Here is a 57,671-nt window from a genome sequence, read left to right on the forward strand (position 1 = left end):
GGCACTCGCATAATTCACGGCATCGCGGTGCTCCTCGGTAACAAACCGGTAGACGCGGTCTGAATGGTGATGAAAGTTGTCGAAGCCCAGGTGATAGCTGATAAGCGAGAAAATGAGGATGGCACAGGCAATGCCGAGCCCAAGCCCGGAAACGTTGATGAGCGCATAGGATGCCGAGCGCCTGATGACACGGATCGCTATTTTGAAGTAGTTGTTAAGCATAGGAAAAGCGGCTTAGATCTCCTATAATATAAGTACAAATCGTGCCAGGCAGGTTGTTTGGATTTCGATACCGGAAAGGGCTTTAAAAGGGAAGTCCTGTTCGGTTTGGTGACAGCCATGTTCGATTATGGGAAGCGAAGAACAGCATCTTGTATATCACCAGCTGCGTGTGGTCAATTATTTTTCATTCTTTAGGGCGATTGGCCTATCTTCGGTAGAACTGACCTTCGATCCCATGAAAACAATCTTTTCACTTATCGGTGCGTTTATTCTGAGCATCGCCACACAAGCGCAATCACCCCTTACAGAAAAATACCACGGGTATTCAGAAAACACATTTCGATCCATGCCATACGGTTTCTTCAAGCCCGTAGCATACGATCCCAAAAGATCATATCCATTGATCGTATACCTGCATGGCAGCAACGACCTCGTTTCGCGCGACCTCCTGTGGTATCAGGAAAACATTCAAAAGCAGTATCCCTGCTTTGTGCTCACGTCCAAGTGCAAAGAGTCGAACCAGGGTTGGGGCAATACGTGGAGCGAGAAGCATACCGATGCCACGGCTAAAACACTGGCCCTGCTTGACTCGCTCGTGAAGCAATACAACATTGACACCAACCGCTTGTACCTGTACGGCATATCGATGGGTGGCTTTGGTGTTTTTTCGATCCTCTCAAAGAACCCGGGAAAATTCGCCGCTGCTTACGCGATCTGTGGTGGCAGCAACGCACAGGCTGCCAGAAACCTGCTGCAAACGCCCCTGTGGATCTTTCACGGCACCGACGATGACATTGTGCCGGTGTATCTCTCGCGCGATGTGTATCATGAGATCGTCAGGCTCGGTGGCAAAAAAGTAAAATACACCGAGTACCCTGGCGTAAAACACAACAGCTGGGAAAATGTTGGAAAGGAACAGTCGCTGCCTGCTTGGCTGTTCTCACAACGAAAAGGATTATAGCAAACACACAGCCCTTCTACTGCCTGGAAATCCTTCCCTGTTAAAAATCCACAAAAACATTTGTGTAACCTGTAGATTACACATAAATTTGTAACCTGTAAGTTACATAAACCAGTAAACGCCATGAAACGAAGCATTAAACTCAAGTGGTTCTACCCATATCCTGTAGAAACCTTATGGGAGTGCCTTACCGACCCGGAGAAGCTGAAAGAATGGAATAACCTTAAAAGGTCAGGCTTTAAAGCAGAGGTCGGGTTCCGGTGGATGGAGGAACAAAAACCCCGCAAGGGCTGGGATGGCAAAATGTATTTTGAAGTACTGGAAGTGGTACCGCTTAAAAAATTATCGTATTCATTCAAGGGCGGCCCCAACCCGCAGACCATGACACTCGATACTGTGGTGACATGGACCCTGACTCCAAAGAATGGCGGCACCGAGCTTCACCTCGAGCACACCGGCTTCGAAGGGCTGAAGGGACTTGTTACAAGCCTCATCATGGAAAAAGGCTGGAACAAACACTTTGCGAAAAAGTTGATGAATTACCTCAAAGAACTGAACAATGAACATATCCAACTATGACAGCTTTATCGCCATTGCTGATCCTCACCGGCGCCAGATCCTGAGGATGCTCAGCAGCAAGGAGCAATCCATCAACACCATTGCCGAAAATTTTGACATCAGCAGGCCTGCGGTTTCAAAACATATCAAAGTGTTGGAGTCAACCGGATTTATCACGATTGAAGACAGGGGCAGAGAGCGGTACTGTGTACTGGACCAGCGGGGATTTACCGAGATTCAGGAGTGGATGAACTACTTCGAAAATTACTGGCTCACCAAGTTGAAGAGTCTCGATGCATACCTGAAAAAAAGTAATTCACCGAAAAAGCGTAAACGATGATAAAATTAAATAAAGGATCAGCGAAAGCAGTGCTGATACTGCATTTCTGTACCCTGACGTTGTGGCTCGGAGGTGCTATCAGCTGTTTACCATTGTTGTATCAGGCAGACCTGTCGCGTTATGACGAGATGTATTCCACTTATCTTCACATGCGGGCCATTGCCTGGAACGTGATCGGCTGGGGTGGCATCGGTAGTTTTTTCACGGGGCTTGTGCTTGCCATATTCACCGAGTGGGGGCTATTCAAACACAAATGGGTGATGGCAAAATTATTCCTGGTGATCGCGCTGATCATGTTCGGCATGTTCTTCAATGAGCACAGGATGCTGGAGAACATCGAACTCCTGGAGGTTCAGGGCGTGAACAGCATTACCAATGCAGTGTTCCTGCAAAATCATTCAACGCTGAAGGGTGGGATGCTGGCGAGCACATCGGGATTTATACTGCTGATCGCGATCGCGGTGTATAAACCCTGGATGAAAAAAAAGCACGTGTAGGATTACTGCGGATCGAGCGGAGACTTATATTCTTTTGCCAACTTTCCCTCGTTTACCAGTTTTCTGAGCGAATCCAGCTGCTGTTGTGCGGCGGAATCATCTGCATTCTTGGGCGCGATTGATCCTTCCAGTTCTTTCAGCTTACTGTCAATGGCTGCAAATTTACGCAGTACATCAATTGAAACCCGGTAGGAATGGATCATACCTTTAATTTCCCATTCCTGCAGCCGGGTGGTGTCCCTGAACTGGTATGATGTGCTCAGAAACTTTTTCATGTGCACAGAGGCGCTGTCACCCGCCCGAATATTCTCGTTAAGCACTCTTTGAAGCGCTGTGTCGGAATTAAAATAGGCGCGCATCAGCTCGTAATCTTCTTCCGTGTAGGCAACGGTATCGAACATTTGGCGGGCTATCCTGGCTTTATAAGTTGTTGAAACAAAGTAAATGATAACAGACACTACGATCAGCGCAAAAACGATGAGGATCATCACGCGGGGCTTCGACATATTTGATCTTGTTTTTTGGGGACCAATGTCATGTAAGATAACGAACAAATTGATTATTTGTAGTTTGAGCCCTGAAGGGGCTGAATATCAATAGCGTCGGGTGTCGGCCCGACGCTATTGTGCATTTGTATTTCCACGTGTCATAGGTAGTATGGATCGAGGTACGCTTTTTCTGGCACGTAATGCGCACGCCAGATCTGGGCATCGCGATCGATGCGCCATGAACAGACAACGCCATGATTACAACCGCACGTGGCGCACTTTCCCGTCGCGATGAATAACCCGCGGCTGCACCGCGGGCTATTCATATTGCGCCCTCTTGGGGCTTGAAATACAATAGTCGCACTAGAATCTTGCTTCTTAACTTAATGACATTTCTCTGACAGGTCTATAAAATCGGGACATCATCACCTGGTCAATTCAACTCAATCATCACTATAAATGTCACTGGGTCACTCCACAAGAGGATGACATTCTCAACAAAGTGAACTTGAAATTCTGAACAAAGTCCTGCAATGCGGTTCCCGCTAAGTTTGTGTCAACAAAAGCAAAAACACAACATATGAAAACAGTATTGGAAATCGACAATTACAATGGGAAACTGCAAAAACCTGTAGGTTCGGGATTTAATGCGTCCTCCACGGCAAGTGATGTGATCAAAGGAATTGACCTCACCAGGAAGGTCGCCATCGTCACGGGTGGCAATGCGGGGATCGGCCTGGAAACAACCCGCGTGCTTGCGGCGGCGGGTGCGAGGGTGATCGTGCCGGCGCGGGACATCGAAAAAGCAAAGAAAAATCTGCAAGGTATCGCCAATGTGGAGCTGGCAGCATTGGACCTCATCGATCCAAGATCCATCGACGCGTTTGCCGAAACTTTTTTAGCTTCCGGCAGACCGCTTCACCTGCTCATCAACAATGCGGGCATTATGTGGGTACCCTTGCGCAGAGACTCCCGCGGCTTCGAGTCTCAGCTTGCCACCAATTACCTTGGACAGTTTCACCTCACGGCAAGGTTATGGCCCGCGCTGAAAAAAGCGAATGGCGCAAGGGTGGTGAACCTGTCATCTTTCGGGCACCAGGTCTCACCCTTTAACTTCGATGATCCCAATTTTCATCACCGCGCCTATGAAACGTTGCAGGGCTACGGACAATCAAAAACAGCCACGAACCTGTTCTCCGTTGAGCTCGACAACCGGGGCCGCGCATTCAATGTAAGAGCCTTCTCAGTACACCCTGGCTCTGTCAACGGTACGGAATTAGGTCGCGAAGCACCGATCGAATTATTTCAACAAATGGGTCTGTGCGATGCGCAGGGCAATGTGCTTCCGGAGGTATCGGCAAGACTGAAAACAGTTCCACAGGGTGCATCCACTACCGTGTGGTGTGCTACGAGCCCCATGCTGAACAACATCGGAGGCGTGTATTGTGAAGATACGGATGTTGCCGAGCTGGACCGTGGAACGATCGAGCGCAAATATGATCAGCCCTCAACGTTGCGGGGTGTACAACCTTATTCCCTGGACGAAGGCAACGCCAAACGACTATGGAGGCTGAGCGAAGAAATGACGGGTGTCACATTCCGGTAAGCCAACCTTGGGGTTGCCGTTGTGGTAACCCCTACCAAGTTGTAAATTGTATGCCGTTGCAAGACATGGAATTCAAAACAAACTATATCAATCCCGACATCAAACTTTCGGTTTTCGAAGACGAACTGTTTAAAACGGAAGCCCTGTTTGAGCATCACCTGCTTGTTTGGTTCATCTCGGGCGAGACCAAGATCATCCAGGCCGGAGCTTCTTATGTATTCAATGCCGGAGACATCTTCCTGATTCCCCGTAACCAGGTGGCCACGGTGATCAACTATCCCAAGGATGGGCTTCCACACAAGGCCGTAGCGATGCACCTGACGGTGGAACGACTCAGGGATTTTTATTCCGGCATCGAAGTACAATCCATAACCGACATCAATGACAAGATCTACGCTTTTAAAAACCATCCGCTGCTCCAGAGCTGCTTTTCGTCATTGCTTCCTTACTTCGACTTGCAGGAAAAATTTCCGGAAGCGCTTGCTGCACTGAAGATCAAAGAGGCGATCACGATCTTAAGGACGATCGACAAAAATGTAGACGGGATCCTGGCCAACTTTGAAACACCGGGAAAGGTAGACCTGGTCAAATTCATGGAGAGCCATTTCATGTTCAACCTGCCCCTGGAAAAATTCGGATACCTTACAGGGCGCAGCCTTTCAACTTTTAACCGCGACTTCAGAAAGACCTTTCAGGCAACGCCTCAAAAGTGGCTGACGCGAAAAAGACTCGAGCTGGCACATTATCAGCTCACCGCGTATGCCAAGAAGCCTGTGGATGTTTACCTCGAAGTGGGCTTTGAAGACCTCTCACATTTTTCGTTCGCCTTCAAAAAACATTTCGGTTATATACCCACCGCCATTTCCCGGAGATAATTTTTCTTAACCGCTCAAAATTCACACGCATCGTACACGCACAACACTGCGTGTACGCGTGTGTACCACGCCAGCCACATAAATTAATACAATCATAATAATCGTCATCGATTGCCGCCGCTGCAACGAAAAATTCTTTACTCCCATCCGGGAATTCAATAACTATAACATAATGTATAGAGGGAAATTTTAATAAAAGCATAATTCCCTTCTTCCGCGCACGTATCAGCCGATTTTCACCTTTGCGGCTGAAAGCCATCCATCACGCTATGCGCGTGCATGGAGCAGTAAATCTTCTTAACAACCTTAAACAACTATTATGACCAAACCTTTACGGAGAAGATCGGTTTTACACCGATTGTACCCTCATTGCGTTGCCGCGCTGCTATTGTGGCAACTGCCGGCCGCCCCGTTGCTGCACGCCAAGCCCGTTGCAGAAAATGAAATCGCAGAAATCAAATTGCTTGCAGACAAACCTGTGAAGGGAAAAGTGACAGATCCTTCCGGTGAAGCGCTTCCCGGCGTGAACGTGATCGTCAAAGGAACCACTAACGGTACCACTACCGACACCAATGGCAATTTCGCCCTGGAAGTTCCGGAAAACGCCACGCTGCAGTTCAGCTACATCGGATTCCAAACAATTGAAGTTGAGGTCGGTGACCGTACCGTGATCGACATCGCCATGGAAGTGGATTCCAAATCGCTGGAAGAAGTGGTTGTGGTGGCATACGGCACGCAAAAGAAAGTGAACATGACGGGTGCTGTAGACCAGGTATCGGCCAAGGTGCTGAACAACCGGCCCATCACCAACCTGAGCCAGGGTTTGGTGGGTGTGATCCCCAACCTGAACATCAACCTCGAAGATGGCAAGCCGATCCAATCGCCCGCTTATAATGTAAGGGGTGTGACGTCAGTGGGTCAGGGTGGCAATGCTTTGATCCTGATCGATGGCGTTGAAGGAGACCCGCGCATGATCAACCCTCGTGATGTGGCCAGCGTAACCGTTCTGAAAGATGCCGCCTCCGCATCGATCTACGGTGCACGCGGCGCCTTCGGTGTGGTGCTGATCACAACAAAAATACCTGAACACGGACGGGTGAGTGTTGACTACTACGCCAACTACTCCATTAAAAAACCTACTACTGTTCCGGAGCTTGTAACGGATGGCTACCGGTCGGCCATGCTTTTTAATGAAGCATGGACCGCCTGGAATGATTATTCACAAACGCCACAGAACGTTAACAAGACGTTGAAGTTCTCGCCCGAATACCTGGCGGAGCTCAAAAGACGATCGGAAGATCCTTCGCTTCCTAAAGTGGATGTGCTGCCCAATGGCGAGTACGTTTACTACGAAAACATGGATTGGTATAAAGAACTGTACAAAAATAACCTCAGCGCAAACGAACATAATCTTACCGTTTCAGGCGCCACTGAAAAAGCTACTTACCAGATCACAGGCCGTTACCAGGGCCAGGAAGGATTGTTCCGTTACAATTCAGACGACTACAAGATGTACAACTTCAGGGCAAGGGGCACCGTGCAGCTTGCGCCGTGGCTGAAGGTTGACAACAACACACAATTCTCCAACATGCTCTACCACAACCCGCTCAACGTGGGCGAAGGCGGAAGCATCTGGAGAAACATCGCAGACGAAGGCCATACCATGTCGCCCATGTTCAATCCCGATGGCACGTTGACCTACTCTGCCGCCTATACCGTGGGTGATTTCTGGTATGGAAAGAACGGGTATGATATGAACGAGCGTGTGATGCGCAACACCACGGCCTTCGATGCCAATTTCTTCGACAAAAAAGTAAGCGTTAAAGGAAACTTCACTTTCCAGAATACCGATAGCGACTGGACTGTGATCCGTGTACCCGTCCCTTACAGCAGAAGGCCCGGCGTGATCGAGTATGTGGGGGCCAACACCAACGACATCTCTGAAATGCGGAATGAAACACAATACATGGCCACCAACCTTTACGCCGAGTACGAGAACACCTTCTCCGCCCGCCATCATATCAAGGGACTGATCGGTTATAACTATGAGCAGTCTACCTTCGAAGGCCTCAGGGCACAACGCAACGGCCTGATCTACGAAAATGCTACCGACATCAACCTTGCGCTTGGCCAGGCCATTTCCACCTCGGGTGGATGGGACAAGTGGAATGTGCTGGGAGGTTTCTTCCGTCTCAACTATATCTTCGATGAAAGATATTTGCTCGAAGTAAATGGCCGTTATGATGGTTCTTCCAAATTCCCGGCCAACGAACGGTACGCTTTCTTCCCGTCAGTGTCAGCAGGATGGCGCGTATCGAAAGAACATTTCTGGAACGTTTCTGAGAATTTCATCTCTGAGCTGAAATTCCGCGGCTCCTATGGATCGCTTGGTAACGGAAGCATTGGCTCTTATGCCTTCCAGGAAAAATTCAATGTACAGCAATCGGGACTTGTCCTGAATGGCGTGCGGCCACAGCTTACAAGCCAGCCGGGTGTGCTGCCGGCAGGGCTCACGTGGGAGACCGCCACGGTTCAGAACCTGGGCGTTGACCTTTCCATGCTCAACGGAAGATTGTTGCTCAATGCAGATGCGTACGTTCGCAAGACCACTGATATGTTCACACCTGGCATGACGCTTCCGGCCGTGTTCGGAACAGCGGTTCCCTATGGCAACTACGCTGATCTGAAAACCACCGGATGGGAGATCGTGCTCGACTGGCAGGATGAGCGTTCGCTGGGTGCCAAACCGTTCAGTTACTCGGTGAGGCTCACACTGGCCGATGCGCAGGCAGAGATCCTGAAGTTCAACAACCCTGATAAACGCCTCACTGACTACTATGCTGGTCAGAAATACGGAGAGATCTGGGGATTCGAGACGGAAGGGTTCTTCACTTCCGTGGATGACATTGCCAACCACGCCAACCAGAGTGCCATCGCAGCCTCCGCCACCGGAAAGCTGCTGCCTGGTGACATCAAGTTCAGAGACCTGAATGGCGACAACTTTATCAATGTTGGTGAGAACACCGTCAATAAACCTGGCGATATGAGGGTGATCGGCAACTCAACACCACGGTATGTCTATGGTGCCATGTTTGGTGTGAACTGGAGCAACTTCGGCTTCGGTGCTTTCTTCCAGGGCGTTGGCAAGCAGGACTGGTGGCCCGGTGCGGAAGCGGATCTCTTCTGGGGGCCTTACAACAGGCCTTACAACACTGCGCTGGAATCGATGGCGAGCAAGATCTGGTCTGAAGAAAATCCCAACACCTACTTCCCCAGGCTTCGCGGCTATTCGGCACAGTCCACGAACCGTGAATTGTTCGTAAAACAAACCCGCTATCTGCAAAACGTAGCGTATATCCGCCTGAAGAATATCCAGGTCAGCTACACCATTCCCACCGCGCTTCTTGAAAAGCTGAAGCTGAACAGTGCCCGCGTATTTTTGTCGGGCGAGAACCTGTGGTCATGGTCACCGCTGTACAAAGTCACCCGCGATCTCGACGTGGGAAGCATCGGCCCCTCAGACAAGATCCTCACTTCGGGCACTTCGGGCAACGGCTTCAACTACCCGGTGCTCAAGAGCTATACTGTTGGATTATCAGTTAACCTTTAAAAGAAACGACAATGAAAAATATATTCGGATGGCTGGCGCTGCTCATGCTGATGATGACCGCCTGCGACCTCGAACAACTGCCTGAAGCCACTACCTCGAAGGTGGCGGTGTTCAGCACTGAAAAAGGGCTGGAGCTTTATGCCAACTCTTTCTACAACATTCTTCCTACCGCCAACACGGTGATCAGGTCTGATGAGATGAGCGACTATGCAGCGCGCACACAAGTACCCGACCTGTTGCGCGAATCCGGTTTTGGCGCCCAGCAAAGCTCCGGGTGGGACTGGGGTGCGCTGCGCAACATCAACTACTTTATTGCCAACTGTAATCACCCGGCCGTGAGCCCTGAAGCCAGACGTCACTACATCGGGCTCGCGAAATTTTTCAGGGCATGGTTCTACTTCGATAAAGTGAAACGTTTCGGAGATGTACCGTGGATCGGCAAACCAATGGAAGTTAACGATCCTGATCTGTACAAAGCCCGCGATCCCCGTGCGCTGGTTATGGATTCTGTGTTGAATGATCTGAACTACGCCACGGCTAACATCCGCACGGTGACCGATAACTCACGGAGCCTGGTCACAAAATATGTGGCCTACGGATTGAAGTCACGCATCTGCCTGTTTGAGGCAAGCTATCGCAAATATCACAATGAGCTTGGGCTTCAAAGCACCGCCAATCAATGGTTCACCGAAGCGGCCAGTGCTGCCAATACCGTGATCACTGAAGGTGGCCTCAGCCTGAGCGAAACAGGTGGCACCGGCAAATCGTACCGCCAGCTTTTTATCAACAAAACGCCAGTTACTTCAGAGATCATGCTCGCGGCCGTCTGCGATGCCACGCTTGCCGTGTACAATGACGCCAACTGGTGGTGGACCAGCGCAACGTATGGTCCACGCGTAAGCTTTACCCGTACGTTCATCAATACCTACCTCAATATCGACGGCTCACCGTTTACCAACACGGCAGGTTATGAGACCATGACCTTCGCGCAGGAAGTAAAAGGAAGGGACACACGGCTCCAGCAAAGCATCCGCATGGGCTCGTACACCCGCGTTAATGCCGGAGCAACCGAAGCAGCGCCTCCGGTATTCTCGTATACCTATACCGGGTACCAACCCATCAAGTGGTGCCTCGATGACACCTACTACGATGGTGGCAGCAGGAACGACAACTCTATTTCTATCATGCGGTATGCGGAGATACTGCTGAACTATGCCGAAGCGAAAGCCGAGCTGGGCACGCTTACCGATGCCGACTGGGCCAAGACGGCAGGCGCCCTGCGCAAAAGAGCGGGCATCACCAATGGCCTGTCAGCGAAACCCACCGTGGCAGATCCCTACCTGCGCGACAATTATTTTCCAGAGATCTCCGATGCGGTGATACTGGAGCTGCGGAGAGAAAGAGCCATCGAGCTGGCCCTGGAAGGTTTCCGGTTCTATGACCTCGTTCGCTGGAAGCATGGCGAGCTGCTGACAAAAACCTGGAATGGTTTCTATGTGCCCGCGCTCAATGTGCCCATGGACCTGAATGAAGATGGAAAGATGGATGTTCTCTTCTACAAAGGCACGGCTCCCGCGCCCATCGCCGGTGTTACGTTTGTCAATGTATCGGAGACGATCAGCGGCGGCACCAACCCGCAACGTTTGTCGAATGATACATCGGGCGAGATCACATGGCTGAAAAATATCAACCGTAAATGGGAAGACAAAAAATACCTCTTCCCTATCCCGGAAAACGACAGGCTTATTAACCCGAACCTGGGGCAAAATCCTGACTGGTAAAAATGATCTCTAAAAAAAGAAGCCAGGAGTCAGAAGTCAGAAGCCAGAAGGAGGAGTAAGAATTAAGGAGTAAGGAATAAGAAGAAAGCGGCTCTGAAATGAATGGAGAGGCCTGGCCGAGGAAAATATTTTTATTAAATACATTTTTGAATTAAATGATAGTACACCAAAATTACGCCGTAACATTAACAGCTATAGATAACATGATGCCTAAAAGAATACACATCCTACTCATATTTCTGGTGCTGGCAGGGCCGGGTTATTCACAAGTGTTGAGGATCGCTACGTACAATATGCGGTACGATAACGCGGGCGATAGTCTCAATCCTTGGAAGGATCGTTTGCCGGTGATCACGCAGATGATCCGTTTTCATGACTTCGACATCTTCGGCGGTCAGGAGCTGTTGCATCACCAGGTTGAAGGCCTTGCAAAAAATCTCACGGAGTATGGTTACAACGGCGTTGGCAGAGACGATGGTGCCACCAAAGGAGAGTATTCACCCGTATTCTATAAAAAAGACAAGTTCAAAGTTTTGTCTCAGGGCACGTTCTGGTTGTCAGAGACACCTGACAAACCTGGCAAAGGATGGGATGCTTCGCTTCCGCGGATCTGCTCGTGGGTTCAGCTGCAGGAACGTGCCAGCGGGAAAAAACTCTTTTTCTTCAACACACACTTCGATCACCGTGGACAGCAGGCACGCAAAGAGAGCGCACGCCTGATCGTGGAATCAGTGGGAAAAATTGCCGGGAGGTGGCCGGCCATTCTTACCGGAGATTTCAACTTCGACCAGATGCATGAAAACTATACGCTCATCAACACCTCGAGTACATTGCGCGATTGTTTCGATCTGTCGCCGATCAAGATGACCCACAACGGCACCTTCAATAGCTTCAACATTTCCAGCACCACAGACCGCCGCATCGATCACATCTTTGTTACCCAGAACGTTGATGTGAAACGATACGGAATTCTGACCGACAGCTACAACGGAAAATTTCCTTCAGATCACTTCCCGGTAATGGTGGTGGTTGAGGTGAAGTAAATATTTTCAGTGTAGTATCAAATAAAGGAGGCTGCCTCAACGAAAAAGAGGCAGCCTCTTTTGTTTTCAGCGGCCGCTAAAAAGAAAGGCCAAGATTCAAAAACAGACCCTTTCGATTCCCCGGCGGAGTCAATTCAGCAATTATAAATGTCGACCCTGCTTTTATTTTTACACCTGCGCCCAGGTTCAATGCCGGAAAAAAGCCCATCTCTTGCTCGTTGCCCATGTCCTGATAGTTCACTACGTGATAATTGGTTTCTATCGCCAACCCCAGTCCTATTCCTCCATAGGCATAGAATCTGACGGGACTGGTATCGGTTTGCATATAAAGTCCAACAGGAATTGCTGATAAAAATTGTTGTCTGAAATTATCACTGTTGTTTCTTATGTAACGTCGAGGCTCTGAAAGGGACGAATATCTGTACGAGACACCACGTATCAGTGCCATTTTCCTGGACAACTCTGGAAAAGTCCTACCTCCATAGAATGCCATCCTGAAGTCGGTGCCAACCCCGTTATATAATGAAAAACCTGCAGTGATGTCGTAGAAAAATGCAGGCTGAGGACGATAGCGATATACCGGGAAGTCATTTGCATATTGTTGATTGTATGCCAAAATATCTTTTCGGATAGACTTCTCATGATAGGAGACGTTGCTTGATGTGTAATTTGTCTGAACACCTTTGGCAAGGTTTAACAATCCGAGGTATTCAAAAGACTGACCCGCTCGTGATTTTCCATTTTGATCGATCTTCAGCTTTTTCGGAGGTGTCAGGTGAAACGTGCGGCCTGAGGAATTATTTGTTAAAAGAATTTCCGGCCGATTTTCTTCCGGCCTGGCATACGTAAACATGCTGACCTTACCCTCCACATCTCTCTTTGCAAATATGTACACGGAATCGTTCTGGGTGGCAAATGAAAAGCTTCTGAAAATCCGTCCATTGTTGAATCCAAAACTCACCAAATCCTTAGGCAGGTATTTAACTTCTCCTTTATCTCCGTCCAGTTTCTTAAAAGTAATTCCCGGGCTCAATTCAGCATCTGTTCCATCGACAATAAATCCCCTAATCGTATCTCCTTTCGAGGTTACTACAAAACCTGGGCTTAAATTCTGAGCAAGCAACGCATGGCACAGACCGAGCGCCAGAAATGTGAATAAAAAAAATTTCATTGATAAATAAATTGATAAGGGGTGCGCTAATGTTGAGTGGGCGCAAATTTAAAAAAAATATCGCGAACGCACGTTCCGCAATAATCGATGAACAGTTATCACCTGATCACAAACCAGATAATACCTAGTTATTGGTATTGAAACATGCATGCCTTGTGCCGTTTCTTTATAAAATAAAAACTAACTGAAAAACCCCATGAGAAAGATCGTTTCTAGTCTTACTTTGCTGGCGATGATGTTGTTCTTCAACAGCTGTCTTGATTTCGGAACTTCCGAAGACGAAGAAGAGACTCCCGAGATAGAAGGCAAGGTGTGGGTGCGCATTATTGGCGCCAGCGGCGACAAAACAGAGCTAGCCATTGGTGGTATCGACGGCGAACCAGCCAACCGGGTGTATATGTGCGAGCTGAAAGGTTCTACTGTGGCCGGTCTTTACAAAGGCATTCTTACTTCCGATAACATGATCGATTGGGACGATAACATTCCCAACACCTACCTTCGAATCAAAGGCTCTGAGCTTGAATTTGACTACAGATGCTGCGGCGCGCTGCCAACGTATTACAAACAGGGTGTATGGACAGGAGAATGCGGCCCGTTGAAGAACACTACGATACAATTGGCAGTAGGCCTTAACAACAGCGAGATGGGCAATGTCACCATTAAGAACGTAAGTGTTGATGGAAAGCCTGTTCCGCTCACACTATTGAATTCCGTCACCACCGCTCCTGATTGTTCTTCCAATTCATTTCTCACATTACCCAAGCCCACCAAGAGCAACCAGAACGGCGGATACTACACGGTATCGGTTACCTATTCTGCAGTAGGCATCAGTGGCCCTTACACCGCTACGGATTCTGAAACGTGGTATGAATATTACTTCAAGACTGGATGCAATAAATACAAAGTAGGGATCAATGGCATGAATAAGTTCGGGCTGGTACCGCTATAAACTGGGATTAGATGATTTATAGGATTACATGATTAGAGGACTAAGCAGATGAGGATTCTGAAATTGTATCGCTGTTAATCTGACTCACCATTCAATACAAATAAAAAAAGCCCGCAGTTAAACGGGCTTTTTTTATTCTTAGCATTTTCCATTACTTCATTGCTTCACAAGCTTCATGTAGGATGTTCCTTTTTCAAGGACCACCTGAATAAGGTACATCCCTTTAGGGTAATCGGCCAGCGATTGTTCAACCAGGCCACCTGCCTGAAGCTGATGCGTGCCCAGCTTTTTTCCTTGCAGATCAATGATATTCAATAATGCACTGCTGGCATTGTCTCCTTTTATATAGACTACGTCCATAGCAGGATTGGGATAAACGGTAATATCGCTATATGTTTCTTCGAGTCCGGTCACGACGACGTAAAACTCGTCGCTGTAATTGCTCATGCATCCATCTATAGTAACCTGCACCTTGTAAGTGTCATTTTCACTGGGTTGAAAAGTTTTCTGTGTTGCACCGTTCACAACCTCTGCTTGCCTGAACCATTGATTTCCAGCCTCTGCGCTTGAGGTGAGAACTGGATCCCCGGAAGGGTCAGACAACAAAGTAACTACTGGCTTGACAGGCGAAATACAAAAGATCTGGCTTACCGGCGGCGCGGGATCAAACAAGGCATCACCGGATTGTTGTACTGTGACTTTCACTGTACCAGGCTTCACGATGGTGGCGGTAGCACCAGCCAAGCTCAGCTCTTCTTCACTGGTAATGGTAACGGGGAGTCCGGAAGATGCAGTGGCTTCAATCACGAATGGAGCACTGCCCATTACTTTGTTGTCGATCGGCGTCAATGCTATTTGCTGCGCCTCCCTGGTGAACGGCACTTTAAAGAGCTCACCTCCATAGTCAGGGTGGTTTGCCGTGAAGTAGATCCAATTATTGAAGTACACAATTTCCATGGGATCGAGATCAGCCACCTTTACCGTGCCCGGTGTTGTTCCATTCGTTCGCCAAAGCGCACCCTGTGATTTGAAATACACCAGCTCTTTGATTGGCGTTAGCAGGAACGGATTGGAACTTGCGGGACCGGGTATACGATCAATGACCTGTGTGCCCTGCGCCGTGCCATCGCTTACCCACAGCTCCTTGCCATAAGCAACATCGGTTGCAATGAAATAAAGCTTGTTACCGGAAGCGGTGAAGCTACCGGGGCCGTTATTTTTTTCGTTGCCTGATTCAATATCCTTCACGAAAAGTGTCCCTTCAGTTGTTCCATCCGTCTTCCACAGACACCATCCCTTTTCTGCATCGTACGCTATGAACAACAACCGGTCACCCACAATCGTAAAGCCTCTCGCATCTGAACCCACGGTACCCGGCACAATATCCGCCAGCAAAACAGTGCCTTCAGCGGTGCCATCGGTTACCCAAACCTCGTTTCCGTGAGCGCTTTCGGCGGCAGTGAAAACCACTTTATCTTTGAATAGTGTAAAATTCAATGGTTGTGACGATGCGGTGCCCGGATTAATATCCTTCAGAAGCGTTGTTCCTGCTTCCGTACCATCGGTTGACCATAGCTCAGATCCTTCGGTGGGCGCCGATCCGTCAAAAATTAATTTTGAATCCAGAACAGCTCCATCACCCGAGGTACCGTTGCCACCTGCAGGATTGATATCTTTTAGTATATGAGTACCAGCCTCCGTACCATCTGTTACCCAATACTCTTTACCCAAAGCGGTACCGTTCCTGAAAGAAATTGCCATGGCAAAAATCAACTTATTCCCCAGCGTATAGTAAGTTTTTCTTGCAGAGGACCAGCTGCTGAGTTGAGTGCCAAAATCCTTAAAAAGTGTGACACTCTGGGTCGATCCATTTGTCTTATAGAACTTCCAATTGCTGTAGTAGACAAGATCAGCTCCTGTTCTGCCGTACATCACCGGAAACCCCACGCCGAAATCAAATTTAAAGGTTGTACCCGCATCTGTTCCGTCACTTGAAAAAAGATCAGGGCTTGTCCACTGTGAGCCCGGAGAGGCGGCATTGAGCAGAAGCTTGCCTTCACTGATATTAATTGCTGACAAAACTCCAAAAGCGCTCGCAGTTCCTGTTGCCACGTTCTTCAGCAAAGAAGTTCCTCCTGCTGTGCCATCGGTGGACCATATTTCCTGTCCGTTAACACCGTCATCTGCATAGAAATAGGCACGGTTTTTAAACACCGCCCAACCCCTTGGCTCTGAATTTTCTACGCCGGGTTTGATATCTTTTAACAGAGAAAAGCTCTGATGCGCATCATCGCTTGCACTGAGCTCTCTGCCTGTAGCCGGATCGTAATGTTGCAGGATCAGCTTATTGTTTACAAAAGGAAGATTGCGATTCATGGATACTTCAGCTGGATCATCATCCAGGTAAGTTACCTCGACCGTTGTTCCGTCTGTTTTAAAAACACTGAGCGAAGCTGCCGGGGCGTTATATCCAAAACCATAAAAATAGTTACCAACAGCAACGCCGGCTTCGGCATTTCCAGCCGTCAGGTAAACTGTTCCGGCTTCCGTGCCATCTGAAATCCATGTGGCGCCGGAAACAGAGAATATTAATCTGTTATTAAATCGAAAAAAAGCAGTGATAAAAGACGTCCCGAATTGCCTGACTTTGACAGTGCCATCCAATGTACCATCGCTTGACCACAACGAATACTTTTCAACAGGATCGTTGACTGAGAACATAATTTTGCTCCCAAACGACTGGTACTCACTTACGGTCTTGCCTTCCAAAAGCTTTTGGAGATTACCCGTAAGGCCATTCACCGCAAAAAAATCCTGTTTGCCAGTGGTTGAGTTAACAGCCTTGAAAAATACGTGGGTATCGGAAGACGTTGCCTTAAAAATACCGGAATAACCTCCAAAAATCGTAACCATGATTGTATTGGCCTCGGTGCCATCACTTTTCCAGATTTCCTTTTCGCCGTTCATGTCATGGTCGGCCAGAAAAAAAATGATGTTACCCACAACACCTATAAGGGAAATTCCACCGGCGCCGGGCGTGACGTCTTTCACTAACCTGGTGCCATTGGCGGTACCATCCGAGACATATAACTCATTTCCGTGCAGTCCATTGGTGCCCAGAAAAAACAAAGTTCCACTTCCATTACATACCATATCATCCAGGAACCCGTCATCACTGGCAACACCGAGGTCTTTTACCATAACGGTTCCGCCACCAGTACCATCCGTTCGCCATAGCTCATTTCCCTTATCGGTCATTGCACCAAAAAAGAGATAATCGCCGCAGTTACAGAATGTGTTTGTGTAATCACTCTCATCACGCAGGCCGGCAGGTGACGTATTGATGTCTTTAACCAGTGAAACCTGTGCTTGTGAATGAGAGACGCTGATCAGTATGACAATCGTTGCGAGGAGGAGTAATGGTCTTTTTTTCATTGCAATAAAAATTTATAACCGGCAAATATACGAATAGTTGTACAAGTGCTTTGCGGATGGCCCGGCTTTCCTGTCAGGCACTCCTTTGTTGATAAAATATTCTCTATTTTTGTTCTCCTTAACAGGAAACGATTCCGGATCGAATCCATGTTGATAACCCCTCAACTCCCATGAAGACCCTGAAAACAATCATTTTTGCAATCTTGATCCCTGCAACTGCTTACTGCCAGCAGTCGCAAAAGGTGTGGCAGTATCTTGATGAGCACTGTATGGCAACAGAGGATTCAATGAAAGCCGCATACTTTCGTACGGTGGAAAACACAGTAAAGACGATCATTGTCCGGGACTACTATATTTCCGGCGAGCTGGAAATGGTGGCTGAATGCAGCAGCATCATCCCAAGAGTAGTTATGGATGGAAAAGTCACTAACTATCATAAGAACGGAAAAATATCAGAAGAGGGCTTCTACAAGATAAATTCGAGGACTGGTCCATTCAAAGCCTATTATGAAAATGGCAGCCTTAAAAGTGAGGTCAGTTATGATAACACCAAACAAACTTACCTTGGATACTGGCGTGAAAATGGTGAATCGCTTCTCGATCACGGTAATGGACATATATTCGAACTGATTAAAGACAGTTTTTACCACAAAGAGATTGTTGACTCCGTCATGGTCAACTATTATGCTGTCAAAGAAGGCACAACCGATACGGTGTACCTGTTCCTGGACAAAGAGCCTGAATACAGGGGCGGATACGAATTCTTAATGAGGGATATCCAGGCGAATATGTATTACCCCCGCGATGCCAGAAGAAACGGTATTGAAGGAACGGTATACGTCACGTTTGTTATCGATAAAGAGGGCAAAGTAGCAGATGCTGAAGTGCTCAAGGGTATCGATCCGGAATGTGATCAGATTGCCAGAAGGGCGGTTACGAAACTTAAACCATGGATCCCGGGTATGGTCCGGAATAAACCTGTATTTGTCAGGTTCAACCTGCCGGTAAAATTCAGATTGAAGTGATGGCTTGATTTTAAGAACGCATTCAATGCTACTAATAAAAAAGCCCGCTGTTAAACGGGCTTTTTTATTTTTCTATTCTTACTATTTCACCTGCAGCTTGGTCGACCAGTTGCCTTTTTCATTGGCAACCCGGATCAGGTACATGCCTGTGGCGATGGATGGCTTGAGGTCGATGAGCACCTCGCCGCCGGCGCTGGATAATAGCTCACGTTGTACGGAAACACCTGTGATCGATTTGATATCGACATCCACGGCTCCCTCTGTGGCAAAGGGTAACCTGAGAGCTATCTGCTTTCCGCTCACGGCCGGGTTCGGGTAAACGGTAAACGTGGTCTCCTCATCAGCACTGAATACTTCTTCCACGCCTGCAAACCATGCAGCACTTGTTGAAGGGTCTTCGAAAGGAATCAACCGATTTCCGGGGATCGGGCGCTCCATGGTGCCATCAGGAAGGTCCCAGCCAACTTCCACATGGTCTGCGCCGTTGGCTTCTTTATGCAGCACTTCGATGTAATAACGGCCTCCCTGTATGAGGTCAACATCTCCGGCCTGCGACATGTATTTACCCCATTGGTTCACACGTGTGGCGCCATTCACATAGGCAATCAATCTTTTGTTTGCCGGGTTATCGTCGGTGCTCAGCCATAGCTCACTGTTGTCGTCACCGGAGATCCAGAAAGTATACAACCCTGTGGCCGGGGCACAAACATATCCGCGGATGCGGCTGCCATAGTCGTTGGCGTAATAGTTGGGCGTAGCCAGGCTTGTAAGCGTCACTGTATTGGAAGGCGGGGAGTTTACCGGAATACTGGATACGGATGTTCCGGGTATATTTCTCCAGATCTCCCGCACGATGGTGCCCGTGCCTGCGCAGGCTTCATTTTGAATGGTAAAGAACACGTCTTTGGTTGATTCTTTACCCCAGTTATCCCTTGCTGTAACACGAACCTGGTAAGTGCCGGGAGCAAGGTTGTTCCACTGAAATACATACGGCGGTGCCGTGAAGTTTGCAATGGTAGCGCCACCGTTGGTGTAGACATGCGTAAAAACCACATTCGCAACGCCATCCGGATCATGGACACCGGCTTCAATGGTAACAGAAGAAGACGGGGGAAATGTCTGGTCTTGCTGCGGACTGATGATGGCTATTGTAGGAGCCTGATTAGGCGGTGTTGTAACAGCGCTCAAACGGTTGCCGGGAATCGGGCGCTGCATGGTGCCATCAGGCAGCTGCCATCCAACGGAAACAAAGTCATTACCATTGGCTTCCTTGTGCCGTGCTTCGATATAGTATTTGCGGTCGGCTTCCAGGTAGATCTGCGCCGATTTCTGTGACGGATATTTATCGTAATTCCTGAATTGCGTGTAGCCATAAACCCATGCGATCAATCGCTTGTTCTCTTCATAAGGGTCTGTGCTCAGGTACAGCTCGCTCTGGTCGTCGCTGGAGATCCAGAACGTGTACAGGCCACTTTGCGGCACACAGATGGTGCCGCGCATCCGGCTAGCGTAATTGTTGGCGTAATATTGCGTGGTCTCAAAGCTAGTGAATGACCTTGTTCCGCCAGTAGGCGTCGTTGTAAAATCAAACGCTCTTACATCCGAGCCGGGCGCGTTCACCCAAATCTCCTGAAGTATGTTGCCGGTGCCTTCACAACTGGGGGGAGATCCGCTGGGGTCGTAGTACCAGAGTGTTGTTTCACCTGAAACCTCCCGGGTGAAAAATATACTTCCGTTTGCCGCGGTAATATTGTATGCGTTGTAAAGTGACGTGTTATAGATCTCCTGCACCGGGCGTGTAACCCCCGTGGCAAGGTCGGCCTGAAAGAGCTGCGACGCTGATTGGGGCCATGGATATTCATCTACATAGTCCAGAAAAAATGCGCGGCCTTCCGTGTAGGTCAGGTCTACCATATCGAGGGTACTGGCGCTATGGTACATCGAGAACTCATGCACGGTGGTTGTAGTGGTACCATCAAACTTCCTGATAGGGTTGGTGAAGCTCTGCGAGTGTGAATAATACAAAATATAAGACTCGGCATCGACCGATTGAAGCAGATCTCCATCGATGGTGACAAGCTCGAGATGTTTTGTGCCTTCGGCGGTGCCATCGGTCACTGAAAACCAGACATAGGCGGGATCACCGATACCGTGGAAAAAGTACAGCTTGCCTTGAAAGACATGAAAGTTTCTCAGGTAATTGTAGAAGCCACCGTTGGGGTAGGTGACCAATACCGAGGTGCCTGCGGTAGTGCCATCACTTTTCCAGAGCTCTGCCGTACGCTCACCCCAATATGGATCTTCGTAGTTACGGGTGAAATACAGGGTGTCGTTATAACTGGTGAGGCCACCGAACCCGCTTGAGTTGTATACTTCTGTGTCGTCGAGGTCGGCACTGAGCACTGTGCCGGCCGTTGTGCCATTACTTTTCCAGAGATCGGTTCCGGCGCCGGCGTTGCCGAAGAAATACAACAGGCCATCGTGGGTGATCAGGCTTCCGCTGAATCCGCTGGCTGAACCGGGATTGATGTCTTTCACGATGCTGGCATTGTAAGCGCCATCCACTTTCCATAATTCAACCCCCGTGGCGCTGGAATTGACACGCAGGAACAACTGCGAATTGTACACCAGCAGGGGCGTGATCTGCGTGGCTGCGGTCACCTGAACGGTGTTGGCCGCGGTTCCATCACTGCGCCACAGTCTTTCACCCCCAGAACCGGTCTTGGTTGTAAAAAAGAAGTTGCCGCCCAGCACAAAGTCGTAGATCCGAATAATGGACTCTCCCGTATTCGTCACCAAAGTGGGAGCCGAGGTTGCGCTTCCCTTGTACAGGTTGGTGTTATCGGAGTAGTACAAACTGCCGCTGACATAAACAAAGTTCTCGCTTCCAGAAGAAATTGTTGCTACCATAGCCGGCTGGCTATAGACCGTTCCACAGATCATGAGAAGGAAAATGTACAAACCGTTGTACATGCCGCGCGCGTTCACACAATTAAAAATTGGCGTTGCTTGTAGTTGTTGCTTCATATGATTGTACTAATTGTTGAATGACGAGGGAAAAAGGACCAAAAAAGCCCGGTGGGATTTGTAGCGGCGATGTAAGGGTCTTTCATCGATAAAGGGCTTTTAAACTCTTTAGAAAAAAAATATGCCCGATGAATATGCCTATGAAATGCTACAACTTTAGGCAGGCTTGTAAGAGAATGCGTGTAGCCTGTCCGAAGGAATGATGAAAATCTACCTGCCGTACGGCCGGTTCACAATTAGCGCCTATGGTGGGGGGTTAGGGAATTGAAAGATCAGGCATTGGCAAGCTGCTTTCTGAACTCCCTTGGCGCTATTCCTTTGTATTTTTTGAACAGCCTGTTCAGGTGGCTTTCGTCGGTGAAGCCGAGATCATCTACGATCTCGTTTATGCGCATATCGGTGTTGGTCAACCGCATCTCGACGATCCGGAGCTTGTAACTTAAAATGTATTGCTGAAGTGTTTCGCCCGTTTGCTTCTTAAAATAGCGGCCGATATAACCTGAGGACATGCTGAGCGCTTTGCTGATGGCCGCCGTCCTGAGCTTTTTTGCATTATAAATATTTTTCTGAATGTATTCCAGGATATCGAGGATCGGCTCCCCCGTATTTTCCTTCATATTCTTGGGGAGCTTCAACGCGATGTTGCGGGCCACCACAGCAACGATGGCATTCACCAATTGAAGAACGATCGTTGAATGATAGATCTGTCCGTGAGAGAGCTCATCCATGACCATCGCGATCAACGATGCCATCACGGGTTTATCCACTTTGTTTTTCAAAATGCAACCGGGCCGGTGACTTGCATTATTGAGTATGAAGGTCATGCGATCAATCCAATCGTTATCGTCAGGTCGTGTAACAAAAGAAGCATTGAAGCGCAGTATAAAAAATTTCGATTCATTGAGAATCTGAAAGCCATATTGGTCCTGCGGTGTGATCAGGAACAGGTTGCCACTGCGGTAGTTGAACTTATGCCCGTTTAAAAATTGCGCACCGGTGCCTTCCCTCACAAAAACCAGCGTGAAGAAATTGCTTCTGATCATCTTTTCCGGAAAGTCGTCAAATGATCCGAACTCGATCTCAAAAGGCTGATGCAGGACCTTTTCTGTCATGTCCTAAAAATACAGATTTAGTGAAAGATTGTACAACGTCCGTTTGGAAGGCAGCTGATAATTTGCGCTAAAACAACGGATATGAAAAAATTAATGTATGCACTTCTTCTTATGCTGCCGTACCTTGGCCTGGCGCAATCACCCGCAACTAAACTTTCGGGCATCTGGACCCTTGTCTCGGTTGAAAATACACAAGCTGACGGATCGAAAACACTGCCCTATGGAAAAGAGCCTGTGGGTATGTTGGTGTTCAACGATGATGGCAGCTATGCGATCCAAATACTGAAAGCAAGCCGGCCCAAGGTTGCAGCAAACGATAAAAACAAGGCGACCCCTGACGAGAACGCAGCCCTGGTGCAAGGAAACAATTCTCACTTTGGCAGGTACAAGGTCAACGACGAAAACAGCACCGTCTCTTTCTACATAGATCACGCATTCTATCCCAATTGGGAGGGAACAGTCCAGGAAAGAACTTACACCCTGGAGGGCGACCTGCTGAAATATGCCGTTACGAACACAACCAATGGTGGTGCTATCACGGCAACGGTGGTGTGGCGACGAAAAAAATAGTGCACCCGTATAACAAGAGACGGATCTTTTCTCTTTCTTTAAACTGTATTCACCCCCAAGGATGAGATCAGTTGAGCACTCAAAAGTACAAGAGCCAGGTGGCCGCGCAGAAGGAAAAGATAATGCATCGATCCGTAAAAGAATACGCTCGATAGCCGGAGGCGCGCTGGGCAATCTTGTGGAGTGGTACGACTGGTATGCCTACTCGACGTTTGCGCTTTATTTCTCGGCATCGTTCTTCCCGAAAGGTGATCAAACCATTCAGCTTCTGCAGTCAGCGGGCGTATTTGCACTGGGCTTCATTATGCGGCCAGTAGGAGGATGGGTATTCGGCTCGCTCGGCGACCGCTATGGAAGAAAATATGCGATGACGTTATCGGTGATCATGATGTCGGCAGGATCATTGATCATCGCCATCATTCCCGTGTATGGCAGCATCGGGGCCGCCGCTCCGATATCGCTGTTGCTCGCGCGACTGCTGCAGGGCCTGAGTGTGGGAGGAGAATACGGCGTATCGGCCACTTACCTCAGTGAAATGGCTACCCGCGAACGCCGCGGCTTTTATTCCAGCTTCCAGTATGTAACGCTTGTGGGTGGACAAATCACGGCGCTCGGCGTTCAGCTTCTTTTGCAGTTCATGCTGACGGATGCCGAGCTGCACTTGTGGGGATGGAGGATCCCGTTTGTCATCGGCGCTATTTTGTCGCTGATCGTTTTTTATATCCGCAGCAACCTCGACGAAACAAAACAGTTCATGGCAACGAAAAAAACGGGATCAGCTGAGCGAAGTCCTATGCGGGGTCTGCTAAAATATCCCAAAGCCATTTTTACGGTTGTAGGACTCACCCTGGGTGGAACGCTGGCATTCTACACCTATACCACCTACATGCAGAAATTCCTGGTTAATTCACTGGGCATACCAAAAGAAACGTCAACGATACTATCTTTCCTTTCGCTGCTATTGTTCGCCATGCTCCAGCCTGTGTTCGGGAGCTTGTCTGACCGGATCGGCAGAAAGCCGTTGCTCATCGCCTTTGGCATCTCCGGAACGCTCGCAACAGTGCCTTTATTCAACGCTATGTCAGCGGCGACATCACAGGTCTCCATTTTCCTTTTCATGATGATCGCCCTTGTGATCGTGAGTGGCTACACCAGCATCAACGCTGTGGTGAAAGCAGAGCTCTTCCCGGCAAGTGTACGGGCACTGGGGGTTGGATTACCCTATGCACTGACCGTGGCGATCTTTGGAGGATCGGCAGAATACCTGGCCTTGTTGTTCAAACAATCAAACCACGAGTCTTATTTTTATTACTATATCTCTTTTTGTATTCTAATTTCACTGTTGGTGTACATTTTCATGGACGATACGCAGAAGAAGAATAAAATGGAGGTAGTTCAATAATCCAGAAGTCAGAAGCCGGGAGTCAAAAGAAGAGTCAAGGGTGTCGAGGGACAATGGTGCTCACTGACGCCATGAATTCGCGGATGAGTTGTAACGTTTCTTTGCTCTCGGCCGATTCAATGTCTGTCAATGTCCAAACGTGCGTAACCTGGTCAAAGGTCTTCAATTTCGATATACAACCTGCTTTCTCCAGCGCACGGTGCAGGTGCACGGAATCGTCGCGCAAGATCTCTTTTGTACCCACCAGCGTCAGCGTTGGGCCGAGGCCTGTGAATGATCCAAGAACCGGAGAAACCAGGGGATCAGAAAAATTTTCCGGCGCCGTGTAGTTCGCTGCAGCATACGTTACAAATTCTTTCGTGATGATGGGATCATTCGTTTCGTTTTCGGCATAGCTGGCATATTCTGTTCTCAGGTTCAGCCAGGGTGAGATCAGCACCTGGTAAAGCGGAGATGGTAGCTGCAGCTTCTTCAGGTTCAAGGCTGTGCTCATCGCCAGGTTTCCTCCGGCACTGTCGCCCATCAGCGCAAATTGCAGACCAGGGGTGGTACGCAGCAGCTCCCGAACAACGGCGGTCGCTTCATTGAGCGCTGCCGGAAACGGTTTTTCAGGCGCCAGGGAATATTCAACAAAAAGGATTTTTCTACCGGTAGCCACTGCGATATGGCTTACCATAGCCCGGTGTGACCGAATGGAGCCATACATGAATCCTCCGCCATGCAGGTACACAACCACGTCATCACTCAGTACCTGATCCGGCGTAAACCAATAACACGCCACCCCTGCCAGTGTTGCTTTTTCAACGTTTGCCCGGTCATTGAATGGATAGCTCAATCCCAATGATTCGAATCTTTTGCGTTCTTCTTTCAGATTTTCCATTGTTGTTGTTTTAAGCAAAGGTGCACGAACCGGTACCTTAAAATCTTAATATACCTTAAGAAATCGGAAGTTATCGCCCGATAATCTACCGAAACAGATACTATTTCCGGGCCAGGTCTTTCCGGATCTTGCTCAAAAATTCGGGTGTAACGCCCAGGTAAGACGCGATCTGAAGGTTGGGGATGCGGTTAGACAAGCGGGGATATTGCTCCAGAAAAGCGAGGTATCGTTCTTCGGCTGTAGAGCTGATATTTTGCAGCACCCGGTTTTGCATCTCTACAAATTTGTTTTCAAAGATCACCTTGAAGTAACGCACAAACTTGGGATACTGCTTGTAAAAATGGAGCAGGTCGGTTTTTTCGATCAGCAGTATGTGCGATGGCTCCAGTGTCTCGATAAAAAGTTTGCTGGGCTTATCGGCGTAGAAGCTGCTGATATCAACGATCCAGTCATTCTCGGCCGCAAACTGCAGGTTGTGTTCTTTCCCGGCAGCATCGACGCCGTAAGTTTTGAAACATCCCGACACAACAAATCCGTAATGATGACAAACCTGACCCTCCTGGAGAAAAAACGCCTTGCGCTTCAACTTGCGTTCCTTCACACGCAAAGCCAGGTCGTCTTTCTCTGCATCGCTGAGGGGAACATATGAATCGAAGAAAGTGATGAGCGGAGCAACGTTCAAGGGAGTTCTGGTTTGGGATTAAAAATAATGAAATTAGAAATTAGAAGTAAGGAGTAAGGAGTAAGGAGTAAGGAGTAAGGGGAGCCAGGAGTCAGGATAGGCGGTCAAGGGTTTTGGAAGGGTAGCCTTCTGAATGGGTGGCCGGAGACTCCGTTCTGACGTTTGTCGCAAATTGCCCCTGCTTTTGACGGCATCGGCCTGTGTCAATGCGTATTTGCATTGTAGATTTACAAACTGTCTAGGGACTTATCATTAACCAATTGTAAATACCTGCTTCATGACGTGGGACTGCATTACATCACACTCGGGCAACCTCTCAGCACACTCTCGGGTGGCGAGTGCCAGCGCATCAAACTGGCCAGCGAGCTTCACAAGAAAGGAAGCATTTATGTGATGGATGAGCCCACTACCGGCCTGCACATGTCAGATATCGGGCACCTGCTGGAGATCATGAACCGTTTGGTCGATGCCGGCAACACGGTGGTGGTGATCGAGCACAACCTGGACGTGATCAAAAATGCCGACTGGGTCATCGACATGGGACCGGAAGGTGGCAACAAAGGTGGCAAAGTGGTGTTCGAAGGAACGCCAAGAGAGCTGATGAAAGCAAAGGGCTCGCTTACCGGTGAGTATTTAAAGAGTCATGTTTAACGGAAGCGAGGAGTCCCTACGGGATAACCCCGGAGGCTCCGCCCGTACCGTCTGAACATTTTATTTTTCTTCTTTTGCTTCCTTGTTGAAAGATACCTCGCCACCGCGTAACTCGAGGGTATAATATTCACCGCCGTACAGCACGTGTCGCAGCGTGCCTTCCAGGTTCACTGTGCCGGGTTTTGTGATCGTTTCTCCGTTGACCTGCGGATTGAATCCGAAGAAACCCTTTACCATCACCTGCGACATGCCGATACCTGCTATGGCATCGCGGGCGTGCCATCCGCGCTCTGCGATCCTGACGCGTGCATTTTTGTTTTCTTTGTTATCACCCCACAGCTCATGCGCCTGTGCCCACGATCCTTCATGGGTCAGCGGCTCCATAGCGCGGTAGAAGTCCAGCGCTTTTTGCGATTGATCAAACTGCACTAATGCATCCATGGTGGCGGCTGGCCATCCATCAAAAGCACCCAGCGGACCGTGGTCTGGCCTGTCGGAATTTTTGGCTGCAACATCCTGAAGTGATTGGGCCCGCATCCAATGCGTTGTCATCAGCTCGCGGTATAAAAAGTCGACCATTTCCTGACGCATCGCATCGGGAATATCCTGCGGAATGAATCTTCCGGTGTAAATAAAATCCATCACGTGCCTTACTTCAACACTCTTGTTATTGGGATACACACATTTCCACACACCATTGCCGGCGTAAAGCTTCATTAACAGGGGCAGCATCTCGCTTGCTTTTTTATCGAGCGCATCTGCCTTGGCCGGGTTGTTGGCCTTTCGGTATAACGCCGCGGTCTCACGCATCATCCAGATATACGTTGCATTGAAAGACGGCACAATGTGGATATAGGTGGGAACACACTCCAGCAGGTTCCATGGGTCATCGCCAAAATCTCCCAGCTTGTAAATGTCGTCGGTACAGCCCGGTTTTCCGTAAGAAGAGATCCGTTCCCAGTTGGTGGAATAAAACTCCAATGTTTCCAGCACGGTGCGGCCATTGATCTTTTCATTCAGGAAATCATAATCTTTGGTCACCACCAGGTAAGAACGGATCAGCTGGAACAACGCGTAATAGTTTGCCGAATAGGCATTGCCCACACCCTTGCCTCCGAAATTGTCGAATCCATAATTCTTGCCCGGATCAACGCTCAGCCACAGCGCAATATTGGCTTTCAACCGTTCCGGATCAGAGAGCGCCTGGATGAAGGCCCATTCAGTGTTATCCCAGAAAAATGAAATGGAAGCGCCCCATTTAGGTCCGCCGGTCAAGATCACCCGTTTATACTGGGGCAGGTTGGTGTTCATCATGTACAACATGGTGAGAGGCCCTGTGTAATAAACCCGTTTGGCCAGCGTATCAGAAGTTTCCAGCACAGGGAAACAACCGGAGATCACGTCGTTGCCCGGTTTGAAGATCTTTGCCCACCGGTTCTCCCAGAAGGTTTGTGCACCCGTGAACTTCGATTCAAACGCAGGTTGAATTTCTTTCAGCCTGCTTTTGACGGCGTCTTTGCTATCGGCATACACCATGAAGTATTGAATCACTTTCTTTTCATTGGATTGTAATGTCAACTTCCACTGCGCTGTGCCTCCGCTGTTGAACGGTTTTGCCGAAGAGGGCGCGGTCACAAATCCAAAACCTGTAACAGCTTCTGTTTCTTGGTCTGAAACAATGAATGCTCCTGCTTCCAGCGCAGTTTTATACTTGGTGGCGTTAAGGATCTCCTGATCTGCAGGAAGCACAGATCTTATTTGTTTACCGGTAGGTTGCCCGTTGATGAGCTCTTCGATCATCACCTCTCCTGTGCGGTTGGGGTTCGTGATCTGATTTCGCACAAGGTCGATCTCATCGTCTCTGCGTGTTTGTTTTCCACGCAGCGTGGGGAACGGATACCACCATTGCCAGTCGCCACCATACTTGCTGATGAATCCGATCATATCGATGTCAACGGTCAGGTCCTGTGCAGCTGATGTGGTATTGGTGATCTCCACTTGCCACAGGAATGCATCTTCTTCGGGAAGCATCCTGGTGGATGAAAGGATCTCATAACCTTTGAATGTTGTTTTGCGCAAGGCCTGAAAGGGTTGCCACCGGTACATCTGAACGGCGGGCACTTCACCATTTATTTTCAACACGCCGGAATGATAACCACCGCTATACGGGGCTGAGGCGAACCAGCTGATGGAGGTCATGTCGCGGTTCACCAGTGCCTGGCCCCTGAAATTGCGCAGGGAGGGTTCCATGGCCACCGTGTCGGCAGCAACCCAATCGCCCGAGATCTTCTCCAGCGAAGGGATGGGGTCTGTTTTTGTCTCTGTTTTTGAAGTCGGCGCGCAGCCCCCGATCAGCATCAGGATCAGGGCAAGGCTGCAGCAATGAAAAAATGTCTTTTGCATGGGGTAGCGATTGCGATGTTTAGTGAATTAAAAATAATAAATTTTATTTGTCCATATGTTCATACATATGAAATTCTTATTTTTATCAAGGGGCCAGCGCGCGGTCCTTACCCTTATGTTCCACAATCAATCTACCAACCATGAAAAAAAACCTATTTATTGTCATGCTCGCGCTGATGTCTTGCGCTTTTTCGTGCAACGACAACGGCGTCAATCCTGATGCTTCCAACAACAAACCTGATGAAAGCAACCCTGACTCCGATGCCACTGCGTTGATCACCTGTGCGCCCGCAACGTTCTACCAGGTTGCCTCCACGTACAATACTTATTTCACCCGCAACAGTGGCTGGACGGGCGGCGATGCCACGTACTCAGTTCCGCTGGGTGGCGGGAAAACGTTGTGGTCTTTTGGCGACACCTTTGCCGGCAACGCTTATCCTCCTGACGCCAGCCATCCATACCGCTGGAGAGACCCGCAGGGAATGGTACCCAATACGTTTATGATCCAGAACGGATCGTCTTTTATTACCGTAGTGGGTACGGGCGGCATCGATCCTGTAACCTGGCTCTACAAACCTGTGATGAAGACAGGCAAAGAAGATCTTACCGGCGTCGGCCGCGAATGGTACTGGCCCGGAGATGCCACGGTGAAGAATGGAACACTCTACATGTTATTTCACCGGTACTATAAATTTGGAAACGGCGCCTGGGACTTTTACACAACAGGAACAGACCTTGCTACTTTCTCTGTAGCTACACTGACCGGTTTTACTGCCGCTGTTTCAGAAATTGCGCCTACTTCGGTTACACCCTATTATACGGTGACATCGCCTTCGGCTACCCAGGAACCTTTGTTCGGCTCCGCACTGCTCGAAGACGGAACCACTGATTATTACATCTATATCTCAGACAAGGTTTCCGGGTTCCACTTCTCAAAAGTTCTAAAAGTGAGCCAGAGCAACATCAACGGCACACGCTCTTATTTTAACGGCTTCAATGCATCTGGAGTAGCCACCTGGACAAGCACTTTCCCTGCTCCGGGCGTGAACCAGGGCCTCATGAAAAAGAAAGATGCCGCTGGTGTGCTGACAGATCTTTCGGTATCGCCACAATTCAGCGTTGTAAAGATCGGCTCGAAATACCGGTTGATCACGCAGGAAGATATCGGTGGAAAGAAGATCTATTCGTATGAGTCATCTAGCCCGGTTGGTCCATGGGAATGTGAGTCTGTGATCTACACCATACCCGAACCGGATACGATGCCTGTTAACACGTACAACGCTTTTCTTCATCCACAGATCACGAATGGAACCAATCGTTACCTGATCTCCTATAACCTGAACGCACAGAACTGGGGTGATCTGTATTCGCGTGTGGATACCTATCGCCCGATGTTCATTTGGGCAACGATACCCTGAGGAATAGATTTGAGATGTGAGATTTGAGATATGAGATTTGAGACGTGAGACTTGGTGTGCTCTTTAAAAAAGCGTAGGCTTGTACCCTACGCTTTTTTATTGCGCCCTTCAGGGCTGATGTGTGTTACCGGTGTTACTTCACTGTGATCTTTTGCGACCATTGTTTACGGCCTTGCGCAATTCTGATCAGGTACATGCCTGCGGGCAGCGACTCACCGATGTTGACCACTACTGTGCCTGCCTGCGCGCTGACTTGCTGTGACCGCACCAGGATGCCCGTGGCTGACATCAGCTGCACCGTTGCTTCGCCGTCGGCAAGATCATTTATGACCATGGTCAGCGCACCACCTGCAGCCACAGGATTGGGAAACACTTCGAGCGAGGCTTGCTCATCAGACAGCACTGTTGTCTCCGCCGTAAACGCTGCCGCATTCATCGCAGGATCTTCATACGGACTTAACCGCGTTCCGGGTATCGGACCTTCAAAGGTGCCATCCTGGAAGCGCCATGCTACGGCAACGAAGTCGGCACCCGATCCTTCCTTGTGAAGCGCCTCGATGAAATAACGCCTTCCTCCCTGCAAAGCCACGGGCGACGAAACCTGCGTTGCATACTGATTGTAAACACCAGGCTTCACCGCTCCATTCAGGTAAGCGATCTTCACCTTATTGCCCGGATCTTCATCTGTGCTCAGGTAGAGCTCACTGTTGTCATCACTGGAAATATAAAATGTATAGTTACCGTCAGCAGGTATGCACAGATAGCCCCTGATCCGCGAGCCATATTCGTTCGCCGTATAATTCGGGGTTGAAAAAGAGGTAAGCTCACGTACAACATCCGGCGACGTATCGAAGGGCACGGATGAGAGCGAAGTTCCGGGTATACCGGTCCAGATCTCGCGGTATATTTTTCCTGCACCGGCACACTGAGCTGCATTGACAGTAATATTCACCTGGTCTGTGCTTATGGCGCCTTTGTCATCACGCACCCGCGCAATGATGGAATAACTTCCGGCCCGCACGTTGGTCCATTGGTATTCATACGGCACGTTACGGATCTCCGTGAGCAGTGTACCGTTGGCCTCAAAGCTTACACTGTAAACGCTACCGTCTGAATCGGTCGCATACGCTTTTAAAGGAATGGTAGCACCCTGGGTAAACGTTGCATTATCAACCGGGCTCATAAAATGAACAACGGGTTGCTCATTCTCAAGAATTGAACCGATTTTGATCAGACGATCTCCGGGTATCGGCTGCTGCACGGTACCACTGGGCAACTGCCACGCTACCGAGATAAAGTCATTACCGGTGCCTTCCTTGTGCAGCGCTTCGATGTAGTATTTTCTGCCGGCCCGCAATGCGATGGAGACAGACTTCTGACCCGGATATTTATCATATTGCCTGAATGCTGTGGCACCCCGTACAGAGGCGATCAGTCTCTTGTTTCCGACAAATTCATCCGTGCTGAGCCAGAGCTCGCTGTTATCATCGCTCGCGATCCAGAATGTATAGTTGCCAGTCTCGGGCACACAAAGATAACCGCGGATCCTGCTGCCATAATTATTAAACTTGTATTGTCCTGTTTCAAACGCCGTCAGCTGTTCGTAATTGGTGGGCGGTGTATCAAAGGGCACTGAAGATATAGAAGTACCTGTGATGTTCTGCCAGATCTCGCGCTGAATGCCACCGGTACCGGCACATGCGGGCGTGATCACCCTGAAGTATGTGTAGTCCCAAGCGTCCTGTCCTTCACTATTAAAAATATGCGCACTCAAGGTGTAGTCGCCGCCGGCAAGGTCTTTGAGCTCGGTACCATAAGGAGCGCTCGCATCACTGATCACCAGCGCATCGTTGAGATAAAGATCCACCTTTGTAATGGACGACTCAGGGTCGTATCCATTGACCACAACGTTGACGGTAGCGGGCGCATCAAAGGTTTCAGAATTTGCTGGAGATGTGATGGACACATTAGGCTCGTAGTTGGGCCGGCCATATTTGATAACACGATTTCCGCCAATAGGCCTTTCAAGTGTTCCGTCCGGCAACTGCCAGCCTACCGCAAGGTGATCGCCGGAAGCCGATTCTTTATGCAGCATCTCGAAATAATACGTTTTTCCCGCGGTTAACGGGATCAGGGCTGATTTCTGCGTGGGATATTTCTCCCATTGACCGATGCTGGTATACCCTGTAACCGAAGCGATCAGTTTTTTATTTTCGAAGTTGGTGTCGGTGCTTAACCAAAGCTCACTCTGATCGTCACTGGCAATCCAGAATGTATAGTTGCCCGTTTGGGGAGCGCACAAGAATCCACGAATGCGCGCACCGTAATTATCGCCGGCGTTTACGGGCGCCTGAAGCGACGTTAAGGTTGCGATCTGGTTTGGCGCAACATACAACGGAATAGACGACACCTTGCCACCGGAAATACCGGTCCACACCTCGCGCTCTACGGATCCAGCGTCAGCACATACGGGAACAGGCGTGCTCATGCTGGTACGGGCAATATATGCCTCATAAAACTGATCATGGATGGTGGCCATCTCTATTGAATAGTGATAAGTTTTTCCCGGTTCCACCGGATGGTGTAATACCTTCTGAGTGGCGCCTGAATCGGTAACAAAGTTTACTTCCTGGTAAAAGTCGTCAGTGTACCGGGTACTGGTAGCGCTTTCGGTGGTCCGGATATAATAGGCGATATCGTTATAACTCTTATCGGTAAGCGACAGTTCGATGGTATTGGCATCGATGGCCCGCGCTGTAAATACGGGAGGGTAATTTTTGGAATAGGTGGTGGCCCAGTAAACTTCGGAGAACGGCGAAACTTCACCGCCAACACGTGCGCGCAACTTGTAATAGTGGGTTGTTCTCGGTTTGAGGTTGTAGTGGTAATACTCTGTAACACCTGGCCCAACAGTGGTCACGAGCTGATAACCTGAATTTTCATCGAACGAATGGTAGATCTCTGTGCTTGCTCCGGAGTTTTCATTGCGGAATTCCAATCGCAGGTAATCCTGTTCTCCGGGATATGTATAAGGCTCGAATTCCGGTGCGGTCAATGCTGCTTCGGTGGAAAGATCGGTGCTAACGGTGAAGTTAGTTAGCAGTGATGTGGAGATGAAGAGCAAGAAGAAAAACTGCTGCTTGTAGTTGTGTTTCATGAAATGTGGTTTTTTTTCTTGCTCCGAATAATCTTATGCCTGAGGGGAAAAGGAGTAAGGAGCCAGGAGTAAGGAGTCAGGAGTCGGGCCTCGCAGGTGGTGCGACGATCAGTGGAACTGTAGCTGGCAAAGCGTATTCGAGGAAATGTGTGAGGTAGGAACTGCTTTTAACCGAACGACTGTCTGAATTTCAGTGGTGAGAGGTTGGTTTTTCTTTTGAATAGCTTGTTAAACGACTGGGGGTACTCGAATCCTAATTGATAGGCTACCTCAGCAACGGAGAGATTACTGGTTGACAGGATCTCTTTGGCTTTTTCGATGAGTTTGTTGTGAATGTGCTGCTGGGCGTTTTGTCCGGTGAGGGAACGCAGCATATCGCTCAGGTAATGGGGCGAAACATGGAGCTCATCCGCCAGGTACTGCACCGTTGGCAAACCTTTCATCAACGCGGTTTTGTTGTTGAAATAGTCGTCTAGCAGCGTCTCGAGCTTTGTCAGCAGATCGTGGCTTGCGGCTTTGCGGGTGATGAACTGGCGTTTGTAAAAACGGTTGCTGTAATTCAGCAGCAGCTCGATCTGCGTAATGATTACATCCTGACTGAACTCGTCTATGGGAAGCTGCAGCTCATCATCGATATTTTTCAAAATGCCAAGGATCAAGGTGCGCTCTTTCTCCGACAGGTGTAACGCTTCGTTTACAGCGTATGAGAAGAAACCAAAATTTTTGATGTTCTTTCCCAACGGGTAGTTCCTGATGAAATCGGGATGGATGAGCAAAGTAAATCCCATGTACTCCGTATCATCTGTAGTGGCCAGCAGCTGATTGGGTGACGTAAAGACGAGGCCACCTTCATCGAAATCATAATAATTCTGTCCATACTTTATTTTGCCGCGAAGGCCCTGCTTATACGAGACCTTATAAAAATCGAGCAGGAATGAAGGAGGCAGCTGTTCTTTGTTGATGGAGATCAGCGTATTGTCAACAACGCTTATCAACGGGTGCAAAGGCTTTGGTAAGCCCAGCACCCGGTGCAGGTCAGAGATAGAATTGAATGCTTGCGGAATGTGCTGCACTGTCAGTTGATTTACGCTCCGAAAAACGTTTGCTCCATTTGTTTTCTGAACTTCTCGTCGCCCAGCTGCTGGCGTTGCGCGTAGAGGGCCTTCGCATCCTCTCCTGCCACGTACCTGAGCTGGTCTTTACCGTCGGTGGCCGCTTCATACACCACCTCCGCGATCTGGGCTGCAGGTGTAAAGGTATCTTCATGAATTCCGTCAAACAATTTTTTCACCCATTTTTCGTAAGCAGGGTGTGACGACATATCTATGGAGCGGTTCAGGAAATCTGTTTTGATGCCACCGGGAGAGACCGTTTTGATACCCACGCCAAACCTGTTGAGCTCAAAGGCCATACTTTCACTCCAGCCTTCCAGCGCCCACTTGGTGGCGTGATAAACCGAGCTGAATGGAAACGTGAGCAGACCGCCCATCGATGTGGTGGTGATAAACAGCCCGCTTTGCCTTTCCCTGAAATAAGGAATGAATGCCTGCGTAACACGGATCACACCCAAAAGATTGGTATCGAGCTGGCGGGTGAGCTGCTCTTCAGTGATGGGCTCCAGTGGCCCTATCAATCCATAACCCGCATTATTGAACACTACATCGATCGTACCTGAAGCGATTGCTTTTTGGGTCGTTTCTTTAATCTGATCAGGATCCGTGACATCCAGCGGCAGGAGTGTAATGTTGCTCAACCCGCTCAGCTCTTTTTCGTTCTCCGGTTTGCGCATGGTAGCGATCACCTTCCATCCCCTGGAAGCAAACAACCTGGCCGATGCTTTTCCCAAGCCTGTAGAGGCGCCTGTGATGAAAATTGTTTTCATTTTCTTGTGATTTAAAATTGATGTACAAAAGTGCGCGGCGCAAACTTCAGGAATGTATCCGGATTGGGGATCGTTGTGTTCTAAACGGAGTTGAAAAAGAATTAAGGAGTAAGAATTAAGGAGTAAGGAGGGGGGGGGCAAGAAGTCAGAAGTCAGCCTCCTTCGCTAAAGCTTCGGCGGCCAAGGGAGTCAGGAGGGGACTGGCTTCGGGCAACGGGCGTGGGGCATATTAGAAGTTGTTTGTATCTTTCCAGGATAATGTAGTGCTCCTCATGGCTAAATCAAAAGCTGATTGCTCTCCTGCACCTGTCGGCAAGAGAAAATATGTCTCTGACCTGGGCAAAATTTTAGTGAAAGACTATGGCAAAAAGAAGTTCTATAAGCCCGAAGAGGTGAAGAAGGCTCATAAAAAGAGCACCTGGAGCGATCTGGATTTTGTTTGCTGCGGAATGAGCACCTATACTTCACACGACGACTTCGATGCCTATCATGCCCAAACCGGCGAGCTTTGCGACTACACCTCGATGAAGGCTGAGATGCTGGAAGGAATCTCCTTAACCGAAGGGGTTCATTTAAGCGAATTGCCCGCGGCAGACCTGGACGCCTCGTGGCTCGATATCGGGGAAATATTCGGAGGCATGCTTGACGGAATAGGTGAGTTCTTTTCTGCAATAGCAGACGGGTTGGACTGAAGACCAAGGTACGAACCAACCTCTCGCCTGGTGACACATCGGATGGCTCGCTGAAATTCACAGTTTCATACTTAAGTACGAGAGGGGCTGGCGGCCACATCTGTAAATTTGAGCCAGGAAACAACATTATATCATGACGGTAAAAGAAGCACTGGCAGCACTCAAATCAATGGGTAATGAAAAGATGTATGCGCAAAACGTGAAAAAAGGCGCTGGTAAAAATCAGTTTGGTGTAATGCTGGGTGATATACGAACGCTTGGGAACAAGATCAAAACAGACCACGCCCTGGGCCTGGAGCTGTGGAAAACCGACAATATAGAGGCGCGGCTGCTGGCAACGCTGATCATGAAACCCAAAGCGTTGTCGGCAAAGGAGCTGGACGACATGGTGAAGTCCATCACCTTTGTGCAGGAAGCCGATTGGTTCAATTCTTATGTGGTGAAAGATCATCCGCAAAGTGAGTCACTGCGCGAAAAGTGGATGGCTTCTTCCAACCCCTGGGCGGCCAGGGCCGGGTGGAGCCTTACCAGCGGCCGGATCGTACGGTCGCCGGAAGGCCTGGACCCTGTTCAGCTTTTGGATCGCATTGAGTCTGAAATGCCCACCGCTCCTCCCGAAGTGCAATGGACCATGAACACAGCCCTGGCACAAATTGGAATCAACTTCCCCAAACTACGCAAGCGCGCCATCGACATCGGTGAATCGTTAGGCATCTATCGCGATTATCCCGTTTCCAAAGGATGCACCTCTCCTTTCGCGCCTATTTGGATTAGAGAGATGGTGAAAAGAGGTGAAAAGAAGTAAGAAGCCAGGAGCCAGGAGTCAGGAGGGGCGAGCTTCGGGAAAGTGAGTAGCATAACCCTTGATTCATGACTTAGACGGTCATTAAATTTTACAAATGAATGCCGCCTGATACTTCGATGCGTTGGCCGTTGATCCAGCGGCCGCCTTCGCTGCAGAGGAATGCTACAACGGCGCCGATATCTGCGGCAACGCCTGTACGTCCGAGGGCCGTAGCGCTGGCAATGTGTTTATTAACTTCTTCATTGTCGCGTACCAGTCCACCGCTGAAGTCTGTTGCAATGGCGCCGGGAGCAATGGAATTCACAGCAATTTTACGTGCACCCAGTTCTTTCGCCATATAACGTGTGAGTGTGTCAATGGCACCTTTCATAGAGGCATAGGCACTGTATCCCGGGTATGAGAACCTTGCGAGGCCGGATGAAATATTGACGATACGTCCGCCATCGCCGATCAAGGAAAGCAACCGCTGCGTGAGAAAGTACACACCTTTGAAGTGGATGTTCATCAGCTCGTCGAACTGCGCTTCGGTGGTTTCAGCGAAGGGTGCGTGAATGCCAACGCCCGCATTGTTGACCAGGAAATCAAAGGTCTCTGCATCGAAGGTGCTCTTCAGGGAAGCCTTGACATCAGTGGCAAATTTTGAAAAACTTCCGATGTCGCCGGCATTGAGCTGGAGCGCTGCAGCCTTGCGGCCAGACTTCTGGATGTCCGCCACCACTTTCAGTGCTTCTTCTTTTTTGCTGTTGTAGGTGATGATCACATCAACGCCGTTACCCGCGAAGTTCAGGGCCATATCTTTGCCGAGGCCACGGCTGCCACCGGTTACCAGGGCGATCTTACTTTTTGTTGTCATTGTTATTTGTTTTTGAATGACACAAAAATCGCTCTGCCCGATGCTCACCGCGTTGCAGGCATCAATCCAGGATTTGCAAAAATCAAATCAGCGGCGAAAAGCCAGGGGTGCGAAGCCGGTCTGTTTCTTGAAGAAATTGGAAAAATGTGCCACTTCCTCGAAGCCGAGGCTGTAGGCAACTTCGGAGATGTTCCAGTCAGTCTGTTTTAAAAGGATCTTGGCTTCCTGGGCAATACGTGCGCCGATGAGCACCGTGGTGGTTTTGCCGGTGTTCTCTTTCAGCACCTTGTTGAGGTGGTTCACGTGCACCGACAACCTGTCTGCAAAATCTTTGGCCGAGCGCAGGGCCAACCGCTGCCCCGCCGATTCTATCGGAAACTGCCGTTCAAGCAATTCAATGAACAGTAAAGAAACGCGGGCGGATGCATTGTGGGTGTTGTATAACGTTGTTGCCGGCTGAAGCTTTTGACCAAAATGGATGAGCTCCAGCACGTAATTCCTAATGAGATCGTATTTATAGGCATAATTGGAAGCAATCTCCCGATGCATCTTCAGGAAGATCGACGACAGCTCTTTTTTATCCTCGGCGGTAAGCTCAAATATCGGGTAACCGCCAGGCCTGAAGATGGGAAGCTCGTCAAGCACCACGCCACTTTTGTTGGGCATCAGAAAATCGGCTGTAAAAATGCAGAAATGTCCTGCCTGTTGCTCATCCTGCGGTATGTAGTTGTAAGGGATGCGGGGTGTTGCGAACAGCAGCGCGTTTTTTTTGATGTCGATTATTTTATCGGCATACTCAGCGCGGTTCTTTCCGATGATCAGGCTGATCTTGTAATAAGCGCGCCGGTTATACGGCATCTCGCCTTTTTCACGCATCCTGGCCATGAGCTCATCGATCCGGAAAACATTAAAATGCCCGATCTCTTTGTTGATATTCTCAGGGATGAGGGAGGCGGTGTGGCGGTAAAATTCTTCGAGTGATGCGATCGCCATAACTTTTGCGAAAATCAAATGTACGGATTCCCATACATGAAGTTTGAAAACTTCATAAATAAAAAGCACAAGTCACCCACGTGCCATGGCGCCAGGCGGAAGACTTGCGCTGGTTTGAGGGCTCCAATAAGAAAGCAAGCGCCCCAACGTTGGAGCCTCTTGCTTTTAAAAGGATTCAGGATCGCTTATGCAATGTGTTATTATAGTGGTGCTTCTGCGGTTGCCGTGGTGATCACGGGCCATTTGCCGGGGCCGCCCACACTTACACCTTTGGTATCGCCTTTGGCAGCGTCTTGCCCGAAGTAATACAAAGGCCAGCCTTTATACGTGAGCTGTGATCTTCCAAAAACAGTGATGGTACCAAAGTCGCTGGCGCTCATACCTGAGGGCAGGCGGGTGATCTGCGTGTGAAAGATCGGCCAGTTAGCATCGTTGCTGAAAGTTGAATTGGTAAAGGTGTTGGTGCTTTTCTTGTCGTTGGTGAAAAGATACAAGGTGCGGCCAGCAGCATCGGTGAAGTAGCGCGTTACGCCTGTGCCTTCAACGTAGGCGCTGGTGTAGTTTTTACCATCGAGGCCAACAAGCTGCGCATTGGCTACCATCAGGCTGTAGTCCGGCTTGGCAACAAACCAAATGGTTCCGAAATTCTCGCCACCGGTTTGTCCGGCAGCTTCGATGCTGCCATTGTTATCGGGCGAAAAATAGTAGAGCGGTCTGCCTTTGTAAGTTGTTTGTTTGGTTGCGCCATCACCGATGGATCCGAAATCCGCCGCATTGAGCAAGCCACCCGACGGAATTACGATCTGATCTGTCTTGAAGAAGGGCCACCGTGTGAGACATCCGCCAGTGCAATTGCTTGTGCCTTTGGTATCGCGCGCAAAGAAATAAAGTATCCGTCCCTGGTTATCGGTTAAAACATTGCCATACGTGGCATGGCTGACCAGCATGATAGAATAGTTGGTTTTGGCAACGAACCATTCATTATCAAGGGCTTCTCCTGTGGCGTCACCCTTAGCCTTGTCGCCCACATAATAATACAAGGGCCATCCCTTATAGGTAGTCTGCATGCGGCCATCGTTGCGCGTGATGGTTGCAAAGTCTGCAAGATCAATCCCTGCCTGTGGCTTCAGATCGGCAGCATAGTATACTGGCCATGCTGCGAGACAATTATCGGCGCATTGACTTTGGCCGCCGACGTCTTTGGTGAAAACGTAAAGTGTCTTGCCGTTGCCATCCACGAGGATCTCGCCCAGGGTGGCATGTGTGCTGATCGATACAACGCCTGGGTTAACGGAGTCGTCATCCGAACATCTGTTAAAGGAGAAGGCCAGGAGCACCGCGCCGAAGACAGCAAAAAGGCTTCTGACTGAGGAAGTTGAGAAATGCATGAATTTCATAGTTGATAACGGGTATGGTTTTGTTGATTTGAATCAGATCTAAAGATCTGACAGTATTTGCCCGTACAGCTGATCACACCCAATGGTTGCCTGCCGGGACTGGAACAGGGGCATATTCATGTTACCAGTTTAGTGACAGTAAGGTGTGTGGGTAAGTCAGTTGAATGATTATAATGAAATCGATCTGCATAACGCGGGAATTTTTTGCGGCCGCCGCGCATTATATATTTGAGTGCTGCAAATTAACGTGGCTGTGTATGCTTGATATTGTCATTGAGGCGCGCCAGGCGTCATTGGGACCTGGAATGGAAGTAAAAAGGATCCTGCCGTTTCGCCAGAGAAGAATGGTGGGGCCGTTCATTTTTATGGATCACGCAGGCCCCGTGAAGGTCAATCCATCGGCCAGTAAAAACATCGACGTTTTGCCACATCCCCATATCGGACTTTCTACCGTCAGCTATTTGTTCGGAGGCCAGGTGACACACCGCGACAGCCTGGGTGTTGAGCAAGTGATAAAACCCGGCGAAGTCAACTGGATGACGGCCGGAAAAGGTATCGCGCACTCAGAACGGTTCGAAGACCCGGCTGTGCTTGCCGGCGGTGAACTGGAAATGTTACAAACCTGGGTGGCGCTTCCTGAAAAGGATGAAGAGTCTGATCCATCGTTCATTAATTATAAATCCGAAATTTTGCCTGTCTATACCGATAAAGGAGTCTGGATGCGGCTTATTGCAGGTGATGCTTTCGGCCTGGGGAATACCGTGAAGACGCATTCGCCTTTATTTTATTTGCACGCTTCTATCCAGCAAGGTGCCAGGTTTGGTCTACCAAAAGAACATCCGGAGCGCGCCGTCTACATCGCCAAAGGTGAGCTCGAAGTTTCCGGACGATCTTATCGTGCAGGGCAAATGCTGGTGTTCACGCCAGGTGTCGACCCCATTCTCGTGGCAAAGGAAGCAAGCACGCTGATGTTGCTGGGCGGCGAACCTTTGGGTGAACGATTTATCTGGTGGAATTTTGTTTCATCGCGCAAAGAGCGGATCGAGCAGGCAAAAGCAGACTGGAAAAGTGGTAAGATCATTTTGCCGCCCAACGACAACCAGGAGTTTGTTCCGTTGCCGGAAGACAAGTTCAAACCTGCGGGTAGTCCTCCTCCCCAGGCGTTGTCGTGAGTTACATCAAGCGGGAGAAGTTTGAAAACTTCAAAAGTAAAGAGCACAAGTCACCCGCATGCCACGGCACCAGCGGAAGACTTGCGCTAGTTAGGGCGGGAAGATCATTTTGCCGCCCAACGACAACCACGAGTTTGTTCCGTTGCCCGAAGACAAGTTCAAACCTGCGGGTAGTCCTCCTCCCCAGGCGTTGTCATGAGTTACATCAAGCGGGAGAAGTTTGAAAACTTCAAAAGTAAAGAGCACAAGCCACCCGCATGCCACGGCACCAGCGGAAGACTTGCGCTAGTTAGGTGAGGCTGGTTTCGTGAGGGTTGCACCTATTGAGTCACCCGTTGCACTCAGGAAATTGAAAAATCAGCTATTTCGCTTCCGGATTTATACATCCGGTTGATCTGCCAGCGATGACGGGAGATCTTTGGAAGAACTGATTTGTGCATGAGCTATCAATTCTTCCATCCGCCCCAACATTTACGGGAATACGTGCGATGTTTTTGGACGCATGACTACGACGGCATGGATCCTTCCGGAAAATATGTCAGGACGGTTGTGGATGATTCATCGTGCATCGTATTCCATCACCATCAGGGCGATAGCGCTTTCGTGGACGAACGCAACGAAAAAGTTTATACAGGACTGATCTATGGCAAACAGCTGAAGCCATCGCGGTCAATGGCCATCAGGCCTTCGTGCGGCACCGGTGTAAGCTTCACCAGCCAGGGTATTAAACTGTTGTTTGGAATAGACGCCAGCGAGCTTACCGGCAGGCATGTATCACTCGAGGCGTTTAACAACATCCGCATCACCGAACAAGTACTGGAAATGAAAAACCACCACGAACGGATCGGTCTCCTTTCTCATTTTTTATCCAGACAGATCGATCGCAACAGAAAGGCCGATCAGCTGGTGGCGCATTGTTGCCAGCGCATCAAACAACACAAGGGCAATATCACCGTGCGGGCCTTGGCACAATTCTATAACATCTCAGAACGACAGCTCGAACGACGCTTCTGGCAAACGGTGGGCCTGGCGCCCAAGTTCTTTGCCAGGATCACCAAATTTCAGTGTGCCCTTGCGCTGATCACCGGCAGTAAACCGGTGGACTTCTCCGATGTAGCTTTTGCGCTCAATTATCCGGACCAGTCACGGCTTATACAGAATGTAAAAGAGCTGTCTGGCCTAACGCCAAAAACACTGGCCAGGGAGAACAAACAAATCCTGATGCTTAGTGAAGAGGTTGAAGTTTAAAGTTTGAGGTTTAAAGTTTCAGCGAGAGCCCCTGGTCCGGGGGAACGCAGGGACCTCCATGGAGACCACTCACCAGCGCATAGCCGTATTGATATGTTTTTCGTGTAAGCTTCGATGTGCTTCGCTTCAGCTGCTGAGCGCTGGCGTTGTTAAAAAACAACACCACAAGCAATGCCATGATATATAGCAACACCTTATTCATACAAATGAATGGATCACCTTATGAATTTGACCGCGCAGGTTCGTAACGCAGCACTACAATGCCACAACTGAATGCCTGCGACCCTGCAAGTTTGAACAGTGACCGGGAGCCCGCGTTGAAGATCGGCATTCCCTTTCCTATGGCTGCAGGATTGATGAACAGGTGCAGCTCGTCGATCAGCTGCCTTTCAATTAATGACGACACAAAGGTTGCTCCCCCGTAAGCAATGATATCTCCACCCTGCTGCGCTTTCAGCGCGGCAACCTCGTCAACAACATTGCCCCTGGCGAGCGTGGTGTTTTTCCACTCAGACCTGTCAAGCGTGTGCGTGAAAACAACTTTGCGCGTATTATTGAAGATGTCGGCACCTTCAGCCTCGGGATTTGCAGCCCAGAAGGGAATGAATCCCTGCGCAAGTTTTCTGCCCAGTATGATGCAGTCTACGGGTTCAGTAATTTGCTTCACATACGCCTTCAGTTCATCGTCCCAGTTGGTCACCATCCAATCCATCTGGCCTTCGGGACCGGCAACAAAGCCATCGATGGAGAGTTGCATTTGCAATTTTAATTTTCGCATAAAGATTTTAAGTCAATGCAACAAAATAACGACCTGGCGAAGAAAGAAAATTGACAAAAACCGACATGGGAAATAAGAACAACGGGAATTTCCAGGGTTTGGAATCACCTGAATTTGGATGAATCACCAACTACTTCCCGAACCTCCGCCACCTGACGAGCCTCCACCCCAGCTGCTGCTGCTGCTGGAAGAGCCTGAGCTGGAAGAGCTGCTGCTGGAATCGGATTTTTTCGGGATGGTGAATCTGATCTTGGTTTTTTCGCCACAGTTGGCGCACAAGAAGTGATTGTAGCCATACCCGCTGGAACTGGTGGTTGCATCCGATACCACTTCACGCTGGGTCAGCTTCACTGTCTTTTTAGAACAGGTATTGCAACGCATGATCGTGGACCGGAAGTTCTCATGCTGAAATACCCGCTGACGGTTACAGGTATGGCAAACCCAAACATCGTAGTCGATGGAATTCAATTCCTCTTCTTTCACTTCACCTACAGCGAGAAACTTGTTGTCGGCAAATTCGTCGAGCTTCACCATCGTCGAACCACACTCGCAAGTGTAGGGAGCTTCTCTCAGCTTGTGCATCCGCGACCTGTGCCAACGATGGAACAACCACAGGAAAGGCAGCGGAAATATGTACGAAAATATTTTAACGTTGCGGTACGCCTCCGCCAGTGCCTCATACTTTATGTGCCGCTCACCGGATGACAATTTTGCTGCCCTGAGCGGAAGCAGTACCATATAATGCAGATGAACATACGCACACCAGGTGAGGTACGCCGCTGCTATCGACACATAGACCGGCGCATCGGGCAACCGGTAGGTGAAGAAATAAATTTCCAGCACCACTACAGGCCCCAACAGCAGGAAGAGCACGATGAACCAATTGTGGGTGTGGAGCTTGTTGCTGAATAGCGGAAAGAAAACCTTGGCTTCATTCGCTTCTTTTTTCCTGTACTCGCGCCGGCCTCCATCAAAGGTGGCCAGTGCCGCCACAACAATGCCGATGCCATAGACGATGAAAAAAATAAATGAATTCAATAATACATTCAGCGCATTCCCAACGGAAGTCTCATAAGGAATGCGGATCGTATAGGTGTAACCCTCCGCCGTTTGTTCAACAGACGACATTGTGGTGTCAGGAAGCTCAGGAAGCTCTTCGGATTCGTTAACACTCCTTACAGTAGCCCACGCCTGGAGGAAAGACATCTTACGGGGTGTTTTAACAGTGTATACATTGTCTTCCCAGGTTATTTCAGAATAGTCAAGATTTGGCGCCTCAACAGCGGTTGTATCGGATGCATACGGCGTTTCTGCAGCAACGGCCTCCGGGTTCAAGTGATTAAAAAGTGCATTCACACCCACTACCATGCCATTGTCATAGTCATCTGACCTGAAATAAGGCACCATGTAATCTTGCTGGATCCGAAAACACGTAACATCCGGGAGGTCACCTTCCAGTCCATAGCCGGTCTCGAATTCCACACGATGCTGGTCTTTCACTAACAGGATCAGCAGGCCATTGTCTTTTTCTTTCGATCCGAGCTGCCAGTGATTGAACAGCGCCACGGCAAAATCTTTGGGCACCTGGTCGCCGATGGAGTTTAACAGCACCACCGCTACCTGGGCTTTTCCCGCCTGGTCCAACGCTGCGAGCTGGGCGTTGATCTGCTGTGCAACCGGTTCTGTAATGATGTGATCTGCATTGCTCACATATCCGCCGTCGATCTTCTTGGGATCAGGCACTTCCTCTACGCTGTATTGATGCTGCTCACTATCAGAACAGCTGAGAATGAAGAGTGCAACTGTTATAAAAAACAACAGGTTTTTGGCTGCGGGGGAAATTTTGTTCATAAAACGTTAAGATACTAAAAAGTCCACAGTCGACGGTCCACAGTCCACGGCAGGTGGTGTGAACTTCACTGTAACCAAATTCAGCCTATCAAAGCTGAATCTCGTATATGAACAACATTTCGTTCTTAGTGTCCCAAAAATATTTTGAGCCACCGAATTGTCCGTATACTTCACTGCCTTGATCGGGTGTGAACCAGTCAGGTTTTTCAATCCAGTCTGGCGGCTCGACCTCAAATATTTCTGACCGGCTTACGCCAACTTTGTCAATTCTATGGCCTTCGAATCGATTTATCACCTTAAAGTTCCGCCACCACTCCTGCGTGGGTTTCAATTGCAGGAACATAACATACTCTTTAGTCCAGTGAGCAGATTGCCAGTATCTTCCTTTCTGTAATTCAACACCCGTGGGAGCTCCTCCATCCGCCCAATGATAATATACCTTCTCCGGGTCATTGGTATTGATCTCATCACAACTCGTGAGGAGCATCAGCATGATCGATAAGAAACAGGTTGAGTATTTCAATTTGATCTTTACTGTCGGCATGTTAGTTTCTTTGCGCGACAAATATCAAAAAAACCAGGCAGATTGTTTTGCCAGTATTCTGCCGGCCACATCTCCAGGTATTTGTCATTTTTTCGATTAAAATGCTGACCTTTGCGGTTCACAAAAATTCAACTGATGATCAATCCCAGCGAACTGGAAGAGCGTGAATACCTGGAAGAAATAAAAGAAAAGCTGTTGCTAGCCATCAGGCGGGTGAATGATTCAGTAAAGCAATATTCGGCGGAACTGAGGCAAAGCAAGGAGTATATCCATGAGCATCAGTCGGGAATGGACGAAGCCGACATGGTAGCTGCCGGCCAGTCCATCAATCGTATGGCCAGCATCGGAGAGTCGGCTGCGTTGCGTAAAAGAAAACTGATCAAGCTCAGCAGCTCTCCGTATTTCGGTCGCATCGATTTTGCGCCGGATAACGGCCAGGAGCTGCCGGTGTACATCGGCATCTATACTTTCACCGACGAGACCCAACGCGCCACGTTGATCTACGACTGGCGTGCGCCCATCTCATCCATGTTCTACGATTTCGAGCTTGGTGAAGGCTGGTATACAACACCTTCCGGGAAAGTAACGGGACGGATCCTGCTGAAACGTCAGTACAAGATCCAGGATGGCCGCATGGATTACATGATCGAAAACGCTGTGAGCATCCATGACGACATCCTGCAGAAGGAGCTGAGCAAATCGGCTGATGACAAGATGCGGAACATCGTGGCCACCATTCAGCGCGATCAGAACGCCGTGATCCGGAATGAAACAGCGCCGGTGATGATCATCCAGGGGGTGGCCGGATCCGGAAAGACATCTATTGCCCTTCACCGGATCGCTTTTTTATTGTATCGCTTCAGGGAAACGATCACCTCAAAAGACATTCTCATTATTTCTCCCAATAAAGTATTTGCCGACTACATTTCTAACGTATTGCCGGAGCTCGGTGAAGAACAAATCCCCGAAATGGAAATGGAAGAGCTGGCTGCCGACCTGCTGGAAAACAAATACAGGTTCCAGACCTTTTTTCAGCAGGTGTCCGAGCTGCTCGAAAAACATGATGCCGGCTTCATCGAAAGGATCCGTCTCAAGTCGTCGTTTGAATTTCTCAGCAAGCTCAACCAGTACCTCATCTACATTGAGAACAACTACTTCACCTTCGCCGAGCTGCAGGTAGGAAAAACGATCGTGCCCTTCCCTTTTATACTCGAAAGATTCAAAGCGTACCATCGCATACCTTTGTTAAAACGTTTTCCGGAGGTTGTAAAAGATGTACAGAATTTTGTGCGTGACAGCACGCAACGAAAACTGACGGGCCAGGAGAAAGCCAAGATATGGGAGGCGATACCACGGATGTTCAAGATGAACGATGTGTTTGACCTGTACCGCGATTTTTACAGGTGGCTTGGAAAGGAAGACCTGTTCAAAACCAAACATGGGGGCGTGCTCGAGTATGCCGATGTGTTTCCGCTGATCTATTTCAAATTGCGTCTTGAAGGCCTGCAGCCCTTCGATCATGTGAAACATCTGCTGGTAGACGAGATGCAGGATTATACACCGGTTCAATATGCGGTATTATCGAGGTTATTCAAGTGCAAAAAAACCATTCTCGGTGATGTGAGCCAGACCGTCAATCCATACAGCGCTTCGTCTGCCGACACGATCCAGCAGGTTTTTCCGCAAGCCGATACCGTCAAACTTTTAAGAAGCTACCGGTCTACCTATGAAATAACCGCCTTCGCACAACGGATCATTCACAATCCCGACCTGATTGCCATGGAACGACATGGGCAAGTTCCGGACCTGATCGGCTGCCAGAGCAATGCAGAAGAGGTGGAGGTGATCAAAAAAATGATCGCCGCATTCAAAACATCGGGGTATCACTCTCTGGGCATCATCTGCAAAACGCATCAACAGGCAAAATTCCTGAATGACGAACTGAAATCTTTGGGCGTGCACCTGCTCACGGCTGACAGCACTGCCTTCAAGGAAGGGATCACCATCACCACTGCACACCTGTCTAAAGGACTGGAATTCGATCAGGTGATCGTGCCTTTTGTGTCGTCACGCAACTATCAATCGGATGTGGATATGAAAATGCTTTACATTGCCTGTACGCGGGCGATGCATCAGCTGACGCTGACGTTCACAACCTCATCCCCGGCCAACCTCATCCCGGCCTTCTCCTGAGAGGAGAAGGGGGGCCTGCCCTTTGTCTTAGACAACGGGCATTGTTTTTTCGCTGTGTTGGAGCACGCGCGTGATTTCGCGGGTGGTTTTTGTGAAGGGGCCGGATGATTCAAGTTTCAGGCTGGCCATGGCGGCTGCGAATTCGCCGGCATGTTGGAGTGTGGCGCCCTGGATGCGCTGACTCAGGTAGCCTGCCATGTATGTATCACCACAGCCTGTTGCGTCTACTACCTGGCGTGGTATGTAGGCGGGGATATCGTAAAAGGTATTGTCATGATAGAGTACGGAGCCCTTGCTGCCCAGCGTGATGATCACTTCTTCCACACCCCAGTCGGCGAGCATGCGCGCACCGGTGCGGGGGTCAGCCTGACCGGTGAGGACCTCCATCTCATACTCATTCGCTTTCAGCATGCTGATGTAGGGCAGTGCCGCGATCTTGTCTGCCCAGTCAATGGGTACCACTTTCTGTCCATCGACTTTGCGCAGGAATCCCTGCACATCCAGTGACACCTTACCTTTCGAGGCCAGCAGGCGGATCAGGTCTATGGACATGTCTGGCGCCAGCAATGGCCCAAGATGATAGATGCTTGCCGTTGCAGGCTGGAGCTGCTCCATAGTAAACGGATCGGCCACCTGCAACACGCGCTGGGTGCGGTGATCGAGGTTTCCGGTATACGTGTTCTCGAAAAAAACGGTATGGGTACTGGGCAACGCCATCACTTCAATATTTTTGGCGCGCAGCTCAGCCACCCGTGGCAGGTCACTTTCGCCCAGTGCCGTTACCAGCAAATATTTCACAGGCGTTGTATTGATGGCATGCGAAAAGTAAAATGCGGTACCACCCGCCATGTACATTTCGGTTTGTGGCGTTACTACCTTGTCGCGGGTGATGTGGCCGATGCAGCAGATATCATACATAATCCTGTGGTGCTGATTTTATTCCGGCAAATGTACGGATTGCCGGAATATCTTGACACAGTGAATCCTCTGAAAAATGAAAAGACAGTTACACATTAATGTACAACTGTCTGAACTTTATACAGCGTTTCCCTGTTTTAGACGATCTCTATATACCCTTCTGTTCCATGCACACGAATGCGTTGCCCGTCTTTGATCAGTTTGGTAGCATTCTCCACGCCTACTACTGCTGGTAAACCATATTCGCGTGCGATCACTGCGCCATGGGTCATCAGCCCACCAACTTCGGTAACGAGGCCTTTTATGGATACAAACAATGGTGTCCAGCTGGGATCCGTAAAAGCAGTGACCAATATATCGCCATCTTCCAGGTCAGCCTCTTCCATGTTCAGGATTACACGGGCGCGCCCCTCGATCACGCCCGCAGAAACGGGAAGTCCCACGATCGCCCCGGCCGGGATACCCTCCCGATTGTACTTGCCAGCAACGATCTCACCGTCTGACGTGATGACCCGTGGCGGCGTTAGTTTTTCATACTGCTTATATTCATCCTTCCGATTGCTGATGATCTGGTAATCCAGTTTATGGGTGCGCACTACTTCGTGAAGCTCTTCAAAAGTGAGGTAGTATGCATCTTCCTTCTCATGGAGAACCCCGGCTTGCACGAGCCGTTCGGCCTCCTTCAGTAGAGCCTGTTTATAAACAAAGTAACGCTTGATCATGGCATATTTTGGATACTCGCGATAACCTGCGAAATTCCGGATCGCATCGATCATACTTTTTGTTTTTTTAGCTTTTTCCTCACCATCCGGCCCCTGATAGCTGGCAGGGTCCTTCAACCGCGCTAATAACTCCTGTTCTTTTTTTAATGCTTCCTGCTTTCCCTGGTCAAATTTCCGCTTGCTGGCACCAGGCTCAAAATTCCTGATGTTGCTCAGGATCATCGGGACAAGGGTAATTGGTTTTTCGCTCCAGCGGGTTTTGGTAATATCGATCTCTCCCACACACCGCATGCCGTATTTATCAAGATAAGCCTCGATAGCATTTCGGGTTTCTTTGCCACCCTTAAGCTTCAACAGCTCATCTAAAAAGTTATCATTTTTTACATGGTGCAAATAATCGATTACTTCAGGATAAGGACGGATCGCGTCTGCAACGTCCAACAGCGCCAGGCCCATTTCCGACGTGATATTATTTGGTGCGGATTGGGCCAGCGTATCTGCCGCGTTCTTCTCACCCAGCCACTCATTCATTTTTTCATTGATCCACGCCGCCGCGTTGATCGAAGCCATGATAGCCCCCAGGCTTCGTGGATCAAATGATAACGTCTTCAGTCGCTGGATGTCCTCAACGATAAAATCGAACACTTCCGATCCCGATCTTGTTTGGATGTTTTGCTTTAACGTTTCTACCGATGTTTCAAAGTTTGTGATCAATTCAGAAACGATTGCCGGATCGAGGCTATCGGGATCAGGTTGTGTTTGAAAAACCGCAGGCAATTCGGTTTTTTTACAGTCGTCGGCGGCCGGTGCTTTATTCGCCGCTTTATCGGGTGGGCTATCGGGCGTTGACGATTTTATAAAATCACCTCGCTCTACAACGGTCATCAGCGCGTCTTTGATGAGCGGATCGGATTTCCCCAACCCGTCTATTACTGTTCTTCTGTTGGCAGGCGACGCCAGCATGTGTGTGAGATCGACAAACAACCTTCCACCCGCTTTACGCATGGGGGCCCGCGTTATCAACAGGTAGAAAGACAATCCCAGTGGTCGTATGGGGTCGGTCATCATTTGCTGATGGCCCACCGATACATAGACGTGATTTTCCTGATCATTGGCCTCGGGTATGGGAAATAAAGTAGTGATGGGCCTGCTTTGAACAATATAGAATCTGTCATCAACCAAACACCATTCGATGTCCTGGGGGTGGCCGAAATGTTCTTCGATCTTTCTGCCGATGCCTGCAAGCTGCAAGATCTGTTCATCGGTGAGCGCCTGCCTGTTCTGCCGCCCCGGATCGATCTCCTGTTGTTTGGTGCCTCCTTCTTTCACGGCATCAACAGCGAGCTTTTTCGTAGAGATCTTCTTATCTATAATACTGCCCTTCTGCACTTTGTAATTATCAGCATTCACCAGGCCCGATACCAGGGCCTCGCCGAGTCCGAAGCTGGCATCGATGGATAAAATTTTCCTGTTGGATGTGACGGGATCTGCCGTGAATAAAATTCCCGAGACCTGCGGAAACACCATCTTCTGAACGACCACAGACAGGTGGACCTTTTTATGATCAAATCCATTTTGCAAACGGTAGGTTACGGCCCTGTCTGTATACAACGAGGCCCAGCACTTGCTGATGTGCTTCAGGATGGCCTGCTTGCCGATAATGTTCAGGTAGGTGTCTTGCTGGCCTGCAAAGGAAGCTGTTGGAAGATCTTCCGCGGTGGCGCTGGAACGTACGGCATAAGCGTTTTGGTCACCCAGTTTTTCAAGATGATGCGTAAGCTCACTATCGATACTTTTCGGGATCGTTATTTCTTCGATCACCTTGCGGATCTTTGCACTGGTTTCACTAATGGCTTTTCTATCATCCGCTTTTAGAACGGCCAGCTGATCCAGCAGGACGTTAAACGTTTCGTTACCGGCAATAACTTCTTTGTATGCGTCTGTGGTGACACAAAAGCCTTCGGGCACCTGTATTCCTTCGATCCTGGAGAGCTCACCCAGGTTGGCGCCTTTGCCTCCGACCATGGGGATCGCAGTTTGATCGATCTGCTGAAAACCAAATATGTAAGTGCTCATTTGTTGTTGAGTTTATTGGTTGCATCATTCATAATTTCGATCGCTTTCAAAAAGTAGGTTTCAATAACCTTCACTTCTTTGGCGGAAAATGAAGCGAGAAGCTTGTCTGACTTGCTTCGATACTCCTTATAGAGTGGCACAAAGAGGGCCATGATGTTTTCGGTATTCGGTTCGATGAATACCTTCCGCCGGTCGTCTTCAGCGAATTTCCTTTTTACCAGCTTTTTCTTTTCAAACCTGTCAATCAGTCCTGTCACGGCCCCCGTTGTGAGGCCCGTTAATACCGACAGCTCACCTGCCGTCATTTGTCCTTTTTCCATTAAAAATCCCAGGTATTTGTGGTCGGTTCCTGAGAGACCTGCCTTCCGGGCAACGGCTTCGTGCATCTGAAGGGTGGTGAATGCGTATGCCTGATTCAATTTCCTTATATGTTTGAGTGCCTCGTTGTCCATATTTTATCTTAGTTTGTAAATATCTTAGTAACAAAGATAATATTAAAAACATACAAAGCAAATCAGTTCACGGAAACTGGGCGGGTTTAAAATCCCAAATGCAAAACGCAAAGGGCGCAAAGGAGGCGCAAAGAACGCCGAGTAAATAAAGTCATTACTTTCTGGGAGCTGCGCAGATCTACTTGAATCAGTTATCGGGAATTGCAGCAGAACGCGAAGGTCGCTACGCTCCTTTTGAGGCTATCGGATCTTAAAAATAAAGGAGGATGAGGCCATGAATCTCAGGCAACAAACGTTTCGAAAATCCAGAAAGGGGTGTTCCCTAGATCTTATTTTTGCAATCCCGCCTGATGATCCTGCCACTGCTTTTCCCAAACAGTTAGTCCGGAGGAATATTTTGGATCGATCTTTTTGCATTGCGCCTCATACATGGATGCCAGCGCGCGCTCGCCCAGGAAATAATATATTTTTCCGAACGTATTCCACGAGGCAGCGCTGGAAGGATTCAACAATGCCTGGATCTTTGCCAGGGCTAATGCTTTTCTGAGATCATTCTTTTTCAACGCTTCATCCACGGCAGCACTGATGGCGCCAGGCGGTACCATGTTTACTACGGCAGCGCTTACGACACTATCCGTTTGCGTGTTCAATTGCGCAGTGCTCATCTTCAGAAAGCTGTCGCGGAGGTTTGTCATGGTGACGCCTGTTTCCATGATCTGCTTCAATCTTGGATAAGGGATCATGCTGTTCGTTTCTTCCTGGTCTGCCCTGGTGCGGATGAGGTATTCCGGGCGGAAAGGCTTGCTCACGATAAACCGGCTCAGGTCTTCATTACGTCCGTAGATCAGCTCCCTGCCCGCAACAAAACGGTTGTCGTAGCGATAGTACATGCAGGAGACGTGGAGCGCCTTATACCGGGGAAGATAGAAATAAAGAAAGTCTTTGGTTGGCAGGTTCGGATTGTTGCTGTCTTCGATGCGGTAGGTGATGATCTTATTGCGCTTGTCGTTGATAACCATGCTATCGGTGTCAACGAAACGAATATACTTACCGTACCGGAGCAGTGTAGCGGAGTCGATATATTCCTTGATCCTTTCAAAGTTCTGGCTGGTGGTGACCAATGTGATCTTGCGGCTGATGAAAGGAATAACGGACGAGATACTGTGCGGGTGCCAGTGCGTGCTCAGCACATATTTCAACGGCTTCGACGGAAAGTAACTTTTCAACGATTGCAATACCTGTTCGCCTTCCGCTGTATGATCTTTCAGGTGGGTTGTACCGGCACCGTCGTTCGAGATCGGCATCTCGATCAGCGCGATGTAGTTGCGGAATTCTACGATGGTGCTTTTGGTTACAATGTTTTTGGTTTTTGTGGTGTCATAGTACATGAAATAGAGTCCTTCGTCGACCTTGCTGATGTGGTGGGGGGTTGTTTGCTGGGCAAAAGTGGTGACAGCCAGGGTAAGGATAGTATAGGTGAGTATTGTTTTCATGGGGGTAAATAAAGGTGGACCAAATATAAAGGTGGGCAAGCCCCTACCCTGGGAGTAGGTTCTTTTTAACAATTTATTTAACAAAAAAAGAGGACTCTAAATGGTGGGGTTCTAACCAGGGGGCACATTTACTGGTGTAGTTTCTTACTGCTTTTTTCTGTTTGCTTCTAGTGAAACAGCTTACATTTTGTGGCAGGGCCACGAGTCTTACTTTTTGTCTTGATACAAAAAGTAACAAAAAGATCAAGAGCCCAAAAATGCTGCCTCACACACTTGCCGGGGCGCGCCCGCTTTTGGGCTCGGGCCCCCGCGCGTCTAACCCGTTTTGACAGGGTGCAATAATAAAAGTTACAGTCTTTGATTCAGTGCTACGGTTATTCTTACTTCTTACCCCTACTCCTTCTGCAGCCTTTCATTTTTTTGGAAACTTACTGACCAATGTTTCGTATTATAGCTACAAAACTTATCTTTGCATCACATTGCAAAAATGTTCAACCCTTTAAAACGAGGGATTTCAAAAATGCCTGTCTTGTAATACCATACCAATCATAGCACTCCTTGTTCAAAAGGAGCTTGCTGGTATTTTGTCTGAATTTATTGGGTAATCGATAACGCCTGAACAAGGTGCCTGGAATTGCGTCTTAACCGTTGCACATTCCTGGATGGCAATGCCATACCCTTTTACAAACTTTAATCGTGACTATTATGAGTATTTCAAGAAAATACGGCAGAACATATCATTATCCTTTTTCGCCCGGAACCACAAGCGACGACCGGATCAACCACCAGTATTGGTCTGATATTAACCGGATCGATACCATTGTTCACACCGAAAAGCTCGATGGTGAAAATAACTGCCTGAGCTGGTATGGTGTGTTTGCGCGATCACACGCAGCCCCGACTACATCGGCATGGACACAAAACATCCGTGAGCGCTGGGCTCTGATGAAAAATGATCTGGGCGACCTCGAGATCTTTGGCGAGAATCTTTATGCGATCCATTCCATCGCGTACCGAAAACTGGAACATCACTTCTATGTCTTCGCGGTGCGGATCCAGGATATGTGGCTGAGCTGGGAAGAGGTGAAATTCTATGCATCGATGTTCGATTTCCCAACGGTGCCGGAATTGATGGTGGTAAAACCTTCGGACGAGCCGTCGTTCAAAGAGCAGGTAATGACGCTGGTGAAACAACCCAGCGCATTGGAATCGTACGATATACTCACGGAGAAACCATGTACCTGTGAAGGTCTTGTGAGCAGGAATGCAAACGCATATGCCGTACAAGAATTCGAGCACAACGTATTCAAATACGTTCGAAAGGGCCATGTAAAAACGGACGAGCATTGGACCCGAAACTGGCGCCGTGCAAAACTGAAGTGGGAGTATCCGTCATTAACAAACTAAAATCGGAACATTATGAACTGGTCAATTTCAAATTACAAGGAATGGCATAAGCTTGAGCAGGCGTTCACCTGGGTGGCCGATATGCGGGGCGTGGCACAGGACCGGATCCATCATGCCGAAGGTGATGTAGCCACTCATACAAAAATGGTGCTTGATGCCCTCACAAATGACGGGGGTTTTCAAACACTCGACCGGCAATCACAGGAGGTATTGTGGGCTGCCGCACTCTTGCACGATGTTGAGAAACGTTCTACCACCGTGACAGAAGATGATGGCCGCATTACCTCCAGGGGGCATGCCAAAAAAGGGGAGTTCACAGCAAGGGAGATCTTGTTTCGTGAGATCCCCACTCCTTTCTATCTGCGTGAAAAAATATGCGCGCTGGTAAGGCATCACGGCCTTCCTTTATGGATCATGGAGAAAGTCAATCCTGTAAAGTCGCTGCTTCAGGCTTCGCTGCGTGTTGACATGCCGTTACTGGCATTGCTGGCGAAATCAGACGCGCTGGGAAGGATCTGTTCCGATCAGCAGGAACTGCTGGACCGCGTAGAACTCTTTGCTGCTTATTGCGAGGAACAACAGTGCTGGAACAATCGCCGGGAGTTTGCTTCTGACGTGGCCAGGTTTACTTATTTCCATAAACCGGACTCTGCTCCTGACTACGTTCCCTACGATGATCTGAAAGGGGAAGTCATTATGATGTCAGCTTTACCGGGCATGGGAAAGGATACTTATCTTAAAAAACACTATCCTGATCTGCCGGTGATCAGCCTCGATGACATCAGGCGCAAGCATAAGCTTAAACCGGATGACTCTTCAGCAACGGGATGGGTGGTTCAAGAGGCCAAAGAGCAGGCGAAAATCTTTTTAAGAAAGGGACAGGCTTTTGCATGGAATGCCACCAACGTAACGCGGCAGATGAGGTCACAATGGATAGACCTGTTTGCATCGTACAAAGCACGCGTGAAGCTCTTCTATGTAGAGGTGCCTTACCAGGACTGGCTTCGTCAGAATAACAACCGCGAGCATCCTGTTCCTGCGAATGTACTTCAAAGGTTGCTGGGCAAACTGGAAGTGCCTACGCCGGATGAAGCGCATACGGTGGATTACATTGTTTAGAGGTATTTAATTTAAGGGGGCTGACATCTCAGCCCCCGCTTTACTCCAATGCTCTTCCAGCCAGGAGATTGCCGAGATTTTTTTTCGTACTCTCGTTGGGTTCATTCTCCTCTACGTGCAGAAGCAACTCTCTGGTTCCCTGTGGCCAGTGCTCCGCGCCCCAGCCTGACAGTGCTCTCACGGCCATATTACGATTTCTTATTACGGGACTTGTAAGGCCTACCTTTATCAACTCAAATCCGTGACCGGGATAGTGACCTAATTCCTGAAGCAGGGAGCTGAGACACGAATGGGCATTATATGCTGGTCCGAGTCCCATTTCGTCAGCTGGTCCCGTTGCAATTTCATTCAGCGGTAATTTTTCAACAGCCAGCGCCACGATCTGTTTGATCCTCTCCTGATCCGCGTTTCTCATAATATCATACCAGCGTGTTGACTGCAAGGGATCTTGCACGAGGCGTTGCCAGTGCGTTTCCCAAAGAGAAATGCCCAAAATATTGGCTGCCTGCGACACGCGCCAGAACTCCTGATCATCTCTTGTGTTTTTCTTTTCCAGGACTATCTGTTTCCATTTTGGATCAGAGAGTATCTTATGAAGATCGATCAGCATATCTGACCTTAAGTTAACCGACCACCCCATCCGCTCTCTTTGAGTCCAGTCTACCTCCTTATCTTCCAGGAAATCCTTAATAGCCGCGAGGTTCAGAAAAACATCAAGGGTATCGGCGCGCTCTTCAACCCGTGTTAAATACAGGTCCGTTACCTCCGCACCATCTTCATACTGATCTATGTTCTGTGCAGGCCCACCATTCATCAGGGCAACGATGAGGTCGCCGGCAGCACTCAACACATCCGCTGATACGGAGGGCATAGACAGTTCCGAAACCAGATCACCAGCAACGGCGCAGGTATACGCGAGGTATTCATACATCACGCTGTTTTTATAACCTTCGCGAAGGAGCCATTTTTTGATGGCCTGGTTTTTAGTATTGGCCAGCCTCTCCACCAGGTGAATTCTTCCCCATCCATCCACACATTTAGCCAACTCCCAAAGTACCGGCTCGCTGTTCTCTAATGAATTTGTTATCGCCACGGCAGAAAAAAGCGTGAACTCCTCATGCTTGCCGAGCGTGATCATCTTATCAACGTCACTGTTATCACGGATCAGGCCGAGTAACGCTATTCCAAATTTAACCGGTCCTCTGTCAGGGCT

General features: G+C 49.1%; 46 protein-coding genes (2 of these 46 cut by a window edge). 22 read left to right on the plus strand and 24 right to left on the minus strand.

The genetic code is table 11. The annotated features are described in order from the left end of the window. Nucleotides 1–222, minus strand: partial view of an ABC transporter permease gene (locus tag KK083_RS09175; RefSeq protein WP_254162724.1) — the start only. 2,148 nt of this gene lie to the left of the window's left edge; the window shows 222 of its 2,370 coding nt (coding positions 1–222); its start codon is at nt 220–222; its stop codon lies off the left edge, out of view. 235 nt (nt 223–457) lie between these two features. Between KK083_RS09175 and KK083_RS09180 the strand changes: the two genes are divergently transcribed. The 4 genes from KK083_RS09180 (at nt 458) to KK083_RS09195 (ending at nt 2,578) form a co-directional block, all read left to right on the plus strand. Further along, the gene (locus KK083_RS09180) at nt 458–1,183 is read left to right on the plus strand and encodes a carboxylesterase family protein (protein WP_254162726.1); all 726 of its coding nucleotides are present in this window, start codon (nt 458–460) and stop codon (nt 1,181–1,183) included. A gap of 123 nt (nt 1,184–1,306) precedes the next feature. Next, the gene (locus KK083_RS09185) at nt 1,307–1,762 is read left to right on the plus strand and encodes an SRPBCC family protein (RefSeq protein ID WP_254162728.1); all 456 of its coding nucleotides are present in this window, start codon (nt 1,307–1,309) and stop codon (nt 1,760–1,762) included. Next, nucleotides 1,743–2,081: an ArsR/SmtB family transcription factor gene (locus KK083_RS09190; RefSeq protein WP_254162730.1), complete on the plus strand. Its 339-nt coding sequence runs from the start codon at nt 1,743–1,745 to the stop codon at nt 2,079–2,081. Before KK083_RS09185 ends, KK083_RS09190 begins: the two co-directional genes overlap by 20 nt. Next, nucleotides 2,078–2,578 (plus strand): SirB2 family protein, encoded by a 501-nt coding sequence (locus KK083_RS09195; RefSeq protein WP_254162732.1) that lies wholly within the window; start codon nt 2,078–2,080, stop codon nt 2,576–2,578. Before KK083_RS09190 ends, KK083_RS09195 begins: the two co-directional genes overlap by 4 nt. 2 nt (nt 2,579–2,580) lie before the next feature. Here KK083_RS09195 and KK083_RS09200 read toward each other — a convergent pair whose 3' ends face one another. Beyond that, entirely contained in the window at nt 2,581–3,084 is a 504-nt protein-coding gene (locus KK083_RS09200) for a hypothetical protein (protein ID WP_254162735.1), read from the minus strand. Between the two features lie 562 nt (nt 3,085–3,646). On the opposite strand from KK083_RS09200, the gene KK083_RS09205 reads away from it, so the two are divergent. The 5 genes from KK083_RS09205 (at nt 3,647) to KK083_RS09225 (ending at nt 11,981) form a co-directional block, all read left to right on the plus strand. Continuing rightward, nucleotides 3,647–4,672 carry an SDR family NAD(P)-dependent oxidoreductase gene (locus KK083_RS09205; protein ID WP_254162737.1) on the plus strand — a complete coding sequence of 342 codons (1,026 nt, stop codon included), beginning with the start codon at nt 3,647–3,649 and terminating at the stop codon, nt 4,670–4,672. A 65-nt stretch (nt 4,673–4,737) separates the two neighbouring features. After that, a complete protein-coding gene (locus tag KK083_RS09210; protein WP_254162739.1) occupies nt 4,738–5,547 on the plus strand; it encodes an AraC family transcriptional regulator in 810 nt (269 codons plus the stop codon). Nucleotides 5,548–5,866: 319 nt separating this feature from the next. Further along, the gene (locus KK083_RS09215; protein ID WP_254162741.1) at nt 5,867–9,157 is read left to right on the plus strand and encodes a SusC/RagA family TonB-linked outer membrane protein; all 3,291 of its coding nucleotides are present in this window, start codon (nt 5,867–5,869) and stop codon (nt 9,155–9,157) included. Nucleotides 9,158–9,168: 11 nt separating this feature from the next. After that, complete coding sequence (locus tag KK083_RS09220; RefSeq protein WP_254162743.1) at nt 9,169–10,938, plus strand: RagB/SusD family nutrient uptake outer membrane protein; 1,770 nt, start codon at nt 9,169–9,171, stop codon at nt 10,936–10,938. A gap of 203 nt (nt 10,939–11,141) precedes the next feature. Next, nucleotides 11,142–11,981, plus strand: a complete 840-nt coding sequence (locus KK083_RS09225) for an endonuclease/exonuclease/phosphatase family protein (RefSeq protein WP_254162745.1) — start codon at nt 11,142–11,144, stop codon at nt 11,979–11,981. A 76-nt stretch (nt 11,982–12,057) separates the two neighbouring features. On the opposite strand, the gene KK083_RS09230 is transcribed toward KK083_RS09225, so the two are convergent. Continuing rightward, on the minus strand, nt 12,058–13,152 hold the full coding sequence (locus KK083_RS09230; RefSeq protein ID WP_254162747.1) for a hypothetical protein: 1,095 nt from the start codon (nt 13,150–13,152) through the stop codon (nt 12,058–12,060). Nucleotides 13,153–13,348: 196 nt separating this feature from the next. Here KK083_RS09230 and KK083_RS09235 point away from each other — a divergent pair, with 196 nt between their 5' ends. Next, complete coding sequence (locus KK083_RS09235; RefSeq protein WP_254162749.1) at nt 13,349–14,101, plus strand: hypothetical protein; 753 nt, start codon at nt 13,349–13,351, stop codon at nt 14,099–14,101. 156 nt (nt 14,102–14,257) lie between these two features. Here KK083_RS09235 and KK083_RS09240 read toward each other — a convergent pair whose 3' ends face one another. Next, the gene (locus tag KK083_RS09240; RefSeq protein WP_254162751.1) at nt 14,258–17,536 is read right to left on the minus strand and encodes a T9SS type A sorting domain-containing protein; all 3,279 of its coding nucleotides are present in this window, start codon (nt 17,534–17,536) and stop codon (nt 14,258–14,260) included. Between the two features lie 170 nt (nt 17,537–17,706). Between KK083_RS09240 and KK083_RS09245 the strand changes: the two genes are divergently transcribed. Further along, nucleotides 17,707–18,561 carry an energy transducer TonB gene (locus tag KK083_RS09245; protein WP_254162753.1) on the plus strand — a complete coding sequence of 285 codons (855 nt, stop codon included), beginning with the start codon at nt 17,707–17,709 and terminating at the stop codon, nt 18,559–18,561. Between the two features lie 81 nt (nt 18,562–18,642). Here KK083_RS09245 and KK083_RS09250 read toward each other — a convergent pair whose 3' ends face one another. Continuing rightward, complete coding sequence (locus KK083_RS09250) at nt 18,643–21,471, minus strand: PA14 domain-containing protein (protein WP_254162755.1); 2,829 nt, start codon at nt 21,469–21,471, stop codon at nt 18,643–18,645. A 389-nt stretch (nt 21,472–21,860) separates the two neighbouring features. Beyond that, nucleotides 21,861–22,700 (minus strand): AraC family transcriptional regulator, encoded by an 840-nt coding sequence (locus KK083_RS09255; protein ID WP_254162757.1) that lies wholly within the window; start codon nt 22,698–22,700, stop codon nt 21,861–21,863. An 81-nt stretch (nt 22,701–22,781) separates the two neighbouring features. On the opposite strand from KK083_RS09255, the gene KK083_RS09260 reads away from it, so the two are divergent. Beyond that, complete coding sequence (locus KK083_RS09260) at nt 22,782–23,270, plus strand: lipocalin-like domain-containing protein (RefSeq protein ID WP_254162759.1); 489 nt, start codon at nt 22,782–22,784, stop codon at nt 23,268–23,270. Nucleotides 23,271–23,331: 61 nt separating this feature from the next. After that, nucleotides 23,332–24,672 (plus strand): MFS transporter, encoded by a 1,341-nt coding sequence (locus KK083_RS09265; protein WP_254162761.1) that lies wholly within the window; start codon nt 23,332–23,334, stop codon nt 24,670–24,672. 34 nt (nt 24,673–24,706) lie between these two features. On the opposite strand, the gene KK083_RS09270 is transcribed toward KK083_RS09265, so the two are convergent. Continuing rightward, nucleotides 24,707–25,552: an alpha/beta hydrolase gene (locus KK083_RS09270; protein ID WP_254162763.1), complete on the minus strand. Its 846-nt coding sequence runs from the start codon at nt 25,550–25,552 to the stop codon at nt 24,707–24,709. 100 nt (nt 25,553–25,652) lie between these two features. Then, nucleotides 25,653–26,234, minus strand: coding sequence for a Crp/Fnr family transcriptional regulator (locus KK083_RS09275; protein ID WP_254162764.1), 582 nt, complete (start codon nt 26,232–26,234; stop codon nt 25,653–25,655). Between the two features lie 282 nt (nt 26,235–26,516). On the opposite strand from KK083_RS09275, the gene KK083_RS09280 reads away from it, so the two are divergent. Beyond that, nucleotides 26,517–26,885 carry an ATP-binding cassette domain-containing protein gene (locus KK083_RS09280; protein ID WP_317195219.1) on the plus strand — a complete coding sequence of 123 codons (369 nt, stop codon included), beginning with the start codon at nt 26,517–26,519 and terminating at the stop codon, nt 26,883–26,885. Between the two features lie 60 nt (nt 26,886–26,945). Here KK083_RS09280 and KK083_RS09285 read toward each other — a convergent pair whose 3' ends face one another. Then, nucleotides 26,946–29,288 (minus strand): hypothetical protein, encoded by a 2,343-nt coding sequence (locus tag KK083_RS09285; protein WP_254162766.1) that lies wholly within the window; start codon nt 29,286–29,288, stop codon nt 26,946–26,948. A gap of 140 nt (nt 29,289–29,428) precedes the next feature. On the opposite strand from KK083_RS09285, the gene KK083_RS09290 reads away from it, so the two are divergent. Further along, on the plus strand, nt 29,429–30,706 hold the full coding sequence (locus tag KK083_RS09290; protein WP_254162768.1) for a DUF5005 domain-containing protein: 1,278 nt from the start codon (nt 29,429–29,431) through the stop codon (nt 30,704–30,706). A 133-nt stretch (nt 30,707–30,839) separates the two neighbouring features. Here the strand turns inward: KK083_RS09290 and KK083_RS09295 are convergent, their stop codons facing one another. The 3 genes from KK083_RS09295 to KK083_RS09305 all read right to left on the minus strand — a co-directional run bounded on the left by KK083_RS09295 (nt 30,840) and on the right by KK083_RS09305 (nt 35,745). Beyond that, a complete protein-coding gene (locus KK083_RS09295) occupies nt 30,840–33,863 on the minus strand; it encodes a PA14 domain-containing protein (RefSeq protein ID WP_254162770.1) in 3,024 nt (1,007 codons plus the stop codon). 167 nt (nt 33,864–34,030) lie between these two features. Further along, a complete protein-coding gene (locus KK083_RS09300) occupies nt 34,031–34,936 on the minus strand; it encodes a helix-turn-helix domain-containing protein (RefSeq protein ID WP_254162772.1) in 906 nt (301 codons plus the stop codon). Between the two features lie 11 nt (nt 34,937–34,947). After that, the gene (locus KK083_RS09305; protein ID WP_254162774.1) at nt 34,948–35,745 is read right to left on the minus strand and encodes an SDR family oxidoreductase; all 798 of its coding nucleotides are present in this window, start codon (nt 35,743–35,745) and stop codon (nt 34,948–34,950) included. 272 nt (nt 35,746–36,017) lie between these two features. Here KK083_RS09305 and KK083_RS09310 point away from each other — a divergent pair, with 272 nt between their 5' ends. Both KK083_RS09310 and KK083_RS09315 read left to right on the plus strand, forming a co-directional pair. Continuing rightward, entirely contained in the window at nt 36,018–36,437 is a 420-nt protein-coding gene (locus KK083_RS09310; RefSeq protein ID WP_254162776.1) for a DUF6559 family protein, read from the plus strand. A 133-nt stretch (nt 36,438–36,570) separates the two neighbouring features. Then, nucleotides 36,571–37,242, plus strand: coding sequence for a DNA alkylation repair protein (locus KK083_RS09315; protein ID WP_254162778.1), 672 nt, complete (start codon nt 36,571–36,573; stop codon nt 37,240–37,242). Nucleotides 37,243–37,330: 88 nt separating this feature from the next. Here the strand turns inward: KK083_RS09315 and KK083_RS09320 are convergent, their stop codons facing one another. The 3 genes from KK083_RS09320 to KK083_RS09330 all read right to left on the minus strand — a co-directional run bounded on the left by KK083_RS09320 (nt 37,331) and on the right by KK083_RS09330 (nt 40,485). Next, entirely contained in the window at nt 37,331–38,095 is a 765-nt protein-coding gene (locus KK083_RS09320; RefSeq protein ID WP_254162780.1) for an SDR family NAD(P)-dependent oxidoreductase, read from the minus strand. Between the two features lie 87 nt (nt 38,096–38,182). Continuing rightward, nucleotides 38,183–39,088 (minus strand): helix-turn-helix domain-containing protein, encoded by a 906-nt coding sequence (locus KK083_RS09325; RefSeq protein WP_254162782.1) that lies wholly within the window; start codon nt 39,086–39,088, stop codon nt 38,183–38,185. Nucleotides 39,089–39,288: 200 nt separating this feature from the next. Continuing rightward, on the minus strand, nt 39,289–40,485 hold the full coding sequence (locus tag KK083_RS09330; protein WP_254162783.1) for a hypothetical protein: 1,197 nt from the start codon (nt 40,483–40,485) through the stop codon (nt 39,289–39,291). A 257-nt stretch (nt 40,486–40,742) separates the two neighbouring features. Here KK083_RS09330 and KK083_RS09335 point away from each other — a divergent pair, with 257 nt between their 5' ends. Together KK083_RS09335 and KK083_RS09340 are read left to right on the plus strand one after the other, a co-directional pair. Then, nucleotides 40,743–41,657: a pirin family protein gene (locus KK083_RS09335; RefSeq protein ID WP_254162784.1), complete on the plus strand. Its 915-nt coding sequence runs from the start codon at nt 40,743–40,745 to the stop codon at nt 41,655–41,657. Nucleotides 41,658–42,095: 438 nt separating this feature from the next. Further along, nucleotides 42,096–42,905, plus strand: a complete 810-nt coding sequence (locus KK083_RS09340) for a DUF6597 domain-containing transcriptional factor (RefSeq protein ID WP_254162786.1) — start codon at nt 42,096–42,098, stop codon at nt 42,903–42,905. Between the two features lie 10 nt (nt 42,906–42,915). Here the strand turns inward: KK083_RS09340 and KK083_RS09345 are convergent, their stop codons facing one another. The 4 genes from KK083_RS09345 to KK083_RS09360 all read right to left on the minus strand — a co-directional run bounded on the left by KK083_RS09345 (nt 42,916) and on the right by KK083_RS09360 (nt 46,078). After that, nucleotides 42,916–43,107, minus strand: a complete 192-nt coding sequence (locus KK083_RS09345) for a hypothetical protein (RefSeq protein WP_254162788.1) — start codon at nt 43,105–43,107, stop codon at nt 42,916–42,918. A gap of 18 nt (nt 43,108–43,125) precedes the next feature. Next, nucleotides 43,126–43,683, minus strand: coding sequence for a dihydrofolate reductase family protein (locus tag KK083_RS09350; protein WP_254162790.1), 558 nt, complete (start codon nt 43,681–43,683; stop codon nt 43,126–43,128). A gap of 123 nt (nt 43,684–43,806) precedes the next feature. Continuing rightward, the gene (locus KK083_RS09355; protein ID WP_254162792.1) at nt 43,807–45,534 is read right to left on the minus strand and encodes a TPM domain-containing protein; all 1,728 of its coding nucleotides are present in this window, start codon (nt 45,532–45,534) and stop codon (nt 43,807–43,809) included. A gap of 88 nt (nt 45,535–45,622) precedes the next feature. After that, a complete protein-coding gene (locus KK083_RS09360; RefSeq protein ID WP_254162794.1) occupies nt 45,623–46,078 on the minus strand; it encodes a hypothetical protein in 456 nt (151 codons plus the stop codon). A gap of 135 nt (nt 46,079–46,213) precedes the next feature. Between KK083_RS09360 and KK083_RS09365 the strand changes: the two genes are divergently transcribed. Continuing rightward, nucleotides 46,214–48,271 (plus strand): HelD family protein, encoded by a 2,058-nt coding sequence (locus KK083_RS09365; RefSeq protein WP_254162796.1) that lies wholly within the window; start codon nt 46,214–46,216, stop codon nt 48,269–48,271. A 27-nt stretch (nt 48,272–48,298) separates the two neighbouring features. Here the strand turns inward: KK083_RS09365 and KK083_RS09370 are convergent, their stop codons facing one another. From KK083_RS09370 to KK083_RS09385, 4 genes are all read right to left on the minus strand, one after another. Beyond that, nucleotides 48,299–49,189 (minus strand): PfkB family carbohydrate kinase, encoded by an 891-nt coding sequence (locus KK083_RS09370; RefSeq protein ID WP_254162797.1) that lies wholly within the window; start codon nt 49,187–49,189, stop codon nt 48,299–48,301. A gap of 137 nt (nt 49,190–49,326) precedes the next feature. Then, nucleotides 49,327–51,987: a phosphoenolpyruvate synthase gene (gene ppsA, locus KK083_RS09375; protein WP_254162799.1), complete on the minus strand. Its 2,661-nt coding sequence runs from the start codon at nt 51,985–51,987 to the stop codon at nt 49,327–49,329. Continuing rightward, entirely contained in the window at nt 51,984–52,439 is a 456-nt protein-coding gene (locus tag KK083_RS09380; protein ID WP_254162801.1) for a MarR family winged helix-turn-helix transcriptional regulator, read from the minus strand. The genes ppsA and KK083_RS09380 overlap by 4 nt, the downstream gene beginning before the upstream one ends. Before the next feature lie 329 nt (nt 52,440–52,768). Next, nucleotides 52,769–53,932, minus strand: coding sequence for a hypothetical protein (locus KK083_RS09385; protein WP_254162803.1), 1,164 nt, complete (start codon nt 53,930–53,932; stop codon nt 52,769–52,771). Nucleotides 53,933–54,637: 705 nt separating this feature from the next. Between KK083_RS09385 and KK083_RS09390 the strand changes: the two genes are divergently transcribed. Together KK083_RS09390 and KK083_RS09395 are read left to right on the plus strand one after the other, a co-directional pair. Then, a complete protein-coding gene (locus KK083_RS09390) occupies nt 54,638–55,339 on the plus strand; it encodes an RNA ligase family protein (RefSeq protein WP_254162805.1) in 702 nt (233 codons plus the stop codon). 12 nt (nt 55,340–55,351) lie between these two features. After that, complete coding sequence (locus KK083_RS09395) at nt 55,352–56,458, plus strand: AAA family ATPase (protein WP_254162807.1); 1,107 nt, start codon at nt 55,352–55,354, stop codon at nt 56,456–56,458. A 40-nt stretch (nt 56,459–56,498) separates the two neighbouring features. Here KK083_RS09395 and KK083_RS09400 read toward each other — a convergent pair whose 3' ends face one another. Next, a protein-coding gene (locus tag KK083_RS09400; protein ID WP_254162809.1) for a hypothetical protein crosses the window boundary here: on the minus strand, nt 56,499–57,671 show its 3' portion. It continues 438 nt past the right edge of the window; only the last 1,173 of its 1,611 coding nucleotides appear in the window; the start codon falls outside the window, past its right edge; it ends in the stop codon at nt 56,499–56,501.

This window comes from Chryseosolibacter histidinae (assembly GCF_018598225.1).
Lineage (GTDB): Bacteria > Bacteroidota > Bacteroidia > Cytophagales > Cyclobacteriaceae > Chryseosolibacter > Chryseosolibacter histidini.

Excerpts from the sequence above, each read along its gene's own strand:
- KK083_RS09195 (WP_254162732.1), top strand. The coding sequence starts at position 2,078 with ATGATAAAATTAAATAAAGGATCAGCGAAAGCAGTGCTGATACTGCAT.
- KK083_RS09180 (WP_254162726.1), top strand. The coding sequence starts at position 458 with ATGAAAACAATCTTTTCACTTATCGGTGCGTTTATTCTGAGCATCGCC.
- KK083_RS09340 (WP_254162786.1), top strand. The coding sequence starts at position 42,096 with ATGAGCTATCAATTCTTCCATCCGCCCCAACATTTACGGGAATACGTG.
- KK083_RS09205 (WP_254162737.1), top strand. The coding sequence starts at position 3,647 with ATGAAAACAGTATTGGAAATCGACAATTACAATGGGAAACTGCAAAAA.
- KK083_RS09220 (WP_254162743.1), top strand. The coding sequence starts at position 9,169 with ATGAAAAATATATTCGGATGGCTGGCGCTGCTCATGCTGATGATGACC.
- KK083_RS09230 (WP_254162747.1), bottom strand. The coding sequence starts at position 13,152 with ATGAAATTTTTTTTATTCACATTTCTGGCGCTCGGTCTGTGCCATGCG.
- KK083_RS09215 (WP_254162741.1), top strand. The coding sequence starts at position 5,867 with ATGACCAAACCTTTACGGAGAAGATCGGTTTTACACCGATTGTACCCT.
- KK083_RS09325 (WP_254162782.1), bottom strand. The coding sequence starts at position 39,088 with ATGGCGATCGCATCACTCGAAGAATTTTACCGCCACACCGCCTCCCTC.
- KK083_RS09365 (WP_254162796.1), top strand. The coding sequence starts at position 46,214 with ATGATCAATCCCAGCGAACTGGAAGAGCGTGAATACCTGGAAGAAATA.
- KK083_RS09350 (WP_254162790.1), bottom strand. The coding sequence starts at position 43,683 with ATGCGAAAATTAAAATTGCAAATGCAACTCTCCATCGATGGCTTTGTT.
- KK083_RS09225 (WP_254162745.1), top strand. The coding sequence starts at position 11,142 with ATGATGCCTAAAAGAATACACATCCTACTCATATTTCTGGTGCTGGCA.
- KK083_RS09310 (WP_254162776.1), top strand. The coding sequence starts at position 36,018 with ATGGCTAAATCAAAAGCTGATTGCTCTCCTGCACCTGTCGGCAAGAGA.
- KK083_RS09295 (WP_254162770.1), bottom strand. The coding sequence starts at position 33,863 with ATGAAACACAACTACAAGCAGCAGTTTTTCTTCTTGCTCTTCATCTCC.
- KK083_RS09200 (WP_254162735.1), bottom strand. The coding sequence starts at position 3,084 with ATGTCGAAGCCCCGCGTGATGATCCTCATCGTTTTTGCGCTGATCGTA.
- KK083_RS09210 (WP_254162739.1), top strand. The coding sequence starts at position 4,738 with ATGGAATTCAAAACAAACTATATCAATCCCGACATCAAACTTTCGGTT.
- KK083_RS09290 (WP_254162768.1), top strand. The coding sequence starts at position 29,429 with ATGAAAAAAAACCTATTTATTGTCATGCTCGCGCTGATGTCTTGCGCT.
- KK083_RS09235 (WP_254162749.1), top strand. The coding sequence starts at position 13,349 with ATGAGAAAGATCGTTTCTAGTCTTACTTTGCTGGCGATGATGTTGTTC.
- KK083_RS09250 (WP_254162755.1), bottom strand. The coding sequence starts at position 21,471 with ATGGTAGCAACAATTTCTTCTGGAAGCGAGAACTTTGTTTATGTCAGC.
- KK083_RS09320 (WP_254162780.1), bottom strand. The coding sequence starts at position 38,095 with ATGACAACAAAAAGTAAGATCGCCCTGGTAACCGGTGGCAGCCGTGGC.
- KK083_RS09245 (WP_254162753.1), top strand. The coding sequence starts at position 17,707 with ATGAAGACCCTGAAAACAATCATTTTTGCAATCTTGATCCCTGCAACT.
- KK083_RS09360 (WP_254162794.1), bottom strand. The coding sequence starts at position 46,078 with ATGCCGACAGTAAAGATCAAATTGAAATACTCAACCTGTTTCTTATCG.
- KK083_RS09385 (WP_254162803.1), bottom strand. The coding sequence starts at position 53,932 with ATGAAAACAATACTCACCTATACTATCCTTACCCTGGCTGTCACCACT.
- KK083_RS09395 (WP_254162807.1), top strand. The coding sequence starts at position 55,352 with ATGAACTGGTCAATTTCAAATTACAAGGAATGGCATAAGCTTGAGCAG.
- KK083_RS09335 (WP_254162784.1), top strand. The coding sequence starts at position 40,743 with ATGCTTGATATTGTCATTGAGGCGCGCCAGGCGTCATTGGGACCTGGA.
- KK083_RS09370 (WP_254162797.1), bottom strand. The coding sequence starts at position 49,189 with ATGTATGATATCTGCTGCATCGGCCACATCACCCGCGACAAGGTAGTA.
- KK083_RS09270 (WP_254162763.1), bottom strand. The coding sequence starts at position 25,552 with ATGGAAAATCTGAAAGAAGAACGCAAAAGATTCGAATCATTGGGATTG.
- KK083_RS09190 (WP_254162730.1), top strand. The coding sequence starts at position 1,743 with ATGAACATATCCAACTATGACAGCTTTATCGCCATTGCTGATCCTCAC.
- KK083_RS09265 (WP_254162761.1), top strand. The coding sequence starts at position 23,332 with ATGAGATCAGTTGAGCACTCAAAAGTACAAGAGCCAGGTGGCCGCGCA.
- KK083_RS09345 (WP_254162788.1), bottom strand. The coding sequence starts at position 43,107 with ATGAATAAGGTGTTGCTATATATCATGGCATTGCTTGTGGTGTTGTTT.
- KK083_RS09255 (WP_254162757.1), bottom strand. The coding sequence starts at position 22,700 with ATGACAGAAAAGGTCCTGCATCAGCCTTTTGAGATCGAGTTCGGATCA.
- KK083_RS09260 (WP_254162759.1), top strand. The coding sequence starts at position 22,782 with ATGAAAAAATTAATGTATGCACTTCTTCTTATGCTGCCGTACCTTGGC.
- KK083_RS09185 (WP_254162728.1), top strand. The coding sequence starts at position 1,307 with ATGAAACGAAGCATTAAACTCAAGTGGTTCTACCCATATCCTGTAGAA.
- KK083_RS09240 (WP_254162751.1), bottom strand. The coding sequence starts at position 17,536 with ATGAAAAAAAGACCATTACTCCTCCTCGCAACGATTGTCATACTGATC.
- KK083_RS09330 (WP_254162783.1), bottom strand. The coding sequence starts at position 40,485 with ATGAAATTCATGCATTTCTCAACTTCCTCAGTCAGAAGCCTTTTTGCT.
- KK083_RS09315 (WP_254162778.1), top strand. The coding sequence starts at position 36,571 with ATGACGGTAAAAGAAGCACTGGCAGCACTCAAATCAATGGGTAATGAA.
- KK083_RS09390 (WP_254162805.1), top strand. The coding sequence starts at position 54,638 with ATGAGTATTTCAAGAAAATACGGCAGAACATATCATTATCCTTTTTCG.
- ppsA (WP_254162799.1), bottom strand. The coding sequence starts at position 51,987 with ATGAGCACTTACATATTTGGTTTTCAGCAGATCGATCAAACTGCGATC.
- KK083_RS09305 (WP_254162774.1), bottom strand. The coding sequence starts at position 35,745 with ATGAAAACAATTTTCATCACAGGCGCCTCTACAGGCTTGGGAAAAGCA.
- KK083_RS09355 (WP_254162792.1), bottom strand. The coding sequence starts at position 45,534 with ATGAACAAAATTTCCCCCGCAGCCAAAAACCTGTTGTTTTTTATAACA.
- KK083_RS09380 (WP_254162801.1), bottom strand. The coding sequence starts at position 52,439 with ATGGACAACGAGGCACTCAAACATATAAGGAAATTGAATCAGGCATAC.
- KK083_RS09285 (WP_254162766.1), bottom strand. The coding sequence starts at position 29,288 with ATGCAAAAGACATTTTTTCATTGCTGCAGCCTTGCCCTGATCCTGATG.